Annotated in this window: 50 protein-coding genes and 3 pseudogenes (1 of these 53 running past the window's edge); 32 read left to right on the plus strand and 21 right to left on the minus strand. The window is 65.5% G+C overall.

Going from position 1 to position 56629, the window contains the following annotated elements; genetic code table 11:
• Positions 1-4 precede the first annotated feature (4 nt).
• Positions 5-1354 carry a dicarboxylate/amino acid:cation symporter gene (locus BGI51_RS00295; protein WP_187979955.1) on the minus strand — a complete coding sequence of 450 codons (1350 nt, stop codon included), beginning with the start codon at positions 1352-1354 and terminating at the stop codon, positions 5-7.
• Between the two features lie 374 nt (positions 1355-1728).
• Here BGI51_RS00295 and BGI51_RS00300 point away from each other — a divergent pair, with 374 nt between their 5' ends.
• From BGI51_RS00300 to BGI51_RS00330, 7 genes and pseudogenes are all read left to right on the plus strand, one after another.
• Complete coding sequence (locus BGI51_RS00300; protein WP_187979956.1) at positions 1729-2469, plus strand: 4'-phosphopantetheinyl transferase family protein; 741 nt, start codon at positions 1729-1731, stop codon at positions 2467-2469.
• 605 nt (positions 2470-3074) lie between these two features.
• Positions 3075-5989 (plus strand): annotated as a pseudogene (locus tag BGI51_RS00305) (ribonucleoside-diphosphate reductase subunit alpha).
• A 179-nt stretch (positions 5990-6168) separates the two neighbouring features.
• Complete coding sequence (locus tag BGI51_RS00310) at positions 6169-7419, plus strand: ribonucleotide-diphosphate reductase subunit beta (protein ID WP_187979957.1); 1251 nt, start codon at positions 6169-6171, stop codon at positions 7417-7419.
• A gap of 92 nt (positions 7420-7511) precedes the next feature.
• Positions 7512-9032 carry an ATP-binding protein gene (locus BGI51_RS00315; RefSeq protein WP_187979958.1) on the plus strand — a complete coding sequence of 507 codons (1521 nt, stop codon included), beginning with the start codon at positions 7512-7514 and terminating at the stop codon, positions 9030-9032.
• Between the two features lie 321 nt (positions 9033-9353).
• Entirely contained in the window at positions 9354-10400 is a 1047-nt protein-coding gene (locus BGI51_RS00320; RefSeq protein ID WP_187979959.1) for a hypothetical protein, read from the plus strand.
• Positions 10401-10590: 190 nt separating this feature from the next.
• Positions 10591-11724: a GGDEF domain-containing protein gene (locus BGI51_RS00325; protein ID WP_187979960.1), complete on the plus strand. Its 1134-nt coding sequence runs from the start codon at positions 10591-10593 to the stop codon at positions 11722-11724.
• Between the two features lie 48 nt (positions 11725-11772).
• Entirely contained in the window at positions 11773-12228 is a 456-nt protein-coding gene (locus BGI51_RS00330) for a GNAT family N-acetyltransferase (RefSeq protein ID WP_187979961.1), read from the plus strand.
• A 16-nt stretch (positions 12229-12244) separates the two neighbouring features.
• Here BGI51_RS00330 and BGI51_RS23310 read toward each other — a convergent pair whose 3' ends face one another.
• Both BGI51_RS23310 and BGI51_RS23315 read right to left on the minus strand, forming a co-directional pair.
• Entirely contained in the window at positions 12245-12778 is a 534-nt protein-coding gene (locus tag BGI51_RS23310) for a transposase (protein ID WP_252977178.1), read from the minus strand.
• A 12-nt stretch (positions 12779-12790) separates the two neighbouring features.
• Positions 12791-13213, minus strand: coding sequence for an IS110 family transposase (locus tag BGI51_RS23315; RefSeq protein WP_252977179.1), 423 nt, complete (start codon positions 13211-13213; stop codon positions 12791-12793).
• Between the two features lie 359 nt (positions 13214-13572).
• Here BGI51_RS23315 and BGI51_RS00340 point away from each other — a divergent pair, with 359 nt between their 5' ends.
• On the plus strand, positions 13573-14103 hold the full coding sequence (locus BGI51_RS00340; protein WP_187979962.1) for an REP-associated tyrosine transposase: 531 nt from the start codon (positions 13573-13575) through the stop codon (positions 14101-14103).
• 93 nt (positions 14104-14196) lie between these two features.
• Here the strand turns inward: BGI51_RS00340 and BGI51_RS00345 are convergent, their stop codons facing one another.
• Positions 14197-15072, minus strand: coding sequence for a LysR family transcriptional regulator (locus BGI51_RS00345; RefSeq protein WP_187979963.1), 876 nt, complete (start codon positions 15070-15072; stop codon positions 14197-14199).
• Between the two features lie 176 nt (positions 15073-15248).
• Here BGI51_RS00345 and BGI51_RS00350 point away from each other — a divergent pair, with 176 nt between their 5' ends.
• A complete protein-coding gene (locus BGI51_RS00350) occupies positions 15249-16007 on the plus strand; it encodes an SDR family NAD(P)-dependent oxidoreductase (protein WP_187979964.1) in 759 nt (252 codons plus the stop codon).
• 6 nt (positions 16008-16013) lie between these two features.
• Here BGI51_RS00350 and BGI51_RS00355 read toward each other — a convergent pair whose 3' ends face one another.
• The gene (locus BGI51_RS00355) at positions 16014-16757 is read right to left on the minus strand and encodes a class I SAM-dependent DNA methyltransferase (RefSeq protein ID WP_187979965.1); all 744 of its coding nucleotides are present in this window, start codon (positions 16755-16757) and stop codon (positions 16014-16016) included.
• A 97-nt stretch (positions 16758-16854) separates the two neighbouring features.
• On the opposite strand from BGI51_RS00355, the gene BGI51_RS00360 reads away from it, so the two are divergent.
• Positions 16855-17322: an RNA methyltransferase gene (locus BGI51_RS00360; protein WP_059226744.1), complete on the plus strand. Its 468-nt coding sequence runs from the start codon at positions 16855-16857 to the stop codon at positions 17320-17322.
• Here BGI51_RS00360 and BGI51_RS00365 read toward each other — a convergent pair.
• Complete coding sequence (locus BGI51_RS00365) at positions 17319-18149, minus strand: IclR family transcriptional regulator (RefSeq protein ID WP_187979966.1); 831 nt, start codon at positions 18147-18149, stop codon at positions 17319-17321. The genes BGI51_RS00360 and BGI51_RS00365 overlap by 4 nt on opposite strands.
• A gap of 239 nt (positions 18150-18388) precedes the next feature.
• Between BGI51_RS00365 and BGI51_RS00370 the strand changes: the two genes are divergently transcribed.
• The 8 genes from BGI51_RS00370 to BGI51_RS00405 all read left to right on the plus strand — a co-directional run bounded on the left by BGI51_RS00370 (position 18389) and on the right by BGI51_RS00405 (position 25338).
• Positions 18389-19408 carry an ABC transporter ATP-binding protein gene (locus BGI51_RS00370; protein ID WP_187979967.1) on the plus strand — a complete coding sequence of 340 codons (1020 nt, stop codon included), beginning with the start codon at positions 18389-18391 and terminating at the stop codon, positions 19406-19408.
• Positions 19405-20271, plus strand: a complete 867-nt coding sequence (locus BGI51_RS00375; RefSeq protein WP_160923395.1) for an ABC transporter permease — start codon at positions 19405-19407, stop codon at positions 20269-20271. The genes BGI51_RS00370 and BGI51_RS00375 overlap by 4 nt, the downstream gene beginning before the upstream one ends.
• 4 nt (positions 20272-20275) lie before the next feature.
• The gene (locus BGI51_RS00380; protein ID WP_187979968.1) at positions 20276-21070 is read left to right on the plus strand and encodes an ABC transporter permease; all 795 of its coding nucleotides are present in this window, start codon (positions 20276-20278) and stop codon (positions 21068-21070) included.
• A 17-nt stretch (positions 21071-21087) separates the two neighbouring features.
• A complete protein-coding gene (locus BGI51_RS00385) occupies positions 21088-21378 on the plus strand; it encodes a (2Fe-2S)-binding protein (RefSeq protein WP_007160508.1) in 291 nt (96 codons plus the stop codon).
• Positions 21375-22736 carry an NAD(P)/FAD-dependent oxidoreductase gene (locus tag BGI51_RS00390; protein ID WP_187979969.1) on the plus strand — a complete coding sequence of 454 codons (1362 nt, stop codon included), beginning with the start codon at positions 21375-21377 and terminating at the stop codon, positions 22734-22736. Before BGI51_RS00385 ends, BGI51_RS00390 begins: the two co-directional genes overlap by 4 nt.
• Positions 22733-23869: an NAD(P)/FAD-dependent oxidoreductase gene (locus tag BGI51_RS00395; RefSeq protein ID WP_187979970.1), complete on the plus strand. Its 1137-nt coding sequence runs from the start codon at positions 22733-22735 to the stop codon at positions 23867-23869. Before BGI51_RS00390 ends, BGI51_RS00395 begins: the two co-directional genes overlap by 4 nt.
• Entirely contained in the window at positions 23860-24888 is a 1029-nt protein-coding gene (locus BGI51_RS00400; RefSeq protein ID WP_187979971.1) for an ABC transporter substrate-binding protein, read from the plus strand. The genes BGI51_RS00395 and BGI51_RS00400 overlap by 10 nt, the downstream gene beginning before the upstream one ends.
• Before the next feature lie 102 nt (positions 24889-24990).
• A complete protein-coding gene (locus BGI51_RS00405) occupies positions 24991-25338 on the plus strand; it encodes a cupin domain-containing protein (RefSeq protein WP_007160512.1) in 348 nt (115 codons plus the stop codon).
• A 38-nt stretch (positions 25339-25376) separates the two neighbouring features.
• Here the strand turns inward: BGI51_RS00405 and BGI51_RS00410 are convergent.
• From BGI51_RS00410 to BGI51_RS00420, 3 genes and pseudogenes are all read right to left on the minus strand, one after another.
• A pseudogene (locus BGI51_RS00410) lies at positions 25377-26395 on the minus strand (histone deacetylase family protein).
• Between the two features lies 1 nt (position 26396).
• Positions 26397-27626, minus strand: a complete 1230-nt coding sequence (locus tag BGI51_RS00415; protein WP_187979972.1) for a Zn-dependent hydrolase — start codon at positions 27624-27626, stop codon at positions 26397-26399.
• Positions 27627-27642: 16 nt separating this feature from the next.
• Positions 27643-28938, minus strand: coding sequence for an MFS transporter (locus tag BGI51_RS00420; RefSeq protein ID WP_187979973.1), 1296 nt, complete (start codon positions 28936-28938; stop codon positions 27643-27645).
• Between the two features lie 239 nt (positions 28939-29177).
• Here BGI51_RS00420 and BGI51_RS00425 point away from each other — a divergent pair, with 239 nt between their 5' ends.
• Positions 29178-30164, plus strand: coding sequence for a LysR family transcriptional regulator (locus tag BGI51_RS00425; RefSeq protein WP_187979974.1), 987 nt, complete (start codon positions 29178-29180; stop codon positions 30162-30164).
• Positions 30165-30236: 72 nt separating this feature from the next.
• Complete coding sequence (locus tag BGI51_RS00430) at positions 30237-31097, plus strand: ion transporter (RefSeq protein WP_187979975.1); 861 nt, start codon at positions 30237-30239, stop codon at positions 31095-31097.
• 15 nt (positions 31098-31112) lie between these two features.
• Here BGI51_RS00430 and BGI51_RS00435 read toward each other — a convergent pair whose 3' ends face one another.
• Both BGI51_RS00435 and BGI51_RS00440 read right to left on the minus strand, forming a co-directional pair.
• The gene (locus BGI51_RS00435; RefSeq protein ID WP_187979976.1) at positions 31113-31736 is read right to left on the minus strand and encodes a glutathione S-transferase family protein; all 624 of its coding nucleotides are present in this window, start codon (positions 31734-31736) and stop codon (positions 31113-31115) included.
• Entirely contained in the window at positions 31730-32362 is a 633-nt protein-coding gene (locus tag BGI51_RS00440; RefSeq protein WP_187979977.1) for a DJ-1/PfpI family protein, read from the minus strand. Before BGI51_RS00440 ends, BGI51_RS00435 begins: the two co-directional genes overlap by 7 nt.
• 245 nt (positions 32363-32607) lie before the next feature.
• On the opposite strand from BGI51_RS00440, the gene BGI51_RS00445 reads away from it, so the two are divergent.
• A complete protein-coding gene (locus BGI51_RS00445) occupies positions 32608-33624 on the plus strand; it encodes a GGDEF domain-containing protein (protein ID WP_187979978.1) in 1017 nt (338 codons plus the stop codon).
• A 6-nt stretch (positions 33625-33630) separates the two neighbouring features.
• On the opposite strand, the gene BGI51_RS00450 is transcribed toward BGI51_RS00445, so the two are convergent.
• From BGI51_RS00450 to BGI51_RS00460, 3 genes are all read right to left on the minus strand, one after another.
• A complete protein-coding gene (locus tag BGI51_RS00450) occupies positions 33631-34029 on the minus strand; it encodes a septal ring lytic transglycosylase RlpA family protein (protein ID WP_187979979.1) in 399 nt (132 codons plus the stop codon).
• A gap of 144 nt (positions 34030-34173) precedes the next feature.
• On the minus strand, positions 34174-34800 hold the full coding sequence (gene trhA / locus BGI51_RS00455) for a PAQR family membrane homeostasis protein TrhA (RefSeq protein ID WP_133863286.1): 627 nt from the start codon (positions 34798-34800) through the stop codon (positions 34174-34176).
• A gap of 29 nt (positions 34801-34829) precedes the next feature.
• Positions 34830-36191 carry a cation:proton antiporter gene (locus BGI51_RS00460; RefSeq protein ID WP_187979980.1) on the minus strand — a complete coding sequence of 454 codons (1362 nt, stop codon included), beginning with the start codon at positions 36189-36191 and terminating at the stop codon, positions 34830-34832.
• Positions 36192-36371: 180 nt separating this feature from the next.
• On the opposite strand from BGI51_RS00460, the pseudogene BGI51_RS00465 reads away from it, so the two are divergent.
• A pseudogene (locus tag BGI51_RS00465) lies at positions 36372-38770 on the plus strand (DEAD/DEAH box helicase).
• A gap of 248 nt (positions 38771-39018) precedes the next feature.
• On the opposite strand, the gene BGI51_RS00470 reads toward BGI51_RS00465, so the two are convergent.
• Both BGI51_RS00470 and BGI51_RS00475 read right to left on the minus strand, forming a co-directional pair.
• Positions 39019-39486, minus strand: coding sequence for a DUF4442 domain-containing protein (locus BGI51_RS00470; RefSeq protein ID WP_187979981.1), 468 nt, complete (start codon positions 39484-39486; stop codon positions 39019-39021).
• Between the two features lie 157 nt (positions 39487-39643).
• On the minus strand, positions 39644-40834 hold the full coding sequence (locus BGI51_RS00475) for a sugar transporter (RefSeq protein ID WP_187979982.1): 1191 nt from the start codon (positions 40832-40834) through the stop codon (positions 39644-39646).
• Between the two features lie 417 nt (positions 40835-41251).
• Between BGI51_RS00475 and copM the strand changes: the two genes are divergently transcribed.
• Positions 41252-41587 carry a CopM family metallochaperone gene (gene copM, locus BGI51_RS00480; RefSeq protein WP_187979983.1) on the plus strand — a complete coding sequence of 112 codons (336 nt, stop codon included), beginning with the start codon at positions 41252-41254 and terminating at the stop codon, positions 41585-41587.
• Between the two features lie 61 nt (positions 41588-41648).
• Positions 41649-42029 carry a VOC family protein gene (locus BGI51_RS00485; protein ID WP_178083934.1) on the plus strand — a complete coding sequence of 127 codons (381 nt, stop codon included), beginning with the start codon at positions 41649-41651 and terminating at the stop codon, positions 42027-42029.
• 157 nt (positions 42030-42186) lie between these two features.
• Here the strand turns inward: BGI51_RS00485 and BGI51_RS00490 are convergent, their stop codons facing one another.
• Positions 42187-43035 carry a CAP domain-containing protein gene (locus BGI51_RS00490; protein WP_187979984.1) on the minus strand — a complete coding sequence of 283 codons (849 nt, stop codon included), beginning with the start codon at positions 43033-43035 and terminating at the stop codon, positions 42187-42189.
• A gap of 153 nt (positions 43036-43188) precedes the next feature.
• Between BGI51_RS00490 and BGI51_RS00495 the strand changes: the two genes are divergently transcribed.
• The 5 genes from BGI51_RS00495 (at position 43189) to BGI51_RS00515 (ending at position 48805) form a co-directional block, all read left to right on the plus strand.
• Positions 43189-43470, plus strand: a complete 282-nt coding sequence (locus tag BGI51_RS00495; RefSeq protein ID WP_133862742.1) for a peptidylprolyl isomerase — start codon at positions 43189-43191, stop codon at positions 43468-43470.
• A gap of 94 nt (positions 43471-43564) precedes the next feature.
• Positions 43565-44020, plus strand: coding sequence for a GFA family protein (locus BGI51_RS00500; protein ID WP_187979985.1), 456 nt, complete (start codon positions 43565-43567; stop codon positions 44018-44020).
• Positions 44021-44224: 204 nt separating this feature from the next.
• Complete coding sequence (locus BGI51_RS23735; protein ID WP_187979986.1) at positions 44225-46258, plus strand: methyl-accepting chemotaxis protein; 2034 nt, start codon at positions 44225-44227, stop codon at positions 46256-46258.
• A 595-nt stretch (positions 46259-46853) separates the two neighbouring features.
• The gene (locus BGI51_RS00510) at positions 46854-48449 is read left to right on the plus strand and encodes an isocitrate lyase (protein ID WP_187979987.1); all 1596 of its coding nucleotides are present in this window, start codon (positions 46854-46856) and stop codon (positions 48447-48449) included.
• A gap of 26 nt (positions 48450-48475) precedes the next feature.
• On the plus strand, positions 48476-48805 hold the full coding sequence (locus tag BGI51_RS00515) for a hypothetical protein (protein WP_187979988.1): 330 nt from the start codon (positions 48476-48478) through the stop codon (positions 48803-48805).
• A gap of 115 nt (positions 48806-48920) precedes the next feature.
• Here the strand turns inward: BGI51_RS00515 and prpD are convergent, their stop codons facing one another.
• The 4 genes from prpD to BGI51_RS00535 all read right to left on the minus strand — a co-directional run bounded on the left by prpD (position 48921) and on the right by BGI51_RS00535 (position 53440).
• Positions 48921-50405: a 2-methylcitrate dehydratase gene (gene prpD, locus BGI51_RS00520; protein ID WP_187979989.1), complete on the minus strand. Its 1485-nt coding sequence runs from the start codon at positions 50403-50405 to the stop codon at positions 48921-48923.
• 106 nt (positions 50406-50511) lie between these two features.
• The gene (gene prpC / locus BGI51_RS00525) at positions 50512-51639 is read right to left on the minus strand and encodes a bifunctional 2-methylcitrate synthase/citrate synthase (protein WP_187979990.1); all 1128 of its coding nucleotides are present in this window, start codon (positions 51637-51639) and stop codon (positions 50512-50514) included.
• A 207-nt stretch (positions 51640-51846) separates the two neighbouring features.
• On the minus strand, positions 51847-52734 hold the full coding sequence (prpB, locus tag BGI51_RS00530) for a methylisocitrate lyase (protein ID WP_187979991.1): 888 nt from the start codon (positions 52732-52734) through the stop codon (positions 51847-51849).
• A gap of 4 nt (positions 52735-52738) precedes the next feature.
• Positions 52739-53440 carry a GntR family transcriptional regulator gene (locus tag BGI51_RS00535; RefSeq protein ID WP_132831949.1) on the minus strand — a complete coding sequence of 234 codons (702 nt, stop codon included), beginning with the start codon at positions 53438-53440 and terminating at the stop codon, positions 52739-52741.
• 153 nt (positions 53441-53593) lie between these two features.
• Here BGI51_RS00535 and pabB point away from each other — a divergent pair, with 153 nt between their 5' ends.
• The 3 genes from pabB to BGI51_RS00550 form a co-directional block, all read left to right on the plus strand.
• Positions 53594-54937, plus strand: coding sequence for an aminodeoxychorismate synthase component I (pabB, locus tag BGI51_RS00540; protein ID WP_187979992.1), 1344 nt, complete (start codon positions 53594-53596; stop codon positions 54935-54937).
• 48 nt (positions 54938-54985) lie between these two features.
• Positions 54986-55606, plus strand: a complete 621-nt coding sequence (locus BGI51_RS00545) for a phosphoadenosine phosphosulfate reductase domain-containing protein (protein WP_133862732.1) — start codon at positions 54986-54988, stop codon at positions 55604-55606.
• Between the two features lie 61 nt (positions 55607-55667).
• A protein-coding gene (locus tag BGI51_RS00550) for an MFS transporter (RefSeq protein ID WP_187979993.1) crosses the window boundary here: on the plus strand, positions 55668-56629 show its 5' portion. Its footprint extends 319 nt past the window's final position; 962 of the gene's 1281 nt are visible here — the first part of the coding sequence; it begins with the start codon at positions 55668-55670; its stop codon lies beyond the right edge, outside the window.

Consider the following 56629-nt stretch of genomic DNA (forward strand, 5'->3'; position numbering starts at 1 on the left):
AGGCTCAGGCAGTCTGGCGGGCTTCCTCGACTTCGACGGCGTTCGGGCCGCGAGCGAGCTCGGTCTTCAAGGTCTGCTCGTCCAGCTGGCCGCACCACTTGGCGACCACGATGGAGGCCACGCCGTTGCCGACCAGGTTGGTCAGGGCGCGGGCTTCGGACATGAAGCGGTCGATACCCAGGATCAGCGCCAGGCCGGCGACCGGTACGTGACCGACGGCGGACAGGGTGGCGGCCAGCACGATGAAGCCGCTACCGGTGACGCCCGCAGCGCCCTTGGAGGAGATCAGCAGCACCAGCAGCAGGGTGATCTGGTGGGTGATGTCCATCTGGGTATTGGTGGCCTGGGCGATGAACACCGCAGCCATGGTCAGGTAGATGGCGGTACCGTCGAGGTTGAAGGAGTAGCCGGTGGGGATCACCAGGCCAACCACCGACTTCTCGGCGCCCAGCTTCTGCATCTTGGTCAGCATGCGCGGCAGGGCGGACTCGGAGGACGAGGTACCCAGCACGATCAGCAGTTCTTCACGGATGTACTTGATGAACTTGAGGATGCTGAAGCCGTGCATGCGCGCTACGGCGCCCAGCACCAGCAGCACGAACAGCAGGCAGGTGATGTAGAAGCAGGCCATCAGGTAGCCCAGCTGCACCAGGGTGCCGACGCCGTATTTGCCGATGGTGAACGCCATGGCACCGAAGGCGCCGATGGGGGCGAGCTTCATGATGACGTTGATGATGTTGAAGAAGACGTGGGAGATGCGGTCGATGAAGTTGAACACCAGTTGACCGGTCTCGCCCAGGCGATGCAGGGCGTAGCCGAACAGCACGGCGAAGAACAGGACCTGCAGGATCTCACCGGTAGCGAAGGCGTTGACGACCGTCGAGGGGATGATGTTCAGCAGGAAATCGATGGTGGTCTGCTTTTCCGCGGCAGCGGCATAGGCCGCGATGCCCTTGGTGTCCAGGGTGCTGACGTCGACGTTCATGCCGGCGCCCGGCTGGACGATGTTGACCACGATCAGACCGATCAGCAGCGCGATGGTGGAGAAGATCTCGAAGTACAGCAGCGCCATGCCGCCGGTCTTGCCCACGGCCTTCATGTTCTGCATGCCGGCGATACCGGTCACCACGGTGCAGAAGATGATGGGTGCGATGACCATCTTGATCAGCTTGATGAAACCGTCACCCAGGGGCTTCATGGCAGCGCCGGTCTGGGGATAGAAGTGGCCGAGCAAGATGCCCAGGACGATCGCCAGGATCACCTGGAAGTAGAGACTCTTGTAGAGCGGCTGCTTGACGGGCACCTTGGGCGCGGGAGCTGTGGTAGTTGTTGTTGTGTCGACGGTTGCTGTCATGGCTCGATCCCTTGTGGCCACTGCCTGACGTCCTGTCTGAGTGGGCACTGCTGAAAGTGGCTCTCTCATCCTGAGAGCTTTTTGTTGTGGATCCGGTGGCCGTGCGACGGTGACACCAGCATCTGGCGAGATATAAGCAATCGCCGTTCCACTTCTTGGTGCGCAATCAAAGGGCCAGCTTTCATGCACCTTTCAGTCGAAAGTCTAGTTGCCAGCGGCGGGCGGAACCCCGCCATCCGACGGAAACCGGCGGAAATCCCCCAGGGCCGAGGCGGTTTTCCGCCAGCCGGAGTCGGTAGTCGACTATTCTTTGCGCGCCTTTTCATCGGAGCCCGTCGTGATCCGTTGCTGTCTTCCCCGAGTGGTCGGCTGAGATGCCTGCCCTGCCCGCTTCCGACCTGCCCGGCTGCTGCACGCCGCCCGAGCCGCTGCCACCCCTGGCTGTCGAGCTCGACGCCCTGGCCCTGCGGCACTGCCGCTTCGATCCCGCCCAAGTGAGCTTCGAGCGCGACGCCCTGCGCCTCGGCGCCCTGCCGCCGGACAACATCCGTCGCGCCGTGGCCAAGCGCCAGGCCGAATACCTGGCCGGTCGTCTCTGCGCCCGCGAGGCCCTGCGCCAGTTGAGCGGCACCGCCGTCGTCCCCGGCCATCGCACTACGGACCGTGGGCCCGCCTGGCCTTCCGGCTGGGTCGGTGCCATTACCCACAGCCATGGCTGGGCGGCCGCCGTGGTGGGCAAGGCAGGGGACTACCTGGGCCTTGGCCTGGACGTGGAAACCCTGCTCGAACCTGACAAGGCCCTGCGCCTGGCCGAGCAGATCCTCACCCCGGCCGAACGGGAACGCCTGCAGTCGCTGGACGAAAGGCAGCAGGCCTTTGCCATCACCCTGGCCTTTTCCGCCAAAGAGAGTCTGTTCAAGGCGCTGCATCCCCAGGTCGGGCAGATGTTCTTCTTCCAGGACGCCGAGATCCTCGCCATGGATCCCGGCGGCAGCTTCGATCTCCGGCTGCTGATCGAGCTGTCGCCGCGCTGGTCCGCCGGAACCGCGTTGCGCGGTCACTTCCGCCTGGACGAAGAAGATCGGCTGTTGACGCTGGTCGCGCCTCGTCACTGAGTGACGCTATATAGAGGAAGCCTGCGCTGGTCGATCAGGCGCACGGACGCCGGCCGAGGCAGAACGTCGCAGCGAGCATCGAACGTTTTCTTATGGTGGAGAAGGTGCTCATAGCGAACCGGTATATCCCTTGCCGCTTACGTCTCACCACACCCGTCGTGTTGTACGTTATTTGACCACTGCGCTCTGAGCCCAGCCTTCACGCGCGCTGGCCAGGTACCACCCCCAGGATACCCCCCAGTCCCAAACAGCTTATCCACGCCTTATCCACAGCCGGAATCGTGACAAACGCGACATCTAGTGGCCCTTGCACCCCTGCACCACCATATATAGCAGTTCGTCGGTATGACCCGGGACGGCGAAACACCCCTCTGTCAAGACTGTCTTCCCTAGCGAGGAGGGCTTATCCTGTTGCCCGAATGATGAATTTCCAGGGTCCCTGACCCCGAACGTCGATTCCCTCGGGAATCGGCGGCAATACGGCTTTTCGTTGGAATCTTCAGGGGTAAGGACGCGATCAGCAGTCGTCGCGCAGGCCCAGACCAACACTTTTCCGGATCGCCGGCTCGCCGACGATCCCCTCTTTCCGATCAAGGGAGTTCCGCATGCACACCGACCTGACCCGCGAGCAAGCCCAGCAGGGCCGCCCGGCGCAAGATGACAGCCAGGACCTGGGCGCCACCGCCCCGGTCAACTGCGCGTCATCAAGCGCAACGGTACCGTCGTCCCCTATACCGACGACAAGATCACCGTGGCCATCAGCAAGGCTTTCCTCGCCGTGGAAGGCGGTAACGCCGCGGCCTCCTCGCGCATCCACACCACCGTCAAGCAGCTCACCGACCAGGTCAGCAGCACCTTCAAGCGCCGCATGCCCTCCGGTGGCACCATCCACATCGAGGAAATCCAGGACCAGGTCGAACTGGCCCTGATGCGCGCCGGTGAGCAGAAGGTCGCCCGCAGCTACGTGATCTACCGTGAAGCCCGCAGCCAGGAGCGCAAGCAGGGCGCCGTCAGCGACATTGCCGAGCCGCACCCGAGCATCCGCGTCACCAAGGCCGACGGCACCACCCAGCCGCTGGACATGGGCCGCCTGAACACCATCATCAGCGAAGCCTGCGAAGGCCTCGAAGAGGTGAACGGCGAGCTGATCCAGAAGGAAACCCTGAAGAACCTGTACGACGGCGTGGCCGAGAAGGACGTCAATACCGCCCTGGTGATGACCTCCCGTACCCTGGTCGAGCGTGAGCCCAACTACTCCTACGTCACTGCCCGCCTGCTGCTGGACAGCCTGCGCGCCGAAGGCCTGAGCTTCCTCGGCGTCGCCGAGTCCGCCACCCACCACGAGATGGCCGAGCTGTACGCCAAGGCCCTGCCCGCCTACGTCGCCAAGGGCGTGGAGCTGGAGCTGCTGGACCCGAAACTGGCCAGCTTCGACCTGGAGCGCCTGGGCGCCGCCATCGATCACGAGCGCGACCAGCAGTTCACCTACCTGGGTCTGCAGACCCTGTACGACCGCTACTTCCTGCACAGCCACGGCACCCGCTTCGAGCTGCCGCAGCTGTTCTTCATGCGCGTGGCCATGGGCCTGGCGCACATGGAGAAAGATAAAGAAGCCCGCGCCATCGAGTTCTACAACCTGCTGGCCAGCTTCGACTACATGGCGTCCACCCCGACCCTGTTCAACGCCGGCACCCTGCGTCCGCAGCTGTCCAGCTGCTACCTGACCACCGTGCCCGACGACCTGTCCGGCATCTATGGCGCCATCCACGATAACGCCATGCTGTCGAAGTTCGCCGGCGGCCTGGGCAACGACTGGACCCCGGTACGCGCCCTGGGCTCCTACATCAAGGGCACCAACGGCAAGAGCCAGGGCGTCGTGCCCTTCCTCAAGGTGGTCAACGACACCGCCGTGGCGGTCAACCAGGGCGGCAAGCGCAAGGGCGCGGTCTGCGCCTACCTGGAAACCTGGCACCTGGACATCGAGGAATTCCTCGAACTGCGCAAGAACACCGGTGACGACCGTCGTCGTACCCACGACATGAACACCGCCAACTGGATCCCCGACCTGTTCATGAAGCGTGTCTTCGAGGACGGCAACTGGACCCTGTTCTCCCCCGCCGACGTACCGGACCTGCACGACCTCTACGGCAAGGCCTTCGAAGAGCGCTACGAGTACTACGAAGCCCTGACCGAGTACGGCAAGCTCAAGCTGCACAAGACCATCAAGGCCAAGGACCTCTGGCGCAAGATGCTGTCCATGCTGTTCGAGACCGGCCACCCGTGGCTGACCTTCAAGGACCCGTGCAACCTGCGCAGCCCGCAGCAGCACGTGGGCGTGGTGCACAGCTCCAACCTTTGCACCGAGATCACCCTGAACACCAACAAGGACGAGATCGCCGTGTGCAACCTGGGTTCGGTGAACCTGGTGAACCACATCGTCGACGGCAAGCTGGACGTGGCCAAGGTCGCCCGTACCGTCAAGACCGCCGTGCGCATGCTCGACAACGTCATCGACATCAACTACTACTCGGTGCCCCAGGCGGAGAATTCCAACCTCAAGCACCGTCCGGTCGGCATGGGCATCATGGGCTTCCAGGATGCGCTGTACCTGCAGCACATCGCCTACGGCTCGGATGCCGCCGTGCAGTTCGCCGACACCTCCATGGAAGTGATCAGCTACTACGCCATCCAGGCCTCCTGTGACCTGGCCGAAGAGCGTGGCAGCTACTCCAGCTTCCAGGGTTCGCTGTGGTCCCAGGGCATCCTGCCGATCGACTCCGAGAAGCGTCTGATCGAAGAGCGCGGCGCCAAGTACATCGAGGTCGACCTGTCCGAGACCCTGGACTGGGCCCCGCTGCGCGAGCGTGCCAAGAAGGGCATCCGCAACTCCAACATCATGGCCATCGCGCCGACCGCGACCATCGCCAACATCACCGGCGTGTCCCAGTCGATCGAGCCGACCTACCAGAACCTCTATGTGAAGTCGAACCTCTCGGGCGAATTCACCGTCATCAACCCCTATTTGGTACGCGACCTCAAGGCGCGCGGCCTGTGGGACTCGGTGATGGTCAACGACCTCAAGTACTACGACGGCTCCGTGCAGCAGATCGAGCGCATCCCGCAGGATCTGAAGGACCTCTACGCCACGGCCTTCGAAGTGGAGACCAAGTGGATCGTCGAGGCCGCCAGCCGTCGCCAGAAGTGGATCGACCAGGCCCAGTCGCTGAACCTGTACATCGCCGGCGCCTCGGGCAAGAAGCTCGACGTGACCTACCGCATGGCCTGGTTCCGCGGTCTGAAGACTACCTACTACCTCCGTGCCCTGGCTGCCACCAGCACCGAGAAGTCGACCATCAACACCGGCAAGCTGAACGCCGTGAGCGCCGACCCCATCACCGGCGTCCAGGCCAGCGCGGCTCCCGCCCCGGCACAGAAGTTCGAAGCGGCGCCCGCCGCGGCACCGGCTCCGGTGCCCAAGGCCTGCAGCCTCGACGATCCCGAGTGCGAAGCCTGCCAGTAACACCCCAAGCCCTCTCCGAGTAGAGGGCTGCTCTTTATCCCCTCTCCCCTGGGAGAGGGCCAGGGTGAGGGCCGAATCCCCCACCCGCGCACCGCTCTTATCCCCTCTCCCTCCGGGAGAGGGCTAGGGTGAGGGCCTGCCGCCCCGCCCCCACCGCACAGCCACCCAGGAGACACCCCATGCTGAACTGGGAAGAATTCGACAAAGACGACGACACCGCCACCGCCAAGCCCGCGCAGGCCGCCGGCCAGCAGGCGCCGGCCCAGACCGAGCGCCTGGACTCCGAGGGCGACGCCCTGGTCCACGACGCCCGTGCCCCATCCGCTGACGACTCCGACGCCGTGGCCCGCGCCAAGGCCGCGCTGAACGAACTGGACATCCAGGAAGGCCTGGACGACCTGGAAGGCTCCTCCGCGCGCGTGCACGTCGGCGACAAGCAGATGATCAACGCCCGCGCCGACCTCAACCAGCTCGTGCCCTTCAAGTACGACTGGGCCTGGCAGAAGTATCTGGATGGTTGCGCCAACCACTGGATGCCCCAGGAAGTGAACATGAACGCCGACATCGCGACCTGGAAGAGCGCGGACGGCCTCACCGAGGACGAGCGTCGCATCGTCAAGCGCAACCTCGGCTTCTTCTCCACCGCCGACTCGCTGGTCGCCAACAACCTGGTGCTGGCCGTCTACCGCCTGATCACCAACCCCGAGTGCCGCCAGTACATCCTGCGCCAGGCCTTCGAAGAGGCGATCCACACCCACGCCTACCAGTACTGCATCGAATCGCTGGGCATGGATGAAGGCGAGATCTTCAACATGTACCACGAGATCCCGAGCGTCGCGAAAAAGGCGAGCTGGGGCCTGAAGTACACTCGTTCCATCTCCGACCCCGAGTTCAAGACCGGTACCCCGGAGACCGATCGCCAGTTCCTCAAGAACCTGATCGCCTACTACTGCGTACTGGAAGGCATCTTCTTCTATTGCGGCTTCACCCAGATCCTCTCCATGGGTCGCCGCAACAAGATGACCGGCACCGCCGAGCAGTTCCAGTACATCCTGCGTGACGAGTCCATGCACCTGAACTTCGGCATCGACATGATCAACCAGATCAAGATCGAGAACCCTCAGCTGTGGGATGCCCAGATGAAGGACGAAGCCACCCAGATGATCCTCCAGGGCACCCAACTGGAGATCGAATACGCCCGCGACACCATGCCCCGCGGCGTGCTGGGCATGAACGCGGCGATGATGGAGGACTACCTCAAGTTCATCGCCAACCGCCGCCTGACCCAGATCGGCCTGAAGGAAGAATACCCGGGCGCCACCAATCCCTTCCCCTGGATGAGCGAGATCATGGACCTCAAGAAGGAGAAGAACTTCTTCGAGACCCGCGTGATCGAGTATCAGACCGGTGGGGCGTTGAGCTGGGATTGATTATTAAGTTGACCTAGTAGCTTTCGTTTTAAAAGGATTTTGACAGCAGTGTAAGCATCGAGGCTCTTAACCGAGCCTCTTATAGGACAAAAATGAAACTAAATCTACCCTATACATTTGAAGATGTCCGATCTGCCCTGCAAAGCGCGGGGATCAACCAAAGGCTAGTGGAATTTGTTAAGCCTATAGAAAAAGCCGAAAAAATAATATTAAAAATAAAGCAAGAGATAGAGCATTCTGGAAAAGTTCTGTTTCTTCTGGCACCTCCGGGCGTTGGAAAATCGACCTTCATTCAATCTCTAACTTGGAGACCACATATAAAGTTTCGCAACTTTATAGAAGTTGACGCTGTCTCGGTTATGTCAGGCAACAAATTTGAAAGCCTTGTAAAAAAGATAAGAGAAATCGCAGAAACTGCAAAAAAAGAAAAGGAACAGGGACCTACCCTGGTCGTCCTAGATTATCTTGAATCGCTAAATGAGTATCCAGAGCAGGACGTCAAAGGCTTTTTCAGAGACCTAAATGGAATATTAAGGAAATCACCTCTACTTATACTTTGGCCATCTACGGAGAAGCATGACGTTGAAAAGATGCTTTCGTTTGCAGAAGCTGTATCAGGGACAATATTCTCTGATGACAATGCCTACGTAGATTTTGACGGCCCGTTGCTAGACACATATCCAGATATCGCTAAGAATACAATCTCAGTAATAAATGGGAAGGATATTTCTGACTACTCCCTAACTCAAGCGGACTTGGAAGAATTACTTGAAAAGACCAAGACAAGACCGAAGAGAGAGCGAACAATTAGAAACTACTTAAAAGCGGTCAGATCCATCTGGTCAGAAAGAAGCAATTACATTCAGGAAATGGAGAACAAAATACCGAAACCGAACGAAATTTGGTTTATCTTCTCTTATCCTACAGCTGAGGAAGTAGTTGGAAATTTTATACGCAAAGGTGAGAGGGTACATGAAGCATGGACTGCTATTGGAGATAAATTAGACGAATACGTCCAGTCCAGCGCACAACGAAAAAGCATTTGGACGCCACAAAAGTTACAACTTATGTTAACAGGATCCGTCAAAACGAGGATCATGTATCTACCAACCAACAGCTTAATATCATTAGCTTTAGCTTTTGGCCAAAACGATACCTTAAAAAAACGTATAGCACCTCACTCCCCAGTGCATTGGAAGCAGAAAAACAAAGCCGTAGCGCAACTTTCTAATTCGCCTTTGGCTAAGCAATTACAAGGAGAAACTGTTGCCGCAGGAAAACGAAAAGGCGGCCCTGCTGCAAAAGCTTTGAAAAATGCGACTAGACCGTTTGCAGAGCTAGTTGACTGGGTATCAAACGGCGGAGGACATGACAAATATGTTAATGACGCCGTAGCTAAAGGGCTAGCCGGATTGGGGTTTAGCTGCAAAACCGGACTAGACCACCCTTGGATACCTGGAATCAAGCCCGACATATTAATTGAACTACCTGACAAACAAATCTGCATCGAATTTCATCACACCAATAACGATGCCCAATCTAAAATAGCAGATTACGTACTCAGCAAGCTTTCCGACTACAGCAACCAGCTAGACCTTTACATAAAAAGCTAAATATAACAGGGGATAGCAAAAGCCGTCCCCTCCCTAAAACCAGCCTACTCTCCATTAGACACACTCTTAACTAAAAGTTAAAATCTCAACTTCTAAAACTCACTACTCTTCCAATTTGAAATTCTCTTTTACCTACAAAGCTAGTGAGTTTCCCAGGCACTAACTGGGAAAACCGTGCAAATACCCTCAACAATCTAGATATTTAGCTAACTTTATACCTAGTCATTAGCCTCAGCTCTTGCATGGGAAAAGCATGCCATTTTCCAAGCTACAGAGGCCGTACGCTTCATTACCTTGCGAAATTGGAATCAAGGACGACCCATGCCCCGCTGGACCGACCAACCCGCCACCGACACGGATGCCGTCTTCGATTTCATCCTTGAGTTCTCCGGCACCTTCCTGCGGCGCCATGCCTCGCTGCTGGCCAAGGGGCTGCCGCCGACCCTGGGCTTCGGGATGTTCCTGGCCTATTTCGCCCGTAATCACTTCTATCCCAGCTTCGATCTCTTCCAGTTCTCGTCGCTGCTGCTGGCCGCTGCCTGCCTGGGGTTCCTGACCATCGGCGCCTTCGTTGCCGCGCTCTTTCTGCCAGGTGCCTGGGTCTATTACCGCTTCATCAATACGGCGGCGATCAAGGAAGACATCACCTACGCCCTGCCCTATCGCGGCGAGGGGCGCTTTCGCAAGATCATGCTGTTGATGACGCTGGTGTTCTTCGTGCCCTATCTGCTGGCGGGGTTTAGCGATGCGGCCATTCTCCTAGTCGATCCTGAGCTGTTCCTCAGCGTTGCCTTGCTTGCACCCATCCCCATCACGCTGCTGGCGGGCATGGCCGTACAGGGGCTATTCGACTTGCGCCGCTTCAGTTTCCTGAAGTTCGTCTGGGAGGCTTACCTGCCGACAATGGTCGTCGGCATGTTCATTGTCTGGATGCTGGCGCAGGCCTATCCGCTGGTGAGCGATTGGCAGCCGCTGCTCAAGTGGGGCGCTCTGGCCATCGCCCCCTTCATCATCGCCTTCGTCACGACCATGACTTCCATGCTGTTCATCGCTGGCTGGAAGGCGGCGATGATGTTTTCGCTGTTCTTCGCCCTCTTTCTGGCCGGCTATAGCGGTGTGCTCACCACCCTCCCCGAGACCATGGTCAGGACGCTGGGCCTGGGTAACTACCAGGCCAAGGCGATCGTGCTCGATACCTCCTATTGCGCCAAGGAGCAGGCCAGGGTGCTGCCTACCGATGACCAGTGCGTGCTCAAGGACGTGCAGGTGGTTTGGTCGCTGGGCGAGGCCTTCGTACTGCGGCTGGCGGATGGCAGCACGGCGCGGTTGCCGGCCATGGCGATTCGGGCGCTGGTGAAACCCCAGTAACGGACGGTCCGCCTGGCCAGCCTCAGGTCAGGTTTGAATTAGCTTTATCGGCCCGTCATCATGGCGCGCAATCCTCTGCCTCAAGCCCGCGCCTGCCGTGTCGATAAGACTGCGGTGCGGCTCCGCCTTGGCGTGTGCTCGCCCCTGGCAGGGAGCGCCCTTCTCGTATCCAGACAGGTCCGATTCGCCCATGGCACTCGATGCCCCCACCATGCTGACCCTTACCATCGCCCTGGCGGCTGCTGCGGCGGGCTATCTGGCCATCGAGTGGCGGTCGGTGCGCGAGTCGGCGCTGCTGTACTGGACCACGGGTTTCGCCCTGATTTGCGTGGGTAGCACCCTGGCGCTGTTGCGTAGCCAGGGGCTGCTGCTGGTGGGCATCTGGTTCGCCAATGGGCTGCTGATCTTGGTGCATGGCCTTTTCCTGCTCGGCGTGGCGCGCTTCACGGCGCGCAGGCTTAGACTGGGCTGGTGGGCCTTCGCTGCGATCTGGCTAGGGATGTTGCTGCTGCCCAATGAGCCTTGGTGGTCCAAGGTACTGCTGGTGGTGCAGTCGCTCATGATCGGCATACTGGCGGTGCGGGCGAGTTTGCTGCTGCGGCGGCGCAACGCGGGAGAACGGCAGCTGCGCGTGGTGTTGCTGATCCATGGACTCTTCTATCTAGTCAAGATGATCCCACCGCTCACCCCCGGCACCTTGATCGACCTGGCGGTCTATCGCGGTGTCATCATCCAGATCTCGCTGGTAGAGGGGGTGATGGCGGTGATGCTGATCGCCCTGTCGATGACCGGCACGGTGCGTTATCGCCGCGAGCAGCATATCGAGCGCCTGGCCGGCAGCGATCCCCTGACCGGTCTGCATAATCGCCGCGCCCTCGAAGCCGAGGCGCCGCGACTGTTCGGCCAGGCGACCCCGGCCAGACCCGGTGCCCTGCTGCTGATCGATCTGGACAACTTCAAGCTGGTGAACGACCTCCATGGCCACGCGGCCGGCGACGGTCTGTTGATCGCCCTGAGCGACCTGCTGCGTACCTCCCTGCCCCGCCAGGCGCTTGCAGCCCGGCTGGGGGGCGATGAATTCGTGGTGTTGCTGGGTGAGGCGGCCGATGCGGATGTCGTGCGTTTGGCAGACACCCTGCGCCAGCGCTTCAACCAGCTGGCGGCGCAGCGCCTGCGGACGCCCGAGCCCGTCACCCTGAGCATCGGCGCCGTACTGTTCGATCAACCGCCGGAAAGTCTGGCGGCCTTGCTGGAGCGCGGAGACAGTGCCCTCTACGAGGCCAAGCGCGGCGGGCGGGATGGCTTGCGAATGAGCCTGGGATGAAGGCGCGCTGATGGCTTAGGCTTGGACGATTGCCTTAACGGAGCCGCCATGCCCATCGCCTTCGAATCCCCCGACCAACCCGAGGTGATCGCCCTGATCGCCGAACTGGATGCCTACCAGGACGACCTCTATCCGCCCGAGAGTCGTCATGCCCTGGATCTGACGTCGCTCATGCAGCCGAACGTGCTGTTCCTGGTCGCCCGGGATGACAGCGGCAGTGCCCTGGGCTGTGGGGCCATGGTGTTGCAGGACGACTATGGCGAGATCAAGCGGATGTATGTGAGCCCCAGGGGTCGCGGGCAGGGGCTGGGTGGTCGCCTACTGGCGGAGCTGGAGCGTGAAGCGGCAGGCCGAGGGTGTGAGTCGGCGCGACTGGAAACGGGGCCCTATCAGCCGGAAGCCTTGCGGCTCTATGAAACGGCGGGTTACCAGCGGCGTGGTCCTTTTGGAGCGTATCGGGACGATCCGTTGAGTGTCTTCATGGAGAAGCGGCTGAAGGCGTAGATACCGTCTTCGCCCCTCAGTGTGCAATCGCTAAAGCAGGGTCGAAAGGCTTGCCTGATTTGAGCACGCCATAGGCGATGGTCAGCAGCTTGCGCATGGCGGCGCAGACGGTTTGTTTACCTTTCTTCCCCCTGGTTTTCAGACGCTCGGCTTGCGCCTTGATAGCCGGGTTGTAGGTCAGCGCCACGACGGCGGGTAGGTATAGCGCACTTCGTAAGCGGACCGATCCCATGCGCGAGATGCCGGTATGGCCGCGGTAAAGACCTGATTCCTGTAGGCGTGGGTTCAAACCGGCAAAGGCGGTCACGGCGCGGGCATCGGCGAAGCGACCGATATCGCCGAGCTCCGCCAGGATCAGGGCGGCGGTCTTGTCGGCGATGCCGTCTATGCTCACCAGCAGATCACGTTTGCCGCTCAGGTCCGGGTCATCGTCGATATGCCGTTTGATCTGTTCGAGCGTCCAGGCGATCTGCTCATCGAGCCGCTGCACGACCGCCTGGATCGAGTTTTGGACTTTTTCCGGGCTGACCTCGAGCCGATTGAGTTCCATCTGCCGTAGCGATTAGAGATCCTCCAGGCGCCGGGTCAGCGCGCGAAGCGTGCGGATGGACACAGGCTCGGGGTGCCAGGCCCGCAGGCTGTCTTCATGCCGCTGGCCATAGGTGGCGATCAGCTTGGCGTCGAGTTTGTCCGTCTTGCTGCGCTGCAACTGGCTTTGCGCATAGCGAGCGATCTGTGCCGGATTGAGCACGGCGATTCGGTAGCCCAGCGCATGGAAATGCTCGGCGAGCGCTTCGTGATAGGTGCCCGTGGCCTCCATCACGATCCAAGCGCCTGGCTCGGCATGCTGTTGCAGCCAGTCGGCAAAGACCGCGAAGCCTGACGGATCATTGCTCAGCCTGCCCTTGGTCCGGTGCTTGCCATTGGATTGCAGGACCGCCAGATCGAAGCTGCGCTTGGCGATATCAACACCGATTACGGCCATGATGTCTCCTCCTTCAGATGCGACACGATCACGTCATCCCGTCCAACCTTGTGCAATACGAGCTCTGGAGGCTCTAGATACCGTTCGGACTCGGGATGGGTGTGGAGGAGGCAGCCTATCTACGTTGCAAGCTCAAAGGCTTAAGGGTGGACACGGCCTGCCATCCTCCCCCGATGATCAGTCGGGGACTATGCCCCCTGAGGAGGCTGTCGTCGAGATACAAGGGTGGACAACGGCGCAGCCTTGTCCACGCGGGAGCTTTGGGGGCGTGCGTTGGTGGCGTCAGTGGAAAAGGCTGCGCCGTTTTCCACGCTACGGGTTGAGTTATCGTTTCTGTCTCTGCTCAAGGAAGAGCTGCCATGTCTCGATTTCGTCGTGCCCGTGTTCCGGGGGCTTCCTATTTTTTCACCGTTGTCCTGGCGGATCGGCGTAGCGATCTGCTGACGCGCCATATTGATCTGCTCCGCGAGACCGTGCGGGCAACGCAGTTGCGCCATCCCTTTCATATCAATGCCTGGGTCACCCTCCCCGATCATCTGCATTGCATCTGGACCCTACCGGAGGGCGATGCGAACTTCACCTTGCGCTGGAAGGTGATCAAGTTCGGTTTCTCCAAGCGGCTGCCGGTAGGCGAAGTGCGTACGGCGACGCAAAGGGCCCGGGGTGAACGTGGGATATGGCAGCGTCGATATTGGGAGCACCTGATAAGAGAAGAGCAGGATTACCAGCGTCATGTGGAATACATCCACTTCAATCCGGTCAAGCATGGCCACGTTGGCGCAGTGAAGGACTGGCCTTATTCGAGTTTCCATCGAGCGGTGCGGGAGGGGCTCTATCCGCAGGATTGGGGTGCAGACTTCGCGGTAGAGACAGGAGGCTGGGGGGAATAGCGCCGTAGGGGAACGACGCGCAGCTTGTCCACGCGGGAGTTTTGGGTCGTGCGTTGGTGGCGCCAGTGGAAAAGGCTGGCGCCGTTTTCCACGCTACGGGGTGAACTCCGCTAACAGGAATTCCACGAAGCTCCTCACCGTCACCGACCGCCATCTTGTCTGGGGATAGAGCGCGGTCAAGGGGCGGGTGAGTTCCTGGCCTTGGAAGAGGCGGACCAGATTGCCGGCGGCGACGTCGTCCTGCAGCAGGAAGGCCGGCTGCAGGATGATGCCGAGGCCCTGCAAGGCAGCCAGGCGCAGGGCGGGGCCGTTGCTGAGGTGCAGGCGGCCGGGTGGCAGCGGGCCGAAGTTGGTGCCGGTCTGGGCGCGCCACTGGCTCAATGCGCGAGGGTCCATGCCGAGGCAGTCGTGGGCGTCCAGATCGGCCAGTCGCTCGGGGGTGCCGCGTTGGGCGAGATAGCCGGGCGCGGCGCAGCACCACATCACATAGGGCGCCAGGGGGCGCGCCACCAGGGAGGAATCGGCCAGCTCGCCGATGCGGATGGCGATGTCGATGCCCTCCTCCACCAGATCCTGTACCCGGTCACTCAGCACCAGATCGAGGGTGACCTGGGGCTGCCGCGCCAGATAGTCGCCCAGCCGAGGCGTAAGGCCGTAGGTGCCGAAAGACACCGGCGCCGACACGCGCAGGGTGCCGGCGGGCGCCAAGCGCTGGGTTTCGGCCTGGCGGTCAGTGTCGGCGACCAGGGCGAGGATCTCGCGGCAGCGGGCGTAGTAGCCCTCGCCAAAGGCGGTCAGGCGCTGGCGCCGGGTGGTGCGCACCAGCAGTTGCAGACCCAGGCGCCTTTCCAGGCCGCGCAGGTGATTGCCGGCCATGGTCGGCGAGATGCCCTGGGCCTGAGCCGCAGCGGCCAGACTGCCGCGCTCCACCACGGCAACGAACACCTGCATGCTGTCGAGCAGATCCATTCAACACTCCTGTTAAGTAATTCCTACACCTAGGTGGCGTTTATCTCATTTGGGTGATGGGTGAGGCTAGTGGTGTGGGTGAGGTGGCGGAGTGTTGGACTTCGCTGCGCTCGGCCAACCGCGTGGAAAAGGCTGCGCCGTTTTCCACCCTACGACCCTGAAGTGGAGAATCGATCATGGATCTGCAACTGCACGGCCGTACCGCCCTGGTGACCGGCGCCAGCATGGGCATAGGCACTGGCATCGCCCGCATCCTGGCGGCCGAAGGCGTTCGGCTGGCGATCACCGCGCGGCGGCGGGACGCCCTGGAGGACCTGGCCGAGGAGATTGCCGCGGCGGGTCATGCCCGGCCGCTGGTGATCGTGGCGGATATCACCGACGCCGAAGATGTCCAGCGTCTGGCGCGGGAAGCCGAGGACGGGCTGGGCCGGGTGGACATCCTGGTCAATAACGCCGGCGGCACACGACCGCTTTCAGTGACGGCGGACGATGTGGCCTGGGACGAAGCCTGGAATCTCAACTTCACCGCGACCCGCCGCCTGACCCAGGCGCTGCTGGGTGGAATGCGCGAAAGGCGTTGGGGACGCATCGTCAATTTCAGCGGCAGCATGGAGCCACGGGACGTGAACGGCGCCGGGACGGCCAAGGCGGCGATCCAGTTCTGGTCCAAGGGGCTGGCGAGTCAGCTGGCGGCCGAGGGCATCACGGTCAACACCATCGCCCCGGGGCGGATCAATTCCGAGCAGATCCTGCAGCGGCTGCATCCGACGCCCGAGGCGCGCCAGGCCTTTATCGCCCGGCACATTCCCATCGGCTATTTCGGCGAGCCGGAAGACGTGGGCCAGGTGGTGGCCTTTCTCGCCTCACCGCTGGCGCGCTACCTCACCGGCGATGTGATCGCGGTGGATGGCGGGATGCATGCCCATGCCCACTAACACCCTCTAGCGCCTGACGCAGACAAACAGCGCATTGCCCGCCTCGCCGGCCCAGGGTTCGATGCGCTGGTAGTCGTGCTCCAGCATCTGCACCTCGAAGTGCGGCTCCAGCAGGGCCAGCAATTCGGGGAAGTCCACCGCCACCATGGGGTGCTCGTCCTGCCAGGTCTGCTGCGCGCCGGCGTGGCGGCGTTCGATGCGCAGGCGGAGTTGCTGGTGTTCGCCCTCGCCCGGGTAGTGCCAGGCGGAGGCGAAGCTGAAGTGGCCATCGGCCCGTTCGACGCTGTGGCCGACGCTGGAGGCATTGTCGATACGGCGCTTGTCGACGGCGTTGAAGCAGAACAGGCCGCCGGGGGTCAGGGCCGCCCGGACCTGCGTCAGGCACGCCTGGAGCCGGGCAAGGCTGCCGCTGTAGTGCAGGGAGTAGAGAAAGCAGGTGATCAGGTCGACCGGCTGGTCCAGCTCGAAAGCGCACATGTCCTGGCAGGAGAAGTCCGCCTCGGGGCAGCGCAGCGCGGCCTGGGCCAGCATCGGCGGATTGAGGTCCAGCCCGCCGCTCTGGAAACCGGCATCGAGGAAATGCCGCACATGGGGACCGGTGCCGCAGGCGAGGTCGAGATGACGGCTGCCACCGTTGCCGAACAGTCGCTGCAGGCGCAGCACCGCCTGGCTCTGGGCCCGGTAGTCGATGTCGGCGCAGAGCAGGTCGTAGTAGGCCGACAGGTCGGTGTAGAGGGCGGTGGCGGACATCGCAGGGGCTCGGGGCTGGAGACGCGGGCGCGCATCTTAGTCGGTTTCTACACGCTTCGACGCCTTATACTGGCGGTTTTCCCGAGAGTCCCCTGACGTGAGCAACAAGAGATACGCCTGCATCGGCCTGAGCAACCCCAAGTCGCCGTCCAACGTCGGGTCCATCATGAGGGCGGCGGGTTGCTATGGGGTGGCCTCGGTGTTCTATACCGGCACCCGCTACGACCGCGCCAAGGACTTCGTCACCGATACCAAGAAGGTCCATCAGGACATCCCGCTGATCAACATCGACGACCTGCGCCGCATCCTGCCGCTGGGGTGCGTGCCGGTGGCGGTTGAGCTGGTCGACGGCGCCCGGCCGCTGCCCGAATACACCCATCCCGATCGCGCCCTCTATCTGTTCGGCTCGGAGGACGGTTCGCTGAGCCAGGAGCTGCGCGACTGGTGCGAGGACGTGGTGTACATCCCCACCCAGGGCTGCATGAATCTGGCGGCCACGGTCAATGTGGTGCTCTATGACCGCCTGGCGAAGGGCAATAACACCCGCTCCGGTCCGCTGTTTTAACCAAACCCCTGGGTCGGCCGGCGCAAGACCGGATCGAAGGGGTTGATGCGCGCGGCGATCACCCCGGCTTCGCGGCGGAGCAGTTCGATCACCGTGGGCAGGCGCTGGGGGTTGAGGCGTTCGCTCAGGGTGCCCACGCTCAGCGCCGCCACCGCCCGGCCATTGCGGTCGAGGATGGGCACGGCGAGGCCCGCCATGCCGGCCAGCACCCCGGTGTTGCGCGCGGCATAGCCCTGCTGGCGGACGTTGTCGATCTCGGCGCGCAGCAGCACTTCATCGTAATGATGGGCATCGCGCAGCCGCGGCAGGTTGTAGCGGATCACCTCGTCGCGTTCTTCCTCGGGCAGGAAGGCCAGGATCGCCAGGGCGCCCTGGCCGCCGCCCAGCGGCACGCGACCGCCGATGTCGCCGGTGAAGGTGCGGATCGGATAGGGCCCCTCGCTGCGATCCAGGCACATGGCGTCGAAGCCGCTGCGCGCCAGCAGGAACAGTGAGTCGCCCAGGGACGCCGACAGCCGCAGCAGACTCGGCCGCGCCAGGTCGCGCAGGTTGCCGACATGGCCGGCGCGGGCCGCCAGGGCGAAGAAATCCAGGCTCAGGCGGTATCTCTTGCTACGGGCGCACTGCTCGACCATGCCCTCTTCCACCAGGCCACGCAGCAGCCGGTGGGTGGTGGGTTGCGACAGGCCGACGCGCTCGGCCAGGCGGGTGACCTTTTCCCCCTCGGGATCACCCTCACCCAGGGCGCGCACCACGGCGAACACCCGGCTGATGGCGCCAACACCTACCTCACCTGCCGCTGTCTTTCTTTCACTGGAATCTTCCATCTACCGCGCTCCAAAATATTCCACTGAGTGAATAAATCTAAAAAAAGAGTTCATTCAGTGAAAAACCCGCTTGTCCCGCATCCTAGGTCGCCCTTACCTTCAGGTCCATAGGGCGATACTCACAATCACCGGACGCCGCCAATCGAGCGAGCGCCAACGTCCCAGATCCAGGCTGTCTTTCGCCCTGCCAAAACCTTGCCCACCTCTCCCGTGGGCGCGACCGGAGGAGCATTGCGGCCATGGCTTTCCTGACTCTCGACAATCTCAGCAAGCGCTACGGCGACAGCTACGCGGTGGCCGGTTCGACCCTGGCCATCGAGCGCGGCGAATTCGTCTCCCTGCTCGGCCCCTCCGGCTGCGGCAAGACCACCACCCTGCAGATGATCGCTGGCTTCGTCGACGTCAGCAGCGGGCGCATCCTACTCGACGGCCAGGACATCACCCACGCCAAGCCGGTCAGTCGCGGCCTCGGGGTGGTCTTCCAGAGCTATGCGCTATTCCCCCACATGACGGTGCGCGACAACGTCGCCTTCGGCCTGCGCATGCGCAAGGTGGCGGGCGCCGAGCTGGCGCGCCGCGTCGAGGAAGCCCTGGGCCTGGTGCACCTGGGCCAGCACGCCGAGCGCTATCCGCGCGAACTTTCCGGTGGCCAGCGCCAGCGGGTCGCCCTGGCCAGAGCGCTGGTGATAGCACCCCCGGTGCTGCTGCTGGACGAGCCGCTGTCCAACCTGGACGCCCATCTGCGCGAAGAGATGCAGTTCGAGATCCGCCGCATCCAGCGCGAGGTGGGCATCACCACCCTGATGGTGACCCACGACCAGTCCGAGGCGCTGTCCATCAGCGACCGGGTGGTGGTGATGGAGGCCGGGCGCATCACCCAGGTGGATGCGCCCTATCGGCTCTACGAACATCCGCGCAACAGATTCATCTCCGACTTCGTCGGCAAGGCCAATCTGCTGCCCGGCAGCCTGGATGCCCAGGGTCGGCCACAGGTCACCGCGGGCGGCGCCCTGGCGATCTCGCTGCGGCCGGAAAAGATCGAGTTGCGCCCCGCCGGAGAGGGGCGTCTGCAAGGGCGGGTGCTGACCCGTTTCTTCCTCGGCAGCCAGTGGCTGTATCGCCTGGAGACGGCGCTGGGCGAGGTGTCGGTGCTGCGCAGCAACGATGGGCTGCCGCCGCTGGACGAAGGGCAGCGCGTCGGGCTGCACTGGGACGACGGTCTGCTGCGCCGACTGGAAGCCGCGGAGGCCGCGGCATGAGCACCCTGCTGCGCGGCACCGGTCGCGCCTATCTGCTCAGCGCCCCGGCCCTGGTGCTGTTCGCCGGACTGCTGCTGGCGCCCCTGGCGCTGACCCTGGCGCTGTCCTTCAACGTCTTCGACTACGAGACCGGAATCAAGGAAGGCAGCTACACCCTGGCCCACTACCTGAGCCTGCTGGGCGATCCCTACTTCTACGAGATCTTCCTGCGCACCTTCTGGATCAGCGCCCTGGTCACCCTGCTCTGCGTGCTGATCGGGGTGCCGGAGGCCATCGTCCTCAGTCGCATGGGCGCGCCCTGGCGCTCGATCTTCCTGATCCTGGTACTGACGCCGCTGTTGATCTCGGTGGTGGTGCGCGCCTTTGGCTGGAGTCTGCTGCTGGGCGCCGACGGCCTGGTCAACCAGGCCATCGTGGCCCTGGGCGGGCGGCCGCTGAAGCTACTCTACACGCCCTTCGCGGTGATCGTCGGCCTGGTCCACGTGATGCTGCCCTTCATGATCATCCCGGTCTGGACCTCGCTGCAAAAGCTCGATCCCGCCGCCGAGCAGGCCGCGCTGTCCCTGGGCGCCAGTCACCTGACGGTGCTGCGGCGCATCGTGCTGCCCCAGGTGATGCCCGGGGTGCTGTCGGGGACGCTGATCGTCTTCGGCCTGGCCGCCAGCTCCTTCGCCATTCCCGGCCTGCTCGGCGGACGCCGCTTGAAGATGGTCGCCACCCTGATCTACGACCAGTACCTGGCGGAACTCAACTGGCCGATGGGCGCCACCCTGGCGGTGGCCCTGCTGCTGCTCAACCTGCTGGTGATGCTGGGCTGGAATCGCCTGGTGGAACGCCGCTACAAACGTGCCCTGGGAGTCTGACCTCATGACCCGCAACGGCCCGCTCGGGCTCGCCTTCCATACCCTGGTGATGATCTTCATGCTGGCGCCGCTGGTAGTGGTCTGCCTGGTGGCCTTCACCCCGGAAAACACCCTCAGCCTGCCCACTTCCGGCTTCTCGCTGCGCTGGTTCGCCGCCGTGTTCGAACGGGCGGACTTCCTCACCGCCTTCTACAACAGCCTGCAGCTGGCGGCGCTGTCGGCCACCCTGGCGACGCTGATCGCGGTGCCGGCAGGGCTGGCCATCACCCGCTACCGCTTTCCCGGCCAGGGCTTTCTCAACGGCCTGTTCCTCTCGCCGATCATCATCCCGCACCTGGTGCTGGGCGTGGCCATGCTGCGGCTGTTCGCCCTGCTGGGGGTGAATGGCAGCTTCAGCTGGCTGGTGCTGGCCCACGTGGTGGTGATCACCCCCTATGTGCTGCGCCTGGTGATCGCCGCCGCCATCGGCATCGACCGCAGCGCCGAGCAGGCCGCCGAGAGCCTGGGCGCCAGTCGCACCACGCTGTTCTGCCGCATCACCCTGCCGATGATCCTGCCCGGGGTGGCCGGCGGCTGGCTGCTGGCCTTCATCAACAGCTTCGACGAGGTCACCCTGTCGATCTTCGTCACCTCTCCGGCGACCCAGACCCTGCCGGTGCGGATGTACGTCTACGCCACCGAATCCATCGATCCGATGATGGCGGCGGTGTCGGCCCTGGTGATCGCCCTGACCGCGGCCACCATGATCCTGCTCGACCGCATCTATGGCCTGGATCGCGTGCTGGTGGGCAAACAATGAACAGTCGAGACCCGTCCATGGCACTGCTCAAGCGGGTGGCCGAACGCGACCGCCCGACCCTGGCCTTCACCCTCGACGGCCAGCCGGCCGAGGGCCTGCAGGGCGACACCCTGCTCACCGCCATCCTCACCCAGAGCGATCACCTGCGCGGCAGCGACTTCGGCGGCGAACCCCGCGCCGGCTTCTGCCTGATGGGCGCCTGCCAGGACTGCTGGGTACGCCTGGCCGACGGCCGCCGGGTGCGTGCCTGCGCCACCTTTCTCGAAGCGGGCCAGCAGGTCAGCCGCGATCCAGGGCGGCCGCTGTGAGCGCCGTCGTGGTGGTGGGCGCCGGGCCGGCGGGCATTCGCGCGGCCCAGACCCTGGTCGCCCATGGCCTGGAGCCGGTGCTGCTGGACGAAAGCGCCCGCGGCGGTGGCCAGATCTATCGCCAGCAACCGGGCAATTTCCAGCGTCCGAGCAAGGCGCTGTACGGCTTCGAAGCGGGCAAGGCCCAGGCGCTGCACGGTGCTTTGACCGAGATGCAGACGACGCTGGACTATCGGCCTGACACCTTGGTGTGGAATGCCGAGCAAAGCGCCCTGGATACCCTCAGCCAGGGCCGCTATGTCGATCGCCTGGCCTTCGACCAGGTGATCGTCGCCACCGGTGCCACCGACCGCATCCTGCCGGTGCCGGGCTGGACCCTGCCGGGCGTCTACAGCCTGGGCGCCACCCAGGTGGCGCTCAAGTTCCAGGGCTGCGCCATCGGCAGCCGCCCGGTGCTGGCCGGTACCGGTCCGCTGCTCTATCTCGTCGCCTATCAATACGCCAAGGCCGGGGCTAAGCCACTGGCGGTGCTGGACAGCGCGCCCTTCCGCGACCAGGCCGCGGCTACCCCGGCGCTGCTCGGCCAGCCGGCCACCTTCGCCAAAGGGCTCTATTACCGCAGCTGGCTGGCGCTGCATGGCGTGCCCGTGCACCAGGGCGCTGAACTCCTTGCCGTCGAAGGCGAGCGCCGGGTGGAAGCCGTGCGCTGGCGCGCCGCCGACGGCGAAGCGCACCGGCTGGAGTGCGATGCGCTGGGCTTCGGCCAGACGCTGCGCAGCGAGACCCAGCTGGCCGACCTGCTGGGGTGCGACTTCGCCTGGAGTGTTCTCAACCGGGCCTGGTTGCCGGTACGGGACAGTGGTGGACGCAGCAGTCAGACCGGGGTCTACCTGGCCGGCGACGGCGCCGGCATCCAGGGCGCCGATGCCGCCGAATTGGCGGGCGAACTGGCAGCCCTGAGTCTGCTGGAGGATCGTGGCGTGCCGGTGGACAGGGCGCGTATCCAGGCCCTGCAGGCACGCCTGGCGCGCTTCGAGGTCTTTCGCCAGGGTCTGGAGCGGGCCTTCCCCTTCCCCGCGGACTGGGCGGCCAAGGCGCCGGACGAACTCATGGTCTGTCGCTGCGAACAGGTCAGCGCCGGCGAGATCCGCGCCGCGGTGGATCAGGGGCACTGGGAGATCAACCGGGTCAAGGCCACCTGCCGGGTCGGCATGGGCCGCTGTCAGGGCCGCATCTGTGGCGCCGCGGCGGCCGAGCTGATCGCCTGCGCCAGTGGTCGGCCGCTGGACCAGATCGGCCGGTTGCGCGCGCAGGCGCCGATCAAGCCGCTGCCCTTCGGCGTGGAGCTGGCGCCATGAGCCGGCTGGACGTGGATGTCCTGATCATCGGCGGCGGCATCGTCGGCAGCAGCGCGGCGCTGTTCCTGGCCCAGGGCGGCCAGCGCGTCGCCCTGCTAGAGCGCAACTTCTGCGGCGCCCAGGCCAGTGGCGTCAACTATGGCGGGGTGCGCCGCCAGGGCCGCCCGCTGGTGCAGTTGCCACTGTCCAGTCGCGCCCATCAGCTCTGGGGCGGTCTGCAGGACCTGCTGGGTACCGATGGCGAATACCTCAGATCCGGCCACCTCAAGCTGGCCCGCAGCGACACCGACTTCGCCTCCCTGCAGGCCTATGCCCAGGCCAGCCAGGGTTTCGACCTCGATCTGCAACTGCTTGACCGGGGCGAACTGCGCCGACGCTTTCCCTGGGTCGGCGACATCGCCGTGGGCGCCTCCTTCTGCCCGGAGGACGGCCACGCCAATCCACGGCTGGTCTCGCCGGCCTTCGCCCGGGCAGCCGCGCGTGCCGGCGCGCAGATTTTCGAGCGTACCGCCGTGACCGCCGTCGAGCACGACGGCCAGCGCTTCCAGCTCCGTACCGACAGCGGCCTGACCTTGAGCGCGCCCTGGCTGCTGAATTGCGCCGGCGCCTGGGCCGCGGAGCTGGCCGCCCGCTTCGGCGAGCCGGTCCCCCTCACCGCGGCCCATCCGGCCATGCTGGTGACCGAACCGCTGCCGCCCTTCATGACCGCCAGCACCGGCGTGGAAGGCGGCGGCATCTATGCCCGCCAGGTGGCGCGCGGCAATTGCGTGCTGGGCGGCGGGCGCGGTTTCGCCCTCGACGCCGATCGCGCCCGCCCCGGCCAGCTGGCCATCCTCGACATCCTCAGAAACGCCGCCGAACTCTATCCGGCTCTCACCGGTGCCCAGGCCATCCGCACCTGGAGCGGCGTCGAGGGCTATCTACCGGATCACCAGCCGGTGCTCGGCCCCAGTCTTACCACCCCCGGCCTGCTGCACGGCTTCGGCTTTGCCGGCGCGGGCTTCCAGATCGGGCCGGCGGCTGGCGAAGCCCTGGCCGAGTGCATCCTGCAGGGCGCGCCCCGGCACAGCCTGCAGGCCTTTTCCATCGCCCGTTTCCCTTCCCAGCCCAGGAGTTCCCAATCATGCGCCTGACCCCCGCCCTGCTCGTGGCCCTCGCCGGCCTGCCCCTGGCCGCCGTGGCCGAACCGACGCTCTACCTCGGCATGAACGGCGGCACCATGGAGCGCCTCTATGCCGACAGCGTGCTGCCCGCCTTCGAAAAGGCGCACAACGTCAAGGTGGTGATCGTGCCCGGCACCTCGGCGGACATCCTCGCCAAGGTCCAGGCCAGTCCGCAGAAGCCGCCGATCCACGTGATGTTTCTCGACGACGGCATCATGTACCGCGCCATCGGCATGAATCTGTGCAGCCCGCTCAAGCCCAGCGCGAGCCTGGCGCAGATCCCCGACAAGGCCAAGATCAAGGACCAGGCGGCCGCCGTCAGCCTGGGCGTGACCGGTCTGGCCTACAACAGCCGGCTGTTCAAGGACAAGGGCTGGGCAGCGCCGACCTCCTGGGCGGACCTCGCCGATCCCAAGTACAAGGGCAAGGTGGTGTTCCAGTCGCTGTCCTCGTCGACCTTCGGGCTGCACGGTTTCCTGATGTTCAACCGCCTCAAGGGCGGCACCGAGCAGGACGTCGACCCCGGCTTCAAGGCCTGGCCCACCACCGTCGGCCCCAATGTGCTGGAGTACATCCCCAGTTCGGCCAAGCTCTCGGAGATGGTGCAGACCGACGAGGCGGCGCTGTTCCCGCTCACGCCCACCCAGGTCACCGCACTCAAGCTCAAGGGCATCCCGGTGGAATACGCGCCGCCCAAGGAAGGCGCCGTGGTGCTCAACGTCGCCGAATGCGTGACCGCCAACAACGACCAGCCGGAGCTGGCCCAGCAGCTGGCGGAATACCTGCTGACGCCCGAAGCCCAGGCGCCGGCGCTGGAACTGGGCGACCAGATCCCGTCCAATCCCAACACCCCCACCACCGACAAGACCCGCGGCCAGGTGGACGCCATGCAGAACTACCTGAAGACCGCCGTGACCATCGACTGGGATGAGGTCAACAAGGTGCGGCCGCAGTGGAACGCCCGCTGGAACCGGCAGGTGGAGCGCTAGTCGCTCGAACAGCGCAAACGCACCGCTGGATGTCGACCCTGGACAACTCCGGTCCGAGGCGACCCCTCACCCTTGGCGGCTTCCATCACCAGGAGAGCCGCCATGGCCAACCCGCCCATCACCGTTCTGCGCGATACCCAACCCCTGCCCGTGGTCGATGCCTGCAAATGGGAGCGCATCGAGGGTGAGCCCCATACCGTCAACCTCAATGCCTACACCTCCGATGACGGCAGCAAGATCATGGGCACCTGGATCTGCACCCCCGGCAAGTGGCGCGTCGACTACGTGAAGTGGGAGTACTGCCACTTCCAGGAGGGCTACTGCATCATCACCCCCGATGGCCAGGAACCCATTCACCTCAAGGCCGGCGACATCTTCGTCGTCGAACCCGGCATGAAGGGCACCTGGGAAGTGGTCGAGACGGTGCGCAAGTATTTCGTCTTCGCCTGATCCCGCCAGGCCCCGGCACCGCTGCCGGGGCCCAGGCTTCAGCGCCCGTCGAAGCCGCGGAAGAAGCGCTCGGCGTTGTCGCTCAGGGTGTCCAGGTCGTACCCCCCTTCCTGCACGATCACCGTGGGCAGGCCCAGGGCCTTGATCCTTTCGCCCAGCACGCCGAATCCCGCCTGACTCACCGCCACCTTGGACTGCGGATCGTTTTCGTAGATGTCGAAGCCGAGGGACAGCACCAGCACGTCCGGCGCCCACAGCCGCAGCGCCGCCTCAGCCTCATCCAGCCGGGCGAAGAAGTCCGCCTCGGAGGCGCCGTGGGGCATCGGCAGATTGAGGTTGCAGCCCTCGCCTCGCCCGCTGCCGCGTTCATCGGCGAAACCGGCCACCACCGGATAGAAATTGGTCGGATCGCCATGGATCGACAGGTAGCAGACGTCGTCCCGGTCATAGAAGATTTCCTGGATACCCTGGCCGTGGTGCATGTCGGTATCCAGGATGGCGACCCGAGCGAAGCGCGCGCGCAACTCCTGGGCCGCGATGGCGGCGCCATTCAGGTAGCAGAAGCCACCGGCCGCTTCGGCGCGGGCATGGTGCCCGGTGGGCGACAGAGGGCATAGGCGGCTGGCGCGCCGTCCCGCACGCAGCGCGCCGCGGCGACCGCGCTCTGGGCGGAGCCATAGACGGCGGCCCAGGTCTGGGCGCCGATCGGGCAACTGCCGTCCGCCAGGTAGCGGGCGGTCTGGCCGAGGATGCCACGCAGCGGGTTGTTCTCGCGGACATAGATGTTCGACATCACCTCGTCACCCCAGTCCTCGGGCACCTGGTGCCAGTCGCGATAGGCATTCTCCAGGTAGGTCACATAGGCCTCGCCGTGCACGGCATGCAGCGGCGCGCGGCCGTGATCCGCCGGCTGTTCGAGGGGATAGCCCAGCCGCTCCACCGCGGCCAGCAGGGCGTCGAGGCGGGCCGGCACCTCCTGGGGGGTGCGCATCTGGCCACGGGACAGGTAGCTGCGCGGATGATGCAGGCGCTGATCGGGATGGAAAAAGGTCTTCATGTCATCTCTCCTGATGGCCCGCGCGGGCCAGCACGGCATTGAACAGGACGTCGGCGCCGCGGCGGACGTCATCGAAACTGGCCGATTCGGCCTCGTTGTGGCTCAGCCCGCCGGCACAGGGGATGAAGATCATCGCCGTGGGGCAGTGCCTGGCCAGGTGGATGGCGTCGTGACCGGCGCCGCTGATGATGTCGCGGTGGGGATAGCCCAGCGCCCGGACCGCGTCGCGCACGGCGCCGACGCAGTCGGCGGCGAAGGGGGTAGCAGGGCTCAGCCAGTGCCGCTGGACATCCAGCGACAAGCCGCGAGCGTCGGCCACGGCGGCCAGGCATTCGCGTGCGGCGGTTTCCAGCGCTGCCAGGGTCTGGTCCTGGGGGTGACGCAGGTCCAGGGTGAAGTGCACCTCGCCGGCGATGGTGTTGCGCGAGGAGCGCGCCACGTCCAGTTGCCCCACGGTGACCAGTCCGTCGCCGAAGCGAGAAGCGAGATCCTCCAGCGCCGCCAGCATCCGGCCGACGCCGAACAGGGCATCCCGGCGCCTGGCCATGGGGGTGGTGCCGGCGTGGGCCGCGGTGCCGCGCACGCACACGTCGAGCCAGCAGATCGCCTGGCCCCCGGTGACCACGCCCACGGCCAGGCGTTCGTCTTCGAGCACCGGGCCCTGCTCGATATGGGCCTCGAAATAGCTATCGAAGGCCCGCCCCAACGGCTGGTCGCCGGCATAGCCGGTGCGTTCCAGACTCGTGGCCACGGAGATGCCGTCACGGTCGCAGGTCGCCAGGGCCTCGGCCAGGGGCAACTGCCCGGTGAAGACCGCGGAACCCAGCATGGCCGGCGTGAAGCGAGCACCCTCCTCGTTGGTCCAGACGGCGAGTTCCAGGGGTCGGTCGGTCTGGATGTCCGCGTCGTTCAGACTGCGCATCACCTCCAGCGCGGCGAGCACGCCATAGACGCCATCGAAGCGCCCGCCCTTGGGTTGGGTGTCCAGATGGCTGCCCATGACCACCGGCGTGGCCTGGTCATCAAGCCCCGGACGACGGGCGAACAAGTTGCCGATGGGGTCCACCGTCAGGCTGAGGCCGGCGGCCACGCACCACTGGCTGAACAGCGCCCGCCCCTGGCGATCTTCTTCGCTCAGGGCCAGGCGACTGCTGCCCCCGGCCTCGCCCGGGCCGACCTCGGCCATGGCGGCCAGACTCTGCCAGAGGCGCTCACCATCAACTTTATACATGAGGGATTCCTTGTGCTCAGGCGGGAGAGACATGGGCGGTGGCCTCCCGGCGGCGCGCCAGGGCCGCCACGCACAGCAGCGACAGGCCGGCCAGCAGGGAGTAGAAGACCGCCAGCGGCCACCACTCGCCCGTGAAGCGATGGGCCAGCAGGGTGCCGACCATGGGGGTCAGGCCACCGGCAATGGCGCCACAGACCTGGTAGGCCATGGAGATGGCGGTGTAGCGCACCCGGGTAGCGAAGACGCCACTGACGAAGCCGGCGATCACCGCATAGAAGGACGCCATGCAGGCGGCCGCCAGGGCGATTCCCAGCACGATCAGCGGCGCCGAGCCGGTCTTGACCAGCACGAACATCGGATAGGGCGAGGCCATGGCCAGGGCCGCGATCAACAGCAGGAAACGTGCGCTGCCCATACGCTCGGCGAGCAGCGCGGCCAGCGGCTGGACCAGGAACTGGATAAGGGCGACGAACAGCAGGCAATCAAGGATCAGCGAGCGCGACAACTCCAGCACCTGGGTGGTGTAGCTGAGCATGAAGGTGTTGGTGAAATAGACCCCGGCGATGCCCAGGGTATTGGCGCCGATGCACAGCAGCAGCGGACGCCAGGCGGTACGCAGCACTTCGGCCGCCGGCGCCTTGGCCGTTTCCTGGCGCTCCTTCATCTCGGCGAATTCGGGGGACTCGTCCACGCCCAGGCGGATGGCCAGGCCGACCACCAGCAGCAGCGCGCTGGCCAGGAACGGCAGGCGCCAGCCCCAGTCGAGCAGATCATCTTCCGGCAGGCTGGTGACGCTACGAAAGGCGATGATCGACAGGATCAGGCCGGCCGGGCTGCCCCACTGGGCGAAGGAGGCGAAAAAGGTCCGTCGACCGGCCGGTGCATGCTCGCCGGCCATCAGCACGGCGCCGCCCCATTCGCCACCCACGGCGATGCCCTGCACCACCCGCAGCAGGATCAGCAGGATCGGCGCCCAGACGCCGGCCTGACTGTAGGTGGGTAGCACGCCGATGAGCACGGTGACCACGCCCATCATCAGCAGGGTGACGATCAGGGATTTCTTGCGGCCGATGCGGTCGCCGATATGGCCGAAGACCAGGCCACCCAATGGCCGGGCGAAGAACCCCACGGCGAAGGTGCCGAAGGCGGCCAGGGTGCTCAGCAAGCGGTCTTCGGAGGGAAAGAACAGCTGGCCGAAGACCAGCGCGGCGGCGGTGGCGAAGATGTAGTAGTCGTACCACTCGATGGTGGTACCCACGAAGGCAGCGGCGGCGGCGCGCCTGGGTTGGCGACGCGGTGAGGTGGACGGCATGCAGGGTGCTCCTATCGACTGCCGGAAAAGGAAGCGGCGCGGCGGATCAACGGCCGGACGCACGGAGAGCGATGGGCAGGGGCGATCAGGGAGACATGGACGCAGCACTCCTGGGGGTATCGTTCTTGTTGGGCAGGAGAGAGAGAAGAATGCAGGAGCGTTCTAGGGCGCCTTGACGTCGTTATCCCTTGGCGGGCTAAGATTAGTCAATTTTCTAATTCTTATACCTATCTATAAGCATGGCTAATAATCAGGATGAACCGCTCTCCCCCGCGCCCTTGCCAGACGGCCGGCGCTTTCTCAACGATCGGCTGGACTGGAATCTCCTGCGCACCTATCTGGTGATCGTTCAGGAGGGCAGCGTGAGTCGTGCGGCCGCGCGGCTGCACCTGACTCAGCCAGCCGTCAGCCAGGCCCTCAAGCGGCTGGAGGAACAACTCGATTGTGGGCTGATCATTCGCCGGGGGCCGCGCTTCGCCCTCACCGAGGCCGGCGAAGAGGTGGCCCGCATCGCCAGCGACCTCTATGGCAACGTCTCCCGCCTCGGCGCTGCGCTGGAGCGCTCAACGGAAACCGTGGTGGGCAAGGTGCGGATGCTCACCATCAGCCGCATCCAGTCGCGCTGCTACGACGACTTCCTCGCCGACTTCCACCGCCGCTTTCCGCGGGTGGAACTGGAGATCGACGTGATGCGCAGCTCGGACATCATCAGCTCCCTGCTGCAGAAGACCGCGACCCTGGGCCTCGCCCTCTGCCGTATTCCTCAGCCAAAACTGGAGCAACGGGTGCTGTTGCAGCAGCGCTATGCCTTTTTCTGCGGACGTCGCCATCCCCTGTTCGGACGCAGTGACCTGTCGCTGGCCGATCTGCAGGGCGAGAACTTCGTCAGTTTCACCAGCGACCAGATTGGCGGCAGCCTCTCGCCGCTCACCATCTTTCGCGATCAGCAGGGCTTCACCGGACGGATCGTCGCTTCCTCACCCAGCCTCGAAGAAATCCGCCGCCTGGTCGGCGCCGGTTACGGCATCGGCTGTCTGCCCCAGCATGTAGTGGCCGATGACGTGGCCGCCGGCGAACTCTGGCGACTGCCGCCTGGCGAAGGCGTGGCCGATGTCGACGTGCACCTGCTCTGGCACCGCGAGCAGCGCATGACCCAGGCGGAAACGGCGCTGCTGGAAGGCTTCCAGCATCTGCTGGCGACCACCGAGGTGGCCGCGCGGCTCTAGGGCGCTTTCACTCGGTCCACGGGAAGGGTCTTGCTATGCTGATCCGTTGGATATCCCTGCTAAGGAGCTCCCATGGATCCCTACCCTCGCCCAGGCACCTGGCGCGAGCGCCTGTACATCATCATCTTCCACACCTACACCCCGGCCGGAAGACTCTTCGACACCCTGCTGCTGGCGGTCATCATGGCCAGCCTGGGCGTGGTGATGCTGGACAGCATCCAGGCCATCCATCTGCGCTACGGCAGCTGGCTCTATGGGCTGGAATGGATCTTTACCGGTCTCTTCGCGATCGAATACCTGCTGCGGGTGATCTGCGCGCCCCGGCCACGCCAGTACGTCACCAGTTTCTATGGCTTCATCGATTTGCTGGCCGTGCTGCCGGCCTTTATCGCCCTGCTGATGCCCGATGCCCAGTATTTCCTCGTCATCCGGGTGCTGCGGATGATGCGGGTGTTCCGCGTGCTCAAGCTAACGCCCTACCTGAGCCAGGCAGATTTCCTGATGGTGGCGCTGAGCAGCAGCCGGCAGAAGATCACCGTCTTCCTGCTGGCCATCTGCACCCTGGTGACCATGTTCGGCACCTTCATGTACGTCATCGAAGGACCGGCCAACGGCTTTACCAGCATCCCGCGCAGCATCTACTGGGCGGTGGTGACCCTGACCACCGTGGGCTTCGGCGACATGGTGCCCAAGACGGCGCTGGGCCAGACCCTGGCGGGCATGATCATGATCACCGGTTATTCGATCATCGCCGTGCCCACCGGCATCTTTACCGCGGAGCTGGCCAACGCCATGCGCAGCGCCACGCTACAGCGCGACTGTCCACGCTGCCAGAAGCCTACCCACGAGCCCGACTCCTCCTTTTGCAATCGCTGCGGCAATCCGCTGTTCCCTCCTACTGAGAAGAGCCAGCCGGAGGAGTCGGCCCACTAGGCCGGACGCTGCGTCTCAGGGCGTGGCGTCGCTGGCATAGCAGGCCCAGGCCGGGCGCGTGGCCAGACGTTCGAGATAGGCCGCGATTGCCGGCGTCGCGAAGCGCTCGATCGGAGTGCACCGCCAGCGGTGCAGCGACAGGCCGAGGGCGATGTCGGCCAGGCTGAAGTGTTCGCCGGCCACATAGGGGCCGTGCTGCGCCAGGTGCGCTTCCAGAATGGCGATGCGCCCGTTCCAGGCGGCGACACCTTGCGCCAGGCGCTGCGGATCGGGCTGCGGCGGCTGCTGCTTCACCAGGGCCAGATAGGCGTAGCTCCAGGCCGGATTGAGTTCGCAGGCCTGCCAGTCCAGCCACTGATCGACCCGCGCCCGGGCGCGCGGCGCGGTGGGATACAACGCTTCGCCACCATGGGCATTGGCCAGGTAGCGCAGGATGCTGTTGGATTCCCAGAGCACGAAGTCGCCATCCAGTAGGACCGGGATCTGGCCATTGGGATTCCACTGCAGGTACTCGGCGGATTGCGCCGAGCGAAAGCCGGCGCCCCAGTCCTCGCGCTCATAGCCCAGGCCCAGTTCGTCGAGGCACCAGAGCGCCTTGCGGACGTTGATCGAAGAGACGCGACCGAGAATTTTCAGCATGCCGAGGCGACCTCCCGGGATGGATGGCTGAGATAGGGCTCGATATTGCCGAGCGCGCGCTGCACATAGTCCTCCTTCTCGCCCACCGGTGCCACGTAATGCAGCGCCTCGGCCGCGGCCTCGCGGCCCAGCAGCCGGGCGATGGCCCAGGCCGCCAGGTAGCTGGAGGCCAGGCAGCCGCCGGCGGTGGCCAGGTTGCCGCGGGCGAAGAAGGGTTGCGCCAGCACCTCGATGCCGGCTTCCTGCACCCAGGGCCTGGTGGTGAGATCGGTGCAGCCGGGTACACCGTCGAGCAGGCCGAGGCGCGCCAGCAACAGGGTGCCGGAGCACTGGGCGCCGATCAGCTGGCGTTCGGGGTCGAGCACCGCCAACTGTTCCAGCAGGGCGGCGTCTCGCGCCAGTTCCCGGGTACGGCTGCCACTGCCCACCAGCACGGCGGTGCAGTCCGCCAGTTCGTCGAAGCCGGCCTGACGCTCCAGGCGAACGCCGTTCATGGAGGTCACGCAGGGGGTCGGCGCCATCAGCGAGACCCGCCAGTCCGGACGCTTGATGCGATTGAGGAGGCCCAGGGCGATCAGGGAGTCCAGTTCGTTGAAGCCGTCGAAGGTGAGGATGGCGAGGTGCATGGGGCTACCAGAGGCGCGGGGTGAAGCGAGAGTCTCGGCCTCACGGGCGGGCGTCGGCCAGATACAGTGCCGCGCCAGGCTGGCCATACAGTCAGGCCGGCCATAGACAAACCGCTCTAAGGCGGGCAATAGCACCCCTGCCCTACTTGGAAGCGCTAGCACTTAGCCATTACAGTGACGCACCCTGGCCGAGCCATCGGCCGATTTGCCATCGTCCAGCGGCCCTACCCCTTTCCGAGATGTCGATGGACGACGATATTCGCTATGAACAGCATGTCCGCCGGGTGCTGCGCACGCCCCTGCTGGTGTTGCAGCCCCTGATGCTGGCGATGTGGCCGCTGAGTCTGTGGAGCAATCCGCTGATCGGCAGTCCCTACAAGGCGCGCTATTTCGCGCTGATGCTGCTGTTGCTGGGGATCAGCGCCCTGCTCAGCGTGGCGCGCAGCGCGCGCATGATGAGTCTGACCTTCACGGGCAACATCTGGGCGCTCATCCTCGCCTTTCGCATCCAGATCCAGGATGGCGGCGCCCTGGGTCACTACTGGAATCTCCCCATCGCCATCGTCGTCGTGCTGGGCACCTGCGGCCTGACCTATCGCCTCTCCCACTACCTGACCACCCTCGCCGGCGCCGCCTTCATCCTCTTCGCCGGTCAGGCCCAGCTGATACCCGCCGCCATGCCGGTGCAACTGGTCGGTTTGCTGGTAGGCGCCACCCTGGCCATCGGCATCGCCTACAACCACGCCAACAGCCAGTGGATGCGGCGGACCTTCATTCTCAAGGAGCGCTATCGGATTCTCGCGGAGACCGATGAACTCACCGGAATCGCCAACCGCCGCAAGCTCCTCGAGCGGGTCGACGCGGCCCGCGGCGAGAGCGGGCAGGCGCCCAGGCATTTCGTCATGCTCGACATCGACAACTTCAAGGAGATCAACGACCGCCACGGCCATCAGGTCGGTGACCAGGTGCTGTTCGCCACGGCGCGGCAACTCGATCAACTCGATCCGCGGTTGCAAGGCGGCCGGCTGGGCGGCGAGGAATTCGGGCTGCTGATCCGCGACCTCGACGAGGCGCGGGTCAGTCAGCTGCTGGAAACCCTGCGCAGGCGCCTGGCTGAAGCCGAGCCCCTGGGTATCCGCTTCAGTGCCGGGGCGCTACAGCTCACGCCGGAGCTGTCGCTGAACGAATTGCTGCGCCAGGCGGACGAAGGGCTCTATCGGGCCAAGCGTCAGGGCAAGGACCAGACCGTCTGGATCCGTTGAGGGTCGCTACTCCAGCTTTTCCACCTTCACCGCGGTGGTGCCGTCGTCGACCATGTCCACCCGCCGGGCAGCGGCGCGCGAAAGATCGATGATGCGGCCGCGGATATAGGGGCCGCGGTCGTTGATGCGCACCACCACGGCGCGATCGTTTTCCAGGTTGGTCACCTTGACCCGGGTGCCAAGCGGCAGGGTCTTGTGAGCGGCGACCAGCTCGTTGTTGTTGAAGGTCTCGCCACTGGCGGTTTCCTTGCCATGGAATTTGCGCGCATAGAAGGAGGCCTTGCCGCGCTGTTCGAAGCTGGCTTCCTTCTTGATTGGCGCGGCGACGGTCTTGGCATCCTTTTCCTGGCAGGCGCTGCAGGCGAGCAACAGGAGCAATACGAGGGATCTGGGACGGATGAACACGTTTCACCTTCCTCTTTTTCTTCGTTTTCGGGAAAGCAACGCTCGGGGATCGGGTTCAGCTAGCTCTGAACCCGGGCGTCCCCCGGAGGTTCGCCAGGGATGGCCAGCGGCCATCCTATCTGTGACGAGCGCCTCAAGACCGCCCTAGGGCGCCGGTAGCACGTACCTGAGAATGGCGACGAAGTGCAGCGCGCTTCCGGCCATGACGAAGCCATGCCAGATGCCATGCCAGTGGCGGAAGCGATCGTCGAAGACGAAGAACAGGATGCCCACGGTATAGAGCACGCCGCCGGCCGCCAGCCAGGCGAAGCCTTCACCGCCCAGGCGATCCAGCAGCGGTCCCACCGCCACCAGCACGATCCAGCCCATGACGGCGTAGATCACCAGCGACAGGATGCGCGCCTCCGAGCGCGGCTTGAGCTCCTGCGCCATGCCGATCAGCGCCAGGCCCCAGACGATGCCGAACAGCGTCCAGCCCCAGGGCCCGCGCAGGGTGACCAGGCAGAACGGCGTGTAGCTGCCGGCGATCAGCAGATAGATCGACAGGTGATCGAGCTTCTGCAGCAGGCGTTTCGCGCGCCCCTTCACGCTGTGGTAGAGGGTCGAGACGCTGTAGAGGATCACCAGCGCGACTCCGTAGATGGCCACGCTGACGATGCGCCAGGGATCGCCCTGCAGGCTGGCCAGCACCACCAGGGTGATGGCGCCGGCCAGGGCCAGCAGGGCGCCGACCAGATGGGTCCAGGCATTGAGACGTTCGCCGTGATACATGCGTCCTCCGGTATGGGTCGCAAACGGGCTCAGGGTCTCGCCGAGCCCTCGCGACGGGCAGTGAGGCGCTCGTAGCGGTCGAGCAGCGGCTGGATGGAAATCCCGTGGACCGCGATGCTCAAGGCCACCACCGACAGGGTCAGGTCGACGATGGTCCCGGCCCAGTCGGCCGTGACGTGATGCGTGAGCGCGTAGCACAGATAATACAGGCTACCGATGCCACGGATGCCGAACCAGCCGATCAGCGCACCCTGGTGGCGATCGATGCGCGTGAAGGGCAGCATGGTGGCCACGCCCAGCGGGCGGATAACCACGAACAGCAAGGCGCCCAGCAGCAGCGCGCGGCTGTCCCAGTGGGTGATCAGCACCACTCCGAGCAGGGTCACCAGCAGCACCTCGAAGGAGCGCTCCACCAGGCTGCCGAAGGCGAGCATGTCACCCATCATCACCCCGGCCGCCATCCGCGGCTCTTCGATGTCCTCCGCGCTGGCGACGGTGGCGCGCTCCGGCGCGCCGGTGAGATGACCGATTACCGGCTGCGCCAGGTGCTCGGAAGGCACTTCCGCATGGCCGGAGGTCTGCACCTCGGCCTGGCGCAGGCCCAGGCCGGCGGCGAACACCGAGAGAAAGCCGAAGGCGCCGATCTCGTCGGCCAGCACATAGGACAGGGCGATCAGCGCCAGGGCGAGAAAGTCATTGGGCGAGATGGTGCTGTCGCCATGCCGGGTGCGCAGGAAGATCATCAGCCGTCCGACCCCCTTGCCCATGAAATAGCCCAGCAGCAGGCCCGCCGGCACGCCCCAGACCACATTCTTGAGGAACCACTCCAGGGTCCAGCCCCACTGCAGTTCGCCGTGCTGCAGGAGCAGCAGGCCGAGCAGCACGAAGGGAAAGGCGGTGCCGTCGTTGAGACCCGCCTCGCCGGAGAGACCGAAGCGCACCCGGTCGAAATCCTGGGCATGGTTGACCTGCACCAGCCCGGCCAGCACCGGATCGGTGGGTGCGAGGATGGCGCCGATCAGCAGGGCCACGCCCCAGGGCAGGCCGAGCAGATAGTGGGCCACCAGGCAAACCCCGGCGATGCTGAGGATCATCACCGGCCCGGCCAGCAGGTAGGCGCCGTGCCAGGAGGAGCGATGAAAGGACAGGCGCAGCTTGAGGCCGCTGACGAACAGTGAGAAAAGCACGGCCACCTCGGTGAGGTGGCCGATCCAGGTCGCCGACTCCTGGAAGTTGACCTCGGCGAGCCCCAGGCCGATGGGACTGATGAGCATGCCGAAGGCCAGACAGACCACCGAGGTGGTGACCGGCAGCCAGCGCAGATAAGCGGATGTCAGGGCCAGGATCATCAACAGCGATCCCAATACCCCGACCCAGACGAGAAATGTCATGTGGGTAGCGTGATCCAGAACAGAAGAAGGAGAGCGGGTGGCGAACGCCACCCTTGTGATGGAGACTGCGCAAACGCAGCCACGGTGCCCCCTATCTGCCGAATGGCGCGCGCAGCCGTGACCCCGTGCCCATCGCCGGGGTCCCATGCCCTATAGTCCCCAAGGAAAATCTCTCCTCGCATGAGCGATCACCGCCTCCGCAAGCAACGCCGCCTCGAACGCCTGCAGCGCTTCCTCGACTGGGCCGGCCGCACCCATCCCGACTTCGTCGCCAGGCAACAGCACCAGGAACTCTGGTTCAAGCCCTATTCGGGTTATCCCCTGCCGCACCTGGGGCGGATCGCCAAGGCCTTCTGGCTGGGTCTGGACGAAACCGCCGCGGTTGCTGCAGGCAGCGCGCCCGATCCCGACAGCCTGCTGGGCAAGGCGCTGCTCAGTGCCGGCAAGACCTTCGGCTATGCGGTGGATGTCTTCGGCAGTGAAAAGCTCTTTACCGGCGGCGCGGCAAGCGAATTGCTCGAACCCCACTGGGCGCTCAATCTGACTGACAGCGCTTGCGCCGAAGCCTTCGCCGCCGCGGTCAGCGAGCGCCTGGGTGATGCTGTGCGCGAGCGTCTGGGCCTCCTGGCGGTGCCCTTCGCCGAGATGGCCGACGAGGATCGCCAGCGGGTGCTGGAGCGGGTGCCCCAGGCGCTGATCCGTCTGGACGACTTCCTGCCGCGGGCGGTGGAGGTGCTCAACGAGACGCGCCACGAACTGAGATTCAACGTGGTCCTGACCCACGATGATATTCGCCTGGAGATCCCCGGCGGCTGGCGGCCAACCAGGGCCGCCTGCTCGGCGCTGCCGATGTCGCCGCGCTCAGGGCCGAAGCCGAGAGGGACCTGCGCGAGCGTTTCGCCGTGCTGGTGGGCGAAGCCGACGCCCTGGACTTCGACCTGCACCAGCTGGGCACGCCGCGTCTGCAGGAGCTGATGCGCCTGGAAGCCGACAAGCTGCGCCGCGCCCTGCGCCATGCGGTGGCCCAGCAGCGCGAGAAGATGGCCTTCGCCGTGCTGCTGGAAAACAACCCGCGCTTCGGCCAGTACCACCAGAACTATCCGGCCCGGCGGCTGACCCGCACCTGGACCGCTCTGCTCGGCCCCACCAACAGCGGCAAGACCCACAGATCCATCGAGGCCATGGCGGCGGTGACCCATGCCATCTACCTCTCGCCGCTGCGGCTGATGGCCCTGGAAAACCAGGAGCGCCTGGAATCCCTCGGCGTACCCTGCTCGCTGGTCACCGGCGAGGAGGAGATCATCCGTCCGGGCGCCACCCACTTCTGCTGCACCGTCGAGGAATTCGCCCGCTTCCGCCGCCAGCAGTGGGAGGTGGTGGTGGTCGACGAGGTGCAGATGCTGGCCGATCCGCAGCGCGGCTGGGCCTGGGTCGATGCCCTGGTCAGTGCCCACACCAAACGCCTGCTGATGACCGGTCCGGCGCTGATCGAACCCTCGCTGCGCACCCTCAGCGCCCTGTGCGAGGACCGTCTGGAGATCAAGCCTACCAAGCGCCTGTCACCGGTCACGGTGGCGCGCCACGCCACCACCCTGGAACGCCTGGAACCGGGTTCGCTGCTGGTGGCCTTCAGCCGGCGAGTGGTGCTGGAACTCAAGGGCCTGCTGGAGATGGCCGGCCGCCGGGTCTCGGTGGTCTACGGCGCCCTCTCGCCGGAAGTGCGCCGGGAGCAGGCACGCCGCTTCCGCGAAGGCGAGACCGAGATCATGGTCGCCACCGATGCGGTGGGCATGGGCCTCAACCTGCCGGCCCACACCCTGTGCTTCTACACCGATGAGAAATTCGACGGGGTGGAGAATCGTCCACTGCGGGTGCAGGAGGTCAAGCAGATCGGCGGGCGCGCCGGGCGCTTCGGTCACCATGCCGAAGGCGAGATCACCGCGCTGGAGCCCCATGTGCTGCGCAATATCAAGCGGCTGTTCCACAGTCCGGACGATCCGGTTGACCTGCACCAGTTCCAGGTGCGGCCGAGTCTGGAGCACCTGCGCGCGCTGTCCGAGTTCATGGAAGAGCCCAGCCTGCTGCGCACCTGGCTGACCTTCAATCGCAACATCAACTATGGCGACGCCTTCGTCTCGGTACTGCCCGACGAGCTGGCCGAGTGGATCAAGCTGATCGACCTGCCCGGCGTCGATTTCCAGCTGCGCTGGATCTTCGCCTGCACGCCGATCCGCGGCGGCCTGGAAGGCCCGGCCAGCGGCCAGGCCCAGCGCTGGCTGCGCAGCGTCGCCCGTGGCGAGCCGGTGGACCTGCCGCGCATCCCCATGGGCACCGATCTCGCCGGGCTGGAAAGCGCCCTGCACGTGGTGGAGACCTATCTGCACCTGTCGCGCAGCCTGCCCGAGCTGTTTCCGGCGCTGGAACGCGGCCAGGACCATCGCGACCTGCTCAACGACGCCATCACCCGGGAGTTGTCGCGCCGGCGGCGGCCACGCGGCCAGGAAAAGGGTCAGGGCAAAGGCAAGGGCGAGCGCCGCCAGGGACGGGGCGAGCGGCGCAGTGGGCGCTTCGGGCGTTAGGCGGCGCGGAAAGCCACCGGGGGGTCACGCTACCAATCGCGGCCATGGCGGTCCGCCTGCCACAGGTACCATGGTAACCGTAGGAGCGGCCCATGGCCGCGATCAACCGCGTAGGGTGGATAACGGCGAAGCCTTATCCACCCCTCGAAGCATCCTGCCCGTGGATCACGCTGCCGATCGCGGCCATGGGCCGCTCCTACGTGAAACGGATATTCCTATAGGAGTGGCCGCGATAAAGACAGTCGCTCCTACCGGGACGTCCCTAGCGGCACCCGCGCCTTGAAGCTCCAGGTAAAGAAGAACTCCGACACCTGCTCACCGCTTTCGTCGGTGCCTACGCTTCGCAGCTCGACCTGCTGCGGCTCGCCGGTCTCCCGGGCGCGCACCAGCGCTGCGGCGATGGCCGCGCCTTGGTCGCACCGAAAGACGAGGGTGCCCACGGCCTTCTTGCTGAAGGTCGCGCTCATGGCCACCACCAGCATGGCGTAGCGGCTGCCGGAACGGCGAATGTGCCGGTCGGCGAGGATGCCGGTGGAAAATTCCGCCGCCATGCCCTCCACCGCCCAGAACATGCTCTTGAAGGGATTCTGATTCAGCCAGCCATGGGTGACCTGCATCTGGCAGCCGGCATCGTCCAGGTGCCGCAGGCGCAGGCCGGCGATCTTGGCGATGGGCACCTTGGTCCAGACGAAGAGATTGAACAGCAGTCGATTCATGGCGAGCGCATCCGGCAGCCTGGCCGGAGCGCCAGGTGTCCGCAGCTTAGCGCTTCGTCCCGGGCTGCTCCACGACTGGCGGACGCGGCCCGGCAGACAGTTCGCGACCCCCGGGTCGCGTGGCCGGGGCGCCTCGTCGAGGAGGCGCCCGCGGGCCTTACAGCGGATTGGCGTTGAGCTGCTCGGTGTAGCGCCGCGTCATGAAGATCGCGAACAGCAGGCCGGCCACCGCCAGGCTGCCACCCACCAGGCCGATGTAGGGCATGCCGACATGGGTCCCCACCACGCTGCCGAGCAGGGCGCCGCCGCCGATGCCGACGTTGTAGATGCCGGAGAACAGCGCCATGGCGACGTCGGTAGCGTCCTTGGCCAGCGCCAGCACCTTGGATTGCAGCGCCAGGCCGAAACTCATGATGGCGATGCCCCAGACCACGCTCAGCCCTTCCAGCATGAAGCTCTTCCAGGCGAAGGGCAGCAGCAACAGCAGCGACAGGGCGATGCCGGCGATGGCCGCGACCAGGAAGCCATTGGGGAATCTCAGGCTGTAGCGGCTGAACAGCAGCGAACCTATGACGCCGGAACCGCCGAACAGCAGCAGCAAGGCGGTGATCTGCATGCCGCCCATGCCCGCCACTTCCACGGCGAAGGGCTCGATGTAGCTGTAGCCGGTGAAGTGGGCGGTCACCACCAGGGTAGTGAGCAGGTAGATGCACAGCAGCGCCGGGCGCTTGAACAGCACCGGCAGGCTGGCCAGGGAACCGGAGTTCTCGCTGGGCAGCAGCGGCAGGTTGCGCGCCAGCCACAGGACCGTACCCACCGCCAACGCCGCGATGGCGACGAAGGTGTAGCGCCAGCCGAGCAACTCGCCCAGTACCCGACCCAGCGGAATGCCCAGCACCATGGCCAGGCAGGTGCCGGTGGCCAGCAGGCCGAGCGCCTGGGTCTGCTTGCCGGCCGGGGCGATGCGCACCGCCAGCGAGGCGGTGATCGACCAGAACACCGCATGGGCAAAGGCGATGCCGATGCGGCTGGCCACCAGCACCTCGAAGCTCCAGGCCACTCCGGAGAGGCCGTGGCAGGCAACGAAGACGATGAAGACGAACATCAGCAGGCGGCGCCGCTCGATGGAGCGGGTGGCGAGCATCATCGGCAGCGACATCAGGGCGACCACCCAGGCATAGATGGTCAGCATCAACCCGACCTGCGACGGACGCATGTCGAAACTGCGGCCGATGTCGCTGAGCAGCGCCACCGGGACGAATTCCGTGGTGTTGAAGATGAAGGCGGCCAGGGCCAGGGCGATGACACCGGACCAGCTGGATTTCCGGGCTTCGGCGGTAGCATCCATGGGGGGTCTTCTACTCCAGAGCGAAAGGGTGGACAGCGACTTCCAGGCAGAAAGCCGACGACGAAAACCCACGAGCAAAGGCTTGACCCGCCTGCGATGCCTGATCGCGAGCGAGAAGTCTGCTGTAGGTAGGGATTGGAATTGGATGTGGTAAAAATTCTACGCTGTTGCTTCGGACCCTCACAACCACCTGCAGTTGCGCCTGGCGGCCGCGAGCAGCCGGTCAGAATACCCAACCGCCTGATCGGCGGGGCTTTTTTGCCCAGGGACAAGCCTGGCAGCTGCCTGTCGCTGCGACAAAACATCGCGAAACCTTTTACCCGGGTCAGGCTGGTGGCGAAAGGCAGCGGGTCATTGACCTTGCCCCAGGGGCAAGCTCTAGCCTCGGCGTCGTCAGCCCAGTCAGGAGCTCTGCACATGCGTATTGCCCTTACCTCCACCCTGCTCGCCCTCACCTTGCTGGCGGGCGGCGTCGCCCAGGCCGCCGAGGCCCAGCATCCGGCCCACCAGGACATGCAGAAGAGCATGGAGACCATGCACCAAGGCATGGAAGAAGGCCTCAAGGCCAAGGACCCGGACCTGGCCTTCGCCAAGGGCATGCTGGCCCACCACGAGGGCGCGGTCGACATGGCTCGCTACCAGCTCCAGCACGGCAAGGACCCGGAGATGCGCAAGCTGGCCGAGGACATCATCCAGGCCCAGCAGAAGGAAATCGACCAGCTCAACCGCTGGATCAAGGCCCACGCCAAGTGATGGTGCGCCGCGCCCGGGACTGGCACAGTGAGCTACCCGTCCCGACGCGGAGACCGCCATGCTGATCGACCATCTGGACCATCTGGTCCTGACCACCACGGACCTCGCCGCCTGCGAGGATTTCTACACCCGGGTGCTGGGTATGCGCCTGGAGACATTCGGCGCGGGGCGCAAGGCGCTGCGCTATGGCAATCAGAAGATCAATCTGCACGAGCGGGGGCACGAATTCGAACCCAAGGCCCACCTGCCGGTGCCGGGCGCCCTCGACCTCTGCTTCATCGCCCGTGAGCCGCTGGAGCGAGTGATCGCCCATCTGCAGCACGAAGGCTGGCCGATCATCGAAGGCCCGGTGGCGCGCACCGGCGCCACCGGACCGATTCGCTCGGTCTATGTGCGCGATCCCGACCTCAACCTGATCGAGATCGCCGAATACCCGACCTAGGCGCTGCGCGAAAGGTCGCCGAGCGAAGGTCAGGCGAGGCGAAAAGAAGCCTGAGGAAGCGGACCGGGCTCGCGACCGAGTTTACGAATGGTAAACGAGCATTCCGAAGGCTTTTTCAACGACGCATCACCGAGTGCAGGCACTTTTCGTACAGCGCCTAGCGCGGCCGGCCAAACACCTGGGTCCAGTAGAGGCTGTGGGTGCTGCGCGGATTCAGGGCATAGGCCGCGCCCATTTCGGTGAATTCCGGATTCATCAGATTGGCGCAGTGGCCCGGACTCGCCAGCCAGCCCTGCATCGCCTGGGTGACCGAACCGGCGCCGGCAGCGATGTTTTCGCCGATGCGGGTCCAGCCGTAACCCTGCCTGGCTACCCGTTCGGCCACGGTGCCGCCACCGGGGGCGGTGTGGGAGAAGTAGTCGCGCCCGGCCATGTCCTGGCTGTGGGCCAGGGCGGCATTGGCCAGCGCCGGATTCCAGCGCAACGGCGTGGTGGCGGCGAAGCGGCGGGTGCCGCAGGTGCGCGCCTGGGCCCGGGCGCGATTGACCTCGGCGAGCACCGCCTTGCCGGCGGTCTGCCAGTCGCCCAGGCCGGCGCTCACCACCGGCCGCGCCAGCACCAGTTGCCAGCGCGGTCCCTGCTGGCTTACCCCGATCTGCGCATAGTCACTGCTGGCCAGCGGTCGGCAATACTGCTGGCGCAGCCCGGCCATGGCCGCCTGGGCAGTAGGCGCGCCTGCCAGCATGATCACCTGCACCGCGGACGCCTGATAACCCGCAGCGCGCAGATCGCTCTGCAGCCGATCACGACCGGTCAGGCGCACCGCCGCCAGGCGACCGTCAGCGGTGAGGGGCGCCGCGGCGCGGGTGCCGGGACAGCCCTGGGGCGCGGCGCGATAGGCGTTGATCAGGCTGACCAGCCGCGCCTCCTCGGGCGTCGCGGCCAGGGCGGCCTGGGCCAGCAGGCCGGTAGTCAGCAACAGGGAAAAGACAGATAGACGAGGCATGCGCGAGCGGATCCGGAAAACAGGGAAGCGCTATGTACCCGGCCTGAACCCGAGGCGCAAGCCAGGCGACGGGCCAACCGAGGAACGGATGGCAGTTTGCTTGCAAGGGTGATTGGGGTAGGCTCGCCGGCTCATTCAACAGGAGTCTCTCCCATGGCCAAAGCCTCTGCCCGCCACATCCTGGTTTCCGACGAAGCCAAGTGCAACGAACTCAAAGCCGCCATCGAAGGGGGCGCCGACTTCGCCCAGGTGGCCAAGGACAACTCCAGCTGCCCCTCCAGCCGCCAGGGCGGCGACCTGGGCACCTTCCGCCCGGGCCAGATGGTCAAGGAATTCGACACCGTGGTGTTCAGCGCGCCGCTGCACCAGGTCCAGGGTCCGGTAAAGACCCAGTTCGGCTATCACCTGGTGGAAGTCACCAGCCGCGAAGATTGATCGCGCCGGTGCTCCCGCTCACGGCGGGAGCACCCTCCCCGCCCTGCCTCCAACCGGCTATCCTGCAGACTTCCTGCCTCCTGAGGATAGCGCCTTGTCCCTGCCCCTGGAACGTCACGGCCAGTGCCTGTGCGGCGCTGTTCAGCTGGACTGTCGCCTCGATACCCTCGCCGTTTCCGCCTGCCATTGCCGGACCTGTCGCCGCTGGGGCGGTGGCCCGTTGCTGGCGGTGGAATGCGCCCACCCGCCGGTGATCGGTGGCGGCGACGCCCTGACCGTCCATGCCTCGTCCGCCTGGGCCGAGCGCGGCTTCTGTCGCCACTGCGGCACCCACCTGTTCTACCGCCTCAAGGCCGAGCCGCACTACGCCATTCCGGTCGGCCTGCTCGAGGGCGCGGACTGGGTGCTGGACAGCGAGATCTTCATCGAGGAACAGCCGGCCTGGTACTGCTTCACGCACTCGCGCCGCCAGCTGACCGGGGCCGAAGCCTTGGCCGAGCACGACAGCCGGGACTCGCGGCCCGGGCTCGACTCCGGGCGCCAGCCATGACCGCTGGTCGCCTGACCCCGGGCGCCTCCGGGCACGGCGCTTAGCGCGCCAAGGCTCGTGCCAGAGCCCCCTTCCCTTCCCCACCCCCGAGCCCTCTTGCCCGCGAGCCTGCGGCCTGGACGCACACCCCTATCAAGCCGCCGCCAAACGCGCCGATGCCTGGGTGAGCTCCCTTTCCCAGCCTGCCAGACAAGAGGAACAATCATGGGGTTTCTGCAACGCTTCGGCGCGCGTGCCCGCCAGGGCGGTAGCGGCGTGTTCAGCCTGACCTGCTCCGCTCGCGAATTAGGCGACCGCCTCGGCGGCGTCGCCCTCAAGCCCACCTACATCGCCGGCTTCGTCTCGCCGCACCTGGACCTGGACGCCATCGCCCGGCAACTGGCCGGACGCTTCCCCGCGGCGTCCATCAGCCTGTGCACCACCTCCGGCGAACTCTGCGGCAGCGAGCAGCGCCTGTATTGCGCCGCCGACGGCGCCTGGGACCGGCTGGTGCTGCAATTCTTCGACGCCTCGGTCATCGCCTCGGCCGAGGTGGTGCACGTGCCGCTGGACAGCGAGGACATCCGCCGCCGCGGACCGCGGCGCAGCATGAAGGAACGCCTCGCCCGCCTGACCGAGTCGCTCAAGCGCCTGCAGGTGCGCACGCCCATCGATCACCGCGATACCCTGGCCTTCGTGCTGTTCGACGGCCTGTCCGCCTCGGAATCCTTCTTCATGGAGGCACTGTACGAGTCCGGCCGCTTCCCCTGCCTGTTCGTCGGCGGCTCCGCCGGCGGCAAGGGCGACTTCCGCCAGACGCTGCTGCACGATGGCCGCCAGGCCTATGAAAATCATGCCCAGCTGGTCTTTCTGAAGATGGCCAGGAACACCCGCTTCGGGGTCTTCAAGAGCCAGAATTTCAGCGCCACGCCGCTCAGCCTCAGTGTCCTCACCGCCTCGCTGGAAGAGCGCTACATCAGCCAGGTGGTCGACAGTCGTGGCCAGATCAAGAGCATGGTGGCGGCCCTCTGCGAGGCCCTGAGCTGCCGCGCCGAACAGCTGGAGCAGCGCCTGGCGGATTATTCCTTCGCCATCCGCGTGGGCGAGGAGCTGTTCGTCCGCTCCATCGCCCGCATCGACTACGCGCGCGAGCGCATCCACCTGTTCTGCGACGTGGCGCCCGGTGAGGAGCTGGTGATGGTCAAGCGCACCTCGCTGGTGGACACCACCCGCCAGGACTTCGCGCGTTTCCTGCAGGGCAAGAGCGGCACCCCGCTGGTGGGCGTGCTCAACGACTGCATCCTGCGCCGCGCCAACAATGGCGCCGAGCTGCCGCGCATGGGCGAGGTGTTCGGCCAGACGCCGGTGGTGGGCTTCTCCACCTTTGGCGAGATCCTTGGCCTGAATCTCAACCAGACGCTCACCGCGGTGTTCTTTTTCCGCACCCCCGAAGGCGCGCCCTTCCGCGACGACTACGTCGACAACTTCGCCGCCCACTACGGCGAGTTCAAGGCCTTCTTCCTGCGCCGGCAGATCAAGAAGCTGGCCGGCCTGAGCCAGGTGGTGGTCAATCAGATCAACGAATTCAAGCGGCAGAACTTCACCGGCGTGGTGGATGCCCAGGGCCTCGACGACTCCATCCAGGCGGTGTTCGGCGGCCTCGCCGATCTGGGTCAGGTCCTGCGCCAGGCCCACCAGAGTCGCCAGGAGATCGGCGAACAGCTGCGGCACTACTCCGGCGAACTGCACAGCAGCATGGACGATCTGGCGGGCAACATCCTGCAGCAGGGCGAGGTCACCCGCCAGGCCGACAGCACCGTGCAGCACCTCACCGAACAGGCCGAGGACGTGGTGCGCAGCGCCAACGAACTGAGCCAGTCGAGTCTGCGCATCCAGTCCATCGTCCAGGTGATCCAGCAGATCGCCGGCCAGACCAACCTGCTGGCGCTCAACGCGGCCATCGAGGCGGCGCGCGCCGGCGAGAGCGGTCGCGGCTTCGCGGTGGTGGCCGACGAGGTGCGCAACCTGGCGGCCATCACTCACAAGAACGCCGCCGAGATCGGCGCCGACATCGACCAGCTGTCCCGCGCCATCAGCGAGGTCGGCGCCCATATCGCCGGCCAGGCCGAGGACGTGGGCTCGCTGCAGGAGTTGCTCGCCGTCCTGCGCGAATCCGGGCGGCTCACCGCCCAGACCTCCCATCGTACCAAGGACATCGCCGATACCCTCACCGGCCTCACCGCCGCCACGTCATCCTAGGCCGCAGGGACTTACCGTTCGTCGGCACTGACCGGCCAGTCGCACCCGCCGCCCCCGTAGCTGCCCCTCACCAGGGGCAGATACCGGTGGGCGTCGGATCACCTTCCGAGTGACCGCAGGGTCACGGCCAGCGCCGTGGCTTGCACTCCCATTTTGCCCCTGCCAGCGACCCATGAGTCAGCAATAGACGCCCCAAACCCACTCACGGCCGCGTCTACGACTTTTGTAGTGACTATACGAAAGCACTACAAAACCCGATTGACGACGGCCTGATCTCCTGCAAATCTCTAGCTGCACCGGACGCGAACCCCCTATCCATGCGGGTCGCGCCTGGGCTCCGGGTGACCCTCGGGCCGTCTTGCGTAGTGATGCTCAAGAGGCACTACAAAAGAAGACGACTGAAATGCCGCGCTGCTCGAGGCAGCGTCGCCAGAGGTGACGTCCGGATCCATGCAGGTACGTACGGCGACATGACTCGACAGCTGGGCTGACCTTTCGCCTTCGCGACCGGCATCCGGATGGCAACCGCCATCCCGCTGCCGGACGTTGGGAAAAGACTGGTACCCAAGCCAACCTCATCGAGAAGGATCGACTCATGTCCGCTTACGAGAACGACGTTCAGGCCATCGCCGCCCTCAAGAACAGCACCGGCAATCACTGGAGCGCCATCAATCCGGAATACGCAGCGAGGATGCGCCTGCAGAATCGCTTCAAGACCGGTCTCGACATCGCCCGCCACTGCGCGGCCATCATGCGCCGGGACATGGCCGCCTACGACGCCGACAGCAGCGCCTACACCCAGTCGCTGGGCTGCTGGCACGGTTTCATCGGGCAGCAGAAGCTGATCGCCATCAAGAAGCACCTGGGCAGCACGAAAGGCCGCTACCTCTATCTGTCGGGCTGGATGATCGCCGCGCTGCGTTCGGAATTCGGCCCGCTGCCGGATCAATCCATGCACGAGAAGACCAGCGTGCCGGCGCTGATCGAAGAGCTCTACACCTTCCTGCGCCAAGCCGACGCCCGCGAGCTGGCCATGCTGTTCCGCGACCTGGACGCCGCCCGCGCCGCCGACGAGAACGCCAAGGCCGCCGCCATCCAGGCGAAGATCGACAACTACGAGACCCACGTCGTGCCGATCATCGCCGACATCGACGCCGGCTTTGGCAACGCCGAGGCCACCTACCTGCTGGCCAAGAAGATGATCGAGGCCGGCGCCTGCTGCATCCAGCTGGAAAACCAGGTCTCCGACGAGAAGCAGTGCGGTCACCAGGACGGCAAGGTCACGGTGCCCCACGAGGACTTCCTGGCCAAGATCAACGCGGTGCGCTACGCCTTTCTGGAGCTGGGCGTGGACGAGGGCGTCATCGTCGCCCGTACCGATTCCCTGGGCGCCGGCCTGACCAAGCAGATCGCCGTGAGCAAGCAGCCGGGCGATCTGGGCGACCAGTACAACGGCTTCCTCGACTGCGATGAGGTGGATGCCAGCCAGCTGGGCAACGGCGACGTCCTGATCAGCCGCGGCGGCAAGCTGCTGCGGCCCAAGCGTCTGGCCAGCGGCCTGTTCCAGTTCCGTGCCGGCAGCGGCGTGGACCGGGTGGTGCTGGACTGCATCACCTCGCTGCAGAACGGCGCCGACCTGCTGTGGATCGAGACCGAGAAGCCCCACGTCGGCCAGATCAAGGCCATGGTCGACCGCATCCGCGAAGTCGTGCCCAACGCCAAGCTGGTCTACAACAACAGCCCCTCCTTCAACTGGACCCTGAGTTTCCGTCAGCAGGTGTTCGACGCCCTGCAGGCCGAAGGCAAGGACGTGTCCGCCTACGACCGCGCCAAGCTGATGAGCGTGGACTACGACGACACCGAACTGGGGCGTCTGGCCGATGCGCGGATCCAGAGCTTCCAGCGCGATGCGGCGCGGGAAGCGGGCATCTTCCACCACCTGATCACCCTGCCCACCTACCACACCGCGGCCCTGTCCACCGACAACCTGGCCAAGGGCTACTTCGCCGAGGAAGGCATGCTGGCCTACGTCAAGGGCGTGCAGCGCCAGGAGATCCGCCAGGGCATCGCCTGCGTCAAGCACCAGAACATGGCCGGCTCGGACATGGGCGACGACCACAAGGAATACTTTGCCGGGGAGGCCGCGCTCAAGGCGGCGGGCAAGGACAACACCATGAACCAGTTCCATTGATCACGGCCACTGCGGAGGACACGCTCATGAACCTGAACGACAACCCCAGCCTGGACGATCTCAAGCAACTGTTCGGCCGGCTCAAGGACAAGAACCACACCCACATCCTCTGGGTCTGCGAGAGCGGCGCGGTGCACGTCGACCGCCTGCCCGGCGGCGAGACGCCCGAGCAGTTCGAGGAGCGCCATCCCAGCCTGCGCATCCGCTTCAAGACCTACAACAAGGGCGGCGGCTACGTCGGCAAGTCGGCCGCGGCGGACGACAACTTCATCAGGAGCGTCCACGCCGCCCTGCAGGAGCACTGGCGCCTGGCCGGTCGGCAGCAGCAGCCGGCCTATGTGGATCGCTACTGCTAGCCATGAAAAAAGGGCGCGCCGGGTGATTGACCACCCGGCGCGCCCTGCCCCACCTATGAGGTGACTCGCCTGATCCTGCATGGCCCTGCAGGGCCATGCGAGTCACCTCTTCTCTTCATAGAACGAACAGATCGACGAAGCGATGCACCGGAGTGGCTTCCAGTCCCGCCTGGTCCTTGCACAGCTCGAAGATCTGGGCGCAGCGAGCGGCCGGGAAGCGCGTCGCCAGGTTGCTCTGGAATTTGCGCTCCAGCAGCGGAATGCCCTCCTCGCGGCGACGGCGATGACCGATGGGATATTCCACGGCGATCTTCTCGGTGCTGCTGCCGTCGGTGAAGAACACCTGCAGGGCGTTGGCGATGGAACGCTTGTCGGCTTCCAGGTACTCGCGGCTGTAGCGCTCGTCCTCGACGATCTCCATCTTCTCGCGCAGCTGGTCGATGCGCGGATGGGCCTGGTGGAAGGCATCCTCGTAATGCTCGGCGACCAGGTCGCCGAACAGCAGCGGTACGGCGATCATGTACTGCAGGCAGTGGTCGCGATCGGCGGCATTGGCCATGGGGCCCTGCTTGGAGATGATACGGATGGCCGATTCGTGGGTGGTCACCACGATCTTCTCGATCTGATCGACGCGATCGCGCACCTGGGGATGCAGGATCACTGCGGCTTCGGCGGCGGTCTGGGCATGGAATTCCGCCGGGAAGCTGATCTTGAACAGTACGTGTTCCATCACGTAGCTGCCAAAGGCCTGGGGAAAGCTGAACTGGCGCTGGTCGGCCGGCTTGGTGGCCAGGTCCTTGTTGGTGTGGCTGAAGAGCACGTCGTAGAAGCCCCACTGGGGTGCGCTGAGCACGCCGGGAATGCCCATCTCGCCGCGCAGGGCGATGTCGGCCAGGCGCACGCCGCGGCTGGAGGCGTCACCGGCGGCCCAGGACTTGCGGCTGCCGGCATTGGGCGCATGGCGATAGGTGCGCAGCGCCTGGCCATCGACGAAGGCGTGGGAGAGCGCCGCCAGCAGTTGCTCGCGGTTGGCGCCCATCAGCTTGGCGCTGACCGCGGTGGAGGCCAGCTTGACCAGGAAGACGTGGTCGAGACCGACACGGTTGAAGGAGTTTTCCAGGGCGAAGACGCCCTGGATCTCGTGGGCCATGACCATGGCTTCCAGCACCTGGCGCATGGTCAGGGGGGCTTCGCCCTGGGCCACGCGGCGCTGGGAGAGGTGGTCGGCCACCGCCAGGATGGCACCGAGGTTGTCGGAAGGATGGCCCCACTCGGCGGCCAGCCAGGTGTCGTTGTAGTCCAGCCAGCGAATGATGCAGCCGATGTCCCAGGCCGCCTTAACCGGGTCCAGGCGATAGCTGGTGCCCGGCACTCGCGCGCCCTGGGGCACCACGGTGCCCTCCACCTGCGGGCCGAGCAGCTTGGTGCACTCGGGGAAGCGCAGGGACAGCAGGCCGCAGCCGAGGGTGTCCATCAGGCAGTTGCGGGCGGTGTCCAGGGCCTCGCGGGAGGTGACCTGGTAGGTCAGCACGTAATCGGCCAGGTCCTGGATGACCTGGTCGTAATCGGGTCGGTTGTTGAGATCGACGTTGGCGCTCATGAATTTTCCTTATATCGCGTCTATCGCGGCCATGGGCCGCTCGTACAGGGGATTGGCAGCCGTAGGCGCTCCCGCAGGAGCGGCCCATGGCCGCGATCAGAGATATTCAGCGATTGGCGATGGGCGTGAAGGCCCGCTGCTCGACACCGATGTAGTCCGCGCTGGGGCGGATGATGCGGTTGTCGGCGCGCTGCTCGAAGACGTGGGCGCACCAGCCGGCCGTGCGCGAGCAGACGAAGATCGGCGTGAACAGCAGCGTCGGGATACCGAGGAAGTGATAGGCCGAGGCATGGTAGAAGTCGGCGTTGGGGAACAGCCCCTTCTCTTCCTTCATGGTGCGGTCGATGGCCTCCGAGACCGGGAACAGCACGCTGTCGCCCGCCTCCGCCGCCAGTTGCCGGGCGTAGTCCTTGATCACCTCGTTGCGCGGATCGCTGTCGCGGTAGATGGCGTGGCCGAAGCCCATCACCTTTTCCTTGCGTTCGAGCATCTGCTTGAGGCCGGTGACCGCTTCCTCGGGCGAGGCGAAGCGTTCGATCAGCGCCATGGCCGCCTCGTTGGCGCCGCCATGCAGTGGGCCGCGCAGGGAGCCGATGGCGCCGGTGACGCAGGAATAGAGGTCGGACAGCGTCGAGGCGCAGACCCGGGCGGTAAAGGTGGAGGCGTTGAATTCGTGCTCGGCATAGAGGATCAGCGAGACGTTCATCACCCGGGCATGCAGATCGCTGGGTGCCTTGCCGTGCAGCAGGGTGAGGAAGTGGCTGGCGATGTCCGGGGCGTCACTGCTGCAGTCGATACGAGTGCCGCGCTGACTGAAGTGATACCAGTAGAGCAGGATCGCCGGAAAGGCGCCGAGCAGGCGATCGGCCACCTGCTGCTGGTCGGCGAAGCTGTGCTCCGGCTCCAGGGTGCCGAGCAAGGAGGCGCCGGTGCGCATCACATCCATGGGGTGGGCACTGGCGGGAATGCGCTCCAGGCCTTCCTTGAGCGGCTGCGGCAGGTCGCGCAACGCCGCCAGGCGCTGGCGATAGGCGTCCAGTTGCGCCTGAGTGGGCAATTCGCCATAGAGCAACAGGTGGGCGACTTCCTCGAAGTCGGCTCCTGCCGCCAGTTCACGGATGTCATAGCCCCGGTAGGTGAGGCCGGCGCCGGTCTTGCCGACGGTGCAAAGCGCGGTGCGGCCGGCGACCTGGCCACGCAGGCCGGCGCCGCCGAGGGTTTTGCTGTCTGCCATCGTCTCGCTCCTCTTGGAGTTGTTGTGCGAAAAAGCGGGCGTTCAAAGCTTTCTTTACGATCTCGCGAGCTAGCGACAAACAAGGCGGAAGTGGCTGAGGAAGCGGATCGGACTCGCGCTCGAGTTTACGAGTGGTAAATGAGCATTCCGACCGGGCTGGCGACCCAGGCCACTTCCAACGCAGTTTGGCCGACGCGCAGCAGATCGTTAGGATTTCTGCTGCTGGAACAGGCGATCCAACTGGTCCTCATACCTGTGATAGTCGATGCGGTCATAGAGCTCGGCGCGGGTCTGCATGGTGTCGACCACTGCCTGCTGGCTGCCGTCGCGGCGGATCGCCGTATAGACGTTCTCGGCGGCGCGATTGGCCGCGCGGAAGGCCGACAGCGGATAGAGCACCAGGCTCACGTCGGCGCCGGCCAGTTGCTCGGTGGTGAACAGCGGCGTAGCACCGAACTCTGTGATGTTGGCCAGGATCGGCACCTCTACCGCCTGGGCGAACTGGCGGTACATGGGCAGCTCGGTGATGGCCTCGGGAAAGATCATGTCGGCGCCGGCCTCGACGCATGCGCAGGCGCGGTCGATGGCGGCCTGCAGGCCCTCCACCGCCAGGGCGTCGGTGCGCGCCATGATGACGAAGTCGGGATCGGTGCGGGCATCCACCGCCGCCTTGATGCGATCGACCATCTCCTGCTGGCTGACGATTTCCTTGCCCGGCCGATGGCCGCAACGCTTGGCGCCCACCTGATCCTCGATGTGCATGGCCGCCGCGCCGGCCTTGATCAGGGCGCGGGTGGTGCGCGCCACGTTGAAGGCCGAGGCACCGAAGCCGGTGTCGACATCCACCAGCAATGGCAGGTCGCAGACATCGGTGATGCGGCGGACGTCGATCAGCACGTCTTCCAGGCCGCTGATGCCCAGGTCCGGCAGCCCCAGGGAGCCGGCCGCGACGCCGCCGCCGGACAGGTAGACGGCCTGGAAGCCGGCGTGCCTGGCCAGCAGCGCATGATTGGCGTTGAGGGTGCCGACCACCTGCAGCGGGCGTTCGGCGGCGACGGCGGCGCGGAATTTCTGGCCGGGACTGACGGCAGGCATGGCGTTACCTCGACTGATCTTGGACTAGGGGATGGTGCTGCAGATTGCGCTTGGAAGCGGCGATGTGGCGGCGCATCAGCAGCTCGGCCAGTTCGCCATCGCCCTCGGCCAGGGCATCGAGGATGCGATGGTGCTCGGCGAAGGCCTGGCGCGGTCGATTGGGAGTGGCGGAGACCTTGAGCCGATACATGCGCACCAGATGATAGAGCTCGCCGCAGAGCAGCCGCACCAGCATGCCGTTGCCGCTGGCCTGGATGATGCGGTAGTGGAAGTCGTGGTCGCCTTCCTGCAGGTAGTAGCCGGTGCCGGCCTGGAACGCCGGGTCGCGCTCGTGGGTGTCCAGCAACTGGCGCAATTCGTCGATGCCCTGGGGCGTGAGGCGTTCGGCCGCCAGGCGGCAGGCCATGCCTTCGAGGGATTCGCGGATTTCGTAGAGTTCGACCAGTTCGGCCAGGCTCAGGGCGGCGACCCGGGCGCCGGCATGGGGCACCCGCACCACCAGGCGCTGGCCTTCCAGCCGGTGGATGGCTTCGCGCAGCGGTCCGCGGCTGATGCCATAGGTGCGGGCCAGCTCCGGCTCGGAAATCTTGCTACCCGGCGCCACATCGCCACGGACGATGGCCTCGCGGATCCGCCGGAACACCTGCTCGGAGAGGGTCCCGCTGTCGGTCTCGGGCGCTTCGGCCTGGAGGGGGCTATCGATCATTGTCGACACCTTTTGTGTTTATGGGCTGAATAACTACGCCTGAACGCCTTATCAGTCAATATTTGTCGACAATCCGGCTGTGACAGCCTGTATCTCGCTCCGCCAGAGGCGGTTCGCTACACTAGCGCGCCGTCCCTCCCAGCCGATTTCGCCATGCCCCTCTGCCACCTGCATCCCCTGCCCTACCACGCCGATCCCACGGTGCGTTTCACCCTGCTGCAGGGCGAACCCGGCGCGGTGCTGCTGGATTCAGGGCGGCCGCTTGCCGAGCGGGGTCGCTACGACCTCATGGCGGCCTGGCCGCTGCAGGTGCTGCAGCCCGCTGCCGGTGAAACGGGCCAGGCCTTCTTCACGCGGACGCGCGCGGCCCTGGCCAGCCTGGGTCGCGCCGACCTGCCGGCTGGTGCGGACCTGCCCTTCGCCGGTGGCCTGCTGGGCTATCTCGGCTACGACTTCGGCCGGCGCCTGGAGCGCCTGCCCGCGGGCGCCCGCGCCGACCTGGCATTGCCCGATGCGCGCCTGGGCCTCCATGCCTGGGCGCTGGTCAGCGATCACCAGGCCCGCACCAGCCAACTGGTCTGCCATCCGGCGCTGGACGCCGGGGAACGCCAGCGACTGATCGCCCTGTTCGACACCGGGGCGGCGCCCAGGGCCGAGGGCTTCCGGCTGACCGCCCCCTTCGCCGCCGACATCGACCAGCCCACCTATCGCCAGCGCATCGAGGCCATCCAGGCCTATATCGCCGCCGGCGACTGCTATCAGGTCAACTTCGCCCAGCGCTTTCGCGCGCCCTTCCAGGGTTCGCCCTGGACCGCCTACCAGGCCCTGCGCGCGGCCTGCCCGACGCCCTTCTCCGGCTATCTGGCACTGGAGCGCGGCGCCCTGCTCAGCCATTCGCCGGAGCGTTTCCTGCGGGTGAGCCGTGGCCAGGTGGAAACCCGCCCGATCAAGGGTACTCGCCCGCGCCGCGCCGACCCGGCCGCCGATGCCGGCGAAGCCCGCGCGCTGCTGGCCAGCCCCAAGGATCGCGCCGAGAACCTGATGATCGTCGACCTGCTGCGCAACGACCTGGGGCGCAGTTGCCGCATCGGCTCGGTGCGGGTGCCCGAGTTGTTCGCCCTGGAGAGCTATCCCAACGTCCATCACCTGGTCAGCGCCGTCACCGGCGAATTGGCCACGGGCCTGGACGCCCTCGACCTCCTGGCCGGCAGCTTTCCCGGTGGCTCCATCACCGGCGCGCCGAAGATCCGCGCCATGCAGATCATCGACGAGCTGGAGGAAACCCGCCGCGGCCCCTACTGCGGCTCGCTGCTCTATCTGGACGTGCGCGGCGAGAGCGACAGCTCCATCCTGATCCGCAGCCTACTTGCCGAAGACGGCATGCTCAGTTGCTGGGGCGGCGGCGGCATCGTCATGGATTCCCACTGGGCCGACGAATACGCCGAATCCCTGGCCAAGGTGCGGGTGCTGCTGGAGACGCTGGAGACCCACAGCTGATCCGGCTTTGCTACCATGGCGGCATCCCTTCCCCGGCTGGAGCCCGCCATGTCTCTCGATCTCGCCCGCATCAACGCCGACCTCGGCCGCGATCCCGAAAAGCTCGTCGCCTGGGCCCTGGGCCTGGGTAAGAGCGCCATCGTCACCACCAACTTCCGCCCCTTCGAGGCGGTGATCCTGCACCTGGTCAGCCAGGTCAAGCCGGATATCCCGGTGGTCTGGATGGATAGCGGCTACAACACCCCCGCCACCTACCGCTGCGCCGACGAGATCGTGCGCAAGCTCGGTCTCAACCTGGTGACCTACCTGCCCAGGCGCTCCCGCGCCCATCGCGAGGCCATCGACGGCCCGGTGCCGGGTCTGGACGATCCCCGCCACGCCGCCTTCACCGAAGAGGTCAAGCTGGAACCCTTCGCCCGCGCCCTGCGCGAGACGGCGCCCGAGGTCTGGTTCACCGCCCTGCGCGCCACCGACACCGCGGTGCGCGCCCAGATGGATCCGGTCAGCGTCAATCCGGACGGCCTGATCAAGGTCGCGCCGCTGCTGCACTGGACCTCCAAGGACCTCTACCAGTACCTCACCGCCCACGACCTGCCCAACGAATTCGACTACTTCGACCCCACCAAGGGTGACGAAAACCGCGAGTGCGGCCTGCACCTCGCCCACTGAGTCGATACCTCCCGCGCGCTCGATTCCGGGCGCGCGCTCTGCTCCTGCTGAACCATCGCCCATGACTGCTTCCCGCCCTATCCACTCCCGCAAGGGCGTCTTTGCCGTGGTGCTCGGCAACGCCGTGGAGTTTTTCGACTTCGGCGTCTACGCCACCTTCGCCGTGCTGATCGGCCAGGTGTTCTTTCCTTCGCAGAATGCCTTCGCCAGCCTGATGGCCAGCGTCATCACCTTTGGCGTCGGCTTCGTCGTCCGGCCGCTGGGCGCCGTTCTCATCGGCGCCTGGGCAGACCGCGTCGGGCGCAAGCCGGCGATGCTGCTGACCATGGTGCTGATGGCCCTGGGCACCGGTGGCATCGCCGTGCTGCCAGGCTACGAGCAGATCGGCATCGCCGCGCCCATCCTGCTGGTGCTGACGCGGCTGTTGCAGGGCCTGGCCTGGGGTGGCGAGGCCGGCCCGGCCACCACCTACATCCTGGAGGCGGCGCCGCTGCACAAGAGAGGCACCTACGCCTGCTGGCAGGTCGTGGCCCAGGGGCTGGCCGCGGTAGCGGCCGGCCTGATCGGCTACGGCCTGACCCTCTGGCTGACACCGGAGCAGCTGCTGGCCTGGGGCTGGCGCCTGCCCTTCCTGCTGGGCCTGGCGATCCTGCCCATCGGCCTCTATATCCGCCGGGGCCTGGTGGATACCCATGTCGGCGAAACCCGGGGTACCGGCGCGGTGCTGGGCGAGGTGCTGGCCACCCAGCGGCGGCCACTGCTGCTGGGGCTGCTGATCCTCTCCGGCAGCACCATCACCCAGTACTTCCTCAACTACATGACCACCTTCGCCCTGGTGGAACTGAAGCTGCCGACCGGGACCGCCATGCTCGCCACCCTGGTGATGGGCGCGGCCATGGCGGTCTGCTCGATCCTGGGCGGGGTGCTCAGCGATCGCTATGGCCGGCGCATCGTACTGATCCTGCCGCGACTGCTGTTGCTGGTGCTGCTCTATCCGGCGCTGCAGCTCATCACCCAGGCACC

The organism is Pseudomonas oryzihabitans (assembly GCF_014522265.1).
GTDB classification, from domain to species: domain Bacteria; phylum Pseudomonadota; class Gammaproteobacteria; order Pseudomonadales; family Pseudomonadaceae; genus Chryseomonas; species Chryseomonas aestiva.

What these genes read in the sequence shown, in the direction of transcription:
- BGI51_RS00365 (WP_187979966.1), bottom strand. Translation starts at nt 18,149, where the DNA reads ATGGAAGATTCCAGTGAAAGAAAGACAGCGGCAGGTGAGGTAGGTGTT.
- prpD (WP_187979989.1), bottom strand. Translation starts at nt 50,405, where the DNA reads ATGAGCGCCAACGTCGATCTCAACAACCGACCCGATTACGACCAGGTC.
- pabB (WP_187979992.1), top strand. Translation starts at nt 53,594, where the DNA reads ATGCCCCTCTGCCACCTGCATCCCCTGCCCTACCACGCCGATCCCACG.
- BGI51_RS00320 (WP_187979959.1), top strand. Translation starts at nt 9,354, where the DNA reads ATGCCCCGCTGGACCGACCAACCCGCCACCGACACGGATGCCGTCTTC.
- BGI51_RS00310 (WP_187979957.1), top strand. Translation starts at nt 6,169, where the DNA reads ATGCTGAACTGGGAAGAATTCGACAAAGACGACGACACCGCCACCGCC.
- BGI51_RS00515 (WP_187979988.1), top strand. Translation starts at nt 48,476, where the DNA reads ATGAACCTGAACGACAACCCCAGCCTGGACGATCTCAAGCAACTGTTC.
- copM (WP_187979983.1), top strand. Translation starts at nt 41,252, where the DNA reads ATGCGTATTGCCCTTACCTCCACCCTGCTCGCCCTCACCTTGCTGGCG.
- BGI51_RS00400 (WP_187979971.1), top strand. Translation starts at nt 23,860, where the DNA reads ATGCGCCTGACCCCCGCCCTGCTCGTGGCCCTCGCCGGCCTGCCCCTG.
- BGI51_RS00380 (WP_187979968.1), top strand. Translation starts at nt 20,276, where the DNA reads ATGACCCGCAACGGCCCGCTCGGGCTCGCCTTCCATACCCTGGTGATG.
- trhA (WP_133863286.1), bottom strand. Translation starts at nt 34,800, where the DNA reads ATGTATCACGGCGAACGTCTCAATGCCTGGACCCATCTGGTCGGCGCC.
- BGI51_RS00350 (WP_187979964.1), top strand. Translation starts at nt 15,249, where the DNA reads ATGGATCTGCAACTGCACGGCCGTACCGCCCTGGTGACCGGCGCCAGC.
- prpB (WP_187979991.1), bottom strand. Translation starts at nt 52,734, where the DNA reads ATGCCTGCCGTCAGTCCCGGCCAGAAATTCCGCGCCGCCGTCGCCGCC.
- BGI51_RS00470 (WP_187979981.1), bottom strand. Translation starts at nt 39,486, where the DNA reads ATGAATCGACTGCTGTTCAATCTCTTCGTCTGGACCAAGGTGCCCATC.
- BGI51_RS00430 (WP_187979975.1), top strand. Translation starts at nt 30,237, where the DNA reads ATGGATCCCTACCCTCGCCCAGGCACCTGGCGCGAGCGCCTGTACATC.
- BGI51_RS00440 (WP_187979977.1), bottom strand. Translation starts at nt 32,362, where the DNA reads ATGCACCTCGCCATCCTCACCTTCGACGGCTTCAACGAACTGGACTCC.
- BGI51_RS00545 (WP_133862732.1), top strand. Translation starts at nt 54,986, where the DNA reads ATGTCTCTCGATCTCGCCCGCATCAACGCCGACCTCGGCCGCGATCCC.
- prpC (WP_187979990.1), bottom strand. Translation starts at nt 51,639, where the DNA reads ATGGCAGACAGCAAAACCCTCGGCGGCGCCGGCCTGCGTGGCCAGGTC.
- BGI51_RS00405 (WP_007160512.1), top strand. Translation starts at nt 24,991, where the DNA reads ATGGCCAACCCGCCCATCACCGTTCTGCGCGATACCCAACCCCTGCCC.
- BGI51_RS00475 (WP_187979982.1), bottom strand. Translation starts at nt 40,834, where the DNA reads ATGGATGCTACCGCCGAAGCCCGGAAATCCAGCTGGTCCGGTGTCATC.
- BGI51_RS00415 (WP_187979972.1), bottom strand. Translation starts at nt 27,626, where the DNA reads ATGTATAAAGTTGATGGTGAGCGCCTCTGGCAGAGTCTGGCCGCCATG.
- BGI51_RS00425 (WP_187979974.1), top strand. Translation starts at nt 29,178, where the DNA reads ATGGCTAATAATCAGGATGAACCGCTCTCCCCCGCGCCCTTGCCAGAC.
- BGI51_RS00370 (WP_187979967.1), top strand. Translation starts at nt 18,389, where the DNA reads ATGGCTTTCCTGACTCTCGACAATCTCAGCAAGCGCTACGGCGACAGC.
- BGI51_RS00355 (WP_187979965.1), bottom strand. Translation starts at nt 16,757, where the DNA reads ATGTCCGCCACCGCCCTCTACACCGACCTGTCGGCCTACTACGACCTG.
- BGI51_RS00535 (WP_132831949.1), bottom strand. Translation starts at nt 53,440, where the DNA reads ATGATCGATAGCCCCCTCCAGGCCGAAGCGCCCGAGACCGACAGCGGG.
- BGI51_RS00375 (WP_160923395.1), top strand. Translation starts at nt 19,405, where the DNA reads ATGAGCACCCTGCTGCGCGGCACCGGTCGCGCCTATCTGCTCAGCGCC.
- BGI51_RS00445 (WP_187979978.1), top strand. Translation starts at nt 32,608, where the DNA reads ATGGACGACGATATTCGCTATGAACAGCATGTCCGCCGGGTGCTGCGC.
- BGI51_RS23310 (WP_252977178.1), bottom strand. Translation starts at nt 12,778, where the DNA reads ATGGAACTCAATCGGCTCGAGGTCAGCCCGGAAAAAGTCCAAAACTCG.
- BGI51_RS00385 (WP_007160508.1), top strand. Translation starts at nt 21,088, where the DNA reads ATGGCACTGCTCAAGCGGGTGGCCGAACGCGACCGCCCGACCCTGGCC.
- BGI51_RS00300 (WP_187979956.1), top strand. Translation starts at nt 1,729, where the DNA reads ATGCCTGCCCTGCCCGCTTCCGACCTGCCCGGCTGCTGCACGCCGCCC.
- BGI51_RS00345 (WP_187979963.1), bottom strand. Translation starts at nt 15,072, where the DNA reads ATGGATCTGCTCGACAGCATGCAGGTGTTCGTTGCCGTGGTGGAGCGC.
- BGI51_RS00330 (WP_187979961.1), top strand. Translation starts at nt 11,773, where the DNA reads ATGCCCATCGCCTTCGAATCCCCCGACCAACCCGAGGTGATCGCCCTG.
- BGI51_RS00315 (WP_187979958.1), top strand. Translation starts at nt 7,512, where the DNA reads ATGAAACTAAATCTACCCTATACATTTGAAGATGTCCGATCTGCCCTG.
- BGI51_RS00295 (WP_187979955.1), bottom strand. Translation starts at nt 1,354, where the DNA reads ATGACAGCAACCGTCGACACAACAACAACTACCACAGCTCCCGCGCCC.
- BGI51_RS00510 (WP_187979987.1), top strand. Translation starts at nt 46,854, where the DNA reads ATGTCCGCTTACGAGAACGACGTTCAGGCCATCGCCGCCCTCAAGAAC.
- BGI51_RS23315 (WP_252977179.1), bottom strand. Translation starts at nt 13,213, where the DNA reads ATGGCCGTAATCGGTGTTGATATCGCCAAGCGCAGCTTCGATCTGGCG.
- BGI51_RS00420 (WP_187979973.1), bottom strand. Translation starts at nt 28,938, where the DNA reads ATGCCGTCCACCTCACCGCGTCGCCAACCCAGGCGCGCCGCCGCCGCT.
- BGI51_RS00340 (WP_187979962.1), top strand. Translation starts at nt 13,573, where the DNA reads ATGTCTCGATTTCGTCGTGCCCGTGTTCCGGGGGCTTCCTATTTTTTC.
- BGI51_RS00435 (WP_187979976.1), bottom strand. Translation starts at nt 31,736, where the DNA reads ATGCTGAAAATTCTCGGTCGCGTCTCTTCGATCAACGTCCGCAAGGCG.
- BGI51_RS00460 (WP_187979980.1), bottom strand. Translation starts at nt 36,191, where the DNA reads ATGACATTTCTCGTCTGGGTCGGGGTATTGGGATCGCTGTTGATGATC.
- BGI51_RS23735 (WP_187979986.1), top strand. Translation starts at nt 44,225, where the DNA reads ATGGGGTTTCTGCAACGCTTCGGCGCGCGTGCCCGCCAGGGCGGTAGC.
- BGI51_RS00395 (WP_187979970.1), top strand. Translation starts at nt 22,733, where the DNA reads ATGAGCCGGCTGGACGTGGATGTCCTGATCATCGGCGGCGGCATCGTC.
- BGI51_RS00495 (WP_133862742.1), top strand. Translation starts at nt 43,189, where the DNA reads ATGGCCAAAGCCTCTGCCCGCCACATCCTGGTTTCCGACGAAGCCAAG.
- BGI51_RS00325 (WP_187979960.1), top strand. Translation starts at nt 10,591, where the DNA reads ATGGCACTCGATGCCCCCACCATGCTGACCCTTACCATCGCCCTGGCG.
- BGI51_RS00490 (WP_187979984.1), bottom strand. Translation starts at nt 43,035, where the DNA reads ATGCCTCGTCTATCTGTCTTTTCCCTGTTGCTGACTACCGGCCTGCTG.